Raw genomic sequence first — 57,671 nt, 5'->3', positions numbered from 1 at the left:
CCAGGAGCTTCTCGCGGTGCTCCCACAGTGCTCGGTCAGCATCAAAGGTTGGTGAATCCAGGATCTCCTTGATCTCCTCCAAGTTCACACCCAGCTCGCGGTAAAAAAGGATGTGCTGCAATCGATCAACCTCTAGCTGTCCGTAAATGCGATACCCTGACGAATTGATTCTCGCCGGCTTGAGAAGGTCAATTTCATCGTAGTATCGGAGCGTCCGGGTGCTGACACCCGCCAGGAGTCCTAGCTTTTGCACCGTATATTCCATGTTCATTCCTCCTGACAACTTGATCGTACACATTTACGGACCGTCAATGTCAAACACATTTTCACAAAAAATTGGCGTTACTCTCTATCCATAATTTGTTAAAATAAAGATAACGCCATACAAGGGGGGACTTCGATGCTCTATATCATCGGTTTCATTGTAGCCGTAGTCGGTGCCGGATGGGGATTAACAGGGCTGCTTAGCCTCAAAGCCAGAGATAAACATGCCATCACCCATTACAGTGACGATGCTTATGCCCAGCAAAACTTGTTCCAGATGCACAACAACCCTTCTCAAGGAATGTAAAAATAAAAAATGGCTGCCCGCATCCTGTGCATGGCAGCCACCTTTCTTTTTTACAGAGCTTGGAATGTATCAGTCAATACCGGTACGATTTGCTTCTTACGGGAAACAACGCCCTTCAGAACAGCTTTGTTGTCCACCAATGTTACTTGGTACGCTTTTTCTACCGCTTGTGTTGCGCTACCAAGAGCGATCGCAACAGAATCGTTGTTCAAGATATCCGTTACAACAAACACGAATAGGTCCAAACCTTTTTCAGCGATGTTTGCGTTCATAGCTGCTTCCAGTTCGCCTTGGCGTGCAAGTACATCATTGACATCTACTGCATTTACTTGTGCGATTTCTACTTTCGCATTGCCCATTTGGAATTCTTTTGCATCCAATGTGAGCAATTGCTCGATTGTTTTGTCGCTCAAGTCTGCCCCCGCTTTGAGCATGTCCAGACCGTATGCTTCCAGATTGACACCTGCGATTTCAGCCAGCTCATGAGCAGCCGCTACATCTTGCTCCGTGCAAGTTGGGGATTTCAACAGCAACGTATCCGAAATGATAGCAGAGAGCATCAAGCCCGCCATCTCTTTTGGAATGTCTACGCCGTTTTCTTTGTACATTTTCTTCAAAATGGTAGTCGTGCATCCAACTGGCTCGGCACGGAAGTAGAGAGGATTGCTCGTCTCAAAGTTCGCAATACGGTGATGATCGATCACTTCTACCACTTGCACTTGCTCAATGTCATTTGCGCTTTGTTGGCGCTCATTGTGGTCTACAAGGATGACTTCATTTACTTCATTTGCCACTGTTTCTACGAGGCGCGGCTCTTTTACTTGGAAGTAATTCAACACAAACGCTGTTTCGCTGCTGATTACACCGAGGCGTACAGGCTCTACATTCGCGCCCAATTTTGCTTTCAAGTCAGCGTACACAAGTGCTGAACAAATGGAATCTGTGTCTGGATTTTTATGACCGAAGATTAGTTTTTTTTCCATCATCCATACTCCTTAATCGTAATTTGGCTTCCAAATTATACCACAGCTTTGAGGATATGCCCAAGATACATTATAGGTTCAAATCGGATCATTGAAAATACGATTTTGAAGATCAATCAGGAATGAACGAGAGGCGATGTGAGATGAAAGTAGCAGCTCTGTATGACATTCACGGGAATGCCCCTGCACTACAGGCTATATTGGTAGAACTGGAATCAGTGAAGCCTGATCTTATTGTCATCGGGGGTGATACGATCTCAGGCCCGATGCCCGTCCAAACACTTGAACTACTGTTCCAATTGAATACACCCGTGCAATTTATCCGTGGTAATGGCGAGCGTGAAGTACTTCTCACATTTGACGGAGAGGCTCAGGCTTTGGAAATGTCCGATTCTGTCCGAGAAATCACGTCATGGGTTGCGGAGCAATTGAGCCGCTCTGATCGTGACTTTCTGGCGCAACTCCCTCTTACCTATACGTTAAATCGAGAAGATTTTGAGGACGTGCTATTCTGCCACGCCATTCCCACCAATGATGAAGATATTTTCACTCCACTCACTCCGGATGCAATTGTGGCCGCTTACTTTGAGGGGACGCAGCAACGAACAGTCATCTGTGGTCATACACATATCCAATTTGAACGTCGCCTTAGCGATCTGCGTATTCTCAATGCCGGAAGTGTGGGCATGCCGTATGCCGACAAACCGGGGGCATACTGGTTATTGCTTGATGGTGACAGCTATGAGCATCGCTTTACACCCTATGATGTAGAAGCTGCTGCAAAACTTATCGCTTCTACGAACTATCCGCAAGCTCAGCAGTTTGCCGAAGAGAATGTCCGAAAAATACCTGCGGTTCAAGAAACGATCGAATTTATAGAGGCCCTGGCACAAAAAAAACGACCCTCTATTTAATTAAAGGTGCTCCTATCGTGGTCATGACTACTTTTTTCATAGGATCTCGCTCCTTTTTTCGACTGGTTGTTTGATCTCCTTACTCATAAAAAGGGCAATGGATGAGAAAATAAAGGAGACCTCTCACCGAATCATGATTGCCGGTGAGCCACAGCGATTAACAAAAAGAGCGAGTGTCTTCTACTGGCAAAAACGATCTATTCCGGCTGTAAATCGACGCAAATGAAGCATCCGCACTTTTGCGTGCTTTCCGCTTTTTTCCGTATAATAAAAGCAATCGAGAGGACAACAGCCGACTCGATGACATAGGAAAGAGAGCGTGAATGGCAGTGTAATACATATCGTTTCTAACTACTTTCTATTTTTTCTTATATGAGAAGGAGAAACGATTTTTCGTGGAATCACCCCTTTTGAAAAACATCTTTTTTTGAATCTATTTTTTCGTAACGATGCATACAGTCATCATGTCCGTTATGACCTTAGAAGTGAAAAACCCAGCACGAATCCAATTGGCACAAGCAACACAAGCTATCTCCTCTGCCTATACGGAATCAGATAATCGGAAATGAAAAAAAGCACTCTACTAATCTTGTAGAGTGCTTCTTATATGGTTACGAACCTCAGGGAGAATTTCTATTTGCCGAGATTGTTCTTAATGGCTTCCAATCCAGCGATTTCTCCCAGGAAGAACGTATCGCCCGCGAGTGTATCCATCGTGTAAATCTGGTTGTTTTTCACTGCTTTGAGGTTTTTCCAGACTGGATGATCCCCCCAGATATGAATCAACCCTTCCGGCTCCTCCGCTTTCGCCGATCGGCGGTTCTCAGCAATAAAGATATGATCGGGAGCGAGCTCACTCAACGCCTCGATTCCGATACGCCCCCCAATCTTTCCATCCTCGGGCAATCCTACTATCGGCGTTAGTCCCACTTCCTCATAGTAAATCGGGAAGTTTTTGGGATGCATCACCGTAAAATCCTTGCCATTCGAAACGAGGAATAGCACCGCTTCTCCTTTATGTTTGTCTGCTGCTGCTTTTGCTTCGCTTTTCAGCTTATCAAAATCGGCCAAAACTTGCTTCGCCTTTTCTTCTTTGCCAATAACTTCAGCTATTTTCATGAGGCGGGTGGGTGCATCCACTGAGAAATCAATGACGATGGAGTCAGCCATTTTGTTGAATTCCTCAAATCTGGAGCCTTTTCCGGTGCTTGTCATGACAATAACTTCAGGGTCCATCTCCAACAAAGTCTCCAAATTCGTTTTTCCACCCAGATCCTTCACCGTTTTCCCTTCCGCATACTTCGCAAAAATGGGTGACTTGCTTTTGGTCGACTCAAAGCCTTCCGATACAATCGGAGCAAAATCTAGCACGAGGAAGTAATCGGTTCCCATGATATCAACAGAAGCGACACGCTCCGGCTTTTTCTCCAGTGTGACTTCCCCCATCGCATGCTTGATGGTTCGAGGATACACAGGCGCCTCTGTCCCTTTTGTATCGGGTTGTGACGCTCCTGCCTCAACCGTTTGCGCTTTATTGGTAGCGTTTGTGTCTGTAATCGACTGTCCTACTCCGCAACCCGCTACGACGGCTGTGGCTAAGATTACGGACAGAATGCCTGATAATTTCTTTTTCATATCGATTGAACTCCTTTTTTCATCCCCTGATTTCAACGTGTCTTACCCCTTTGTCCGGATCAATAAATACAGAAAATAAGGCCCCCCAATGAGGGAAATAACAATACCCGCTGGTACTTCTGTAGCTGGCATGATGCTTCGCCCTATCGTATCCCCGGCCAATACGAGCAATGCACCGACGAGCGCCGTAATGGGCAGCATGTATTGATGCTGGGGTCCGACCAATCTGCGCGCGATATGCGGGCCAAGCAAACCGATAAAGCCTATGCCTCCACCTGTCGCTACACTCGACGCAGCCAAACCAACCGCCCCGGCCATCAAAGCCAGTCGCTCCCGTTGAAGAGATACACCCAGACTTGCTGCAATATGTTCGTTCATACTGAGCAGGTTCAGTACATTTGCCTTCCGATACACGTACGGTAGCAGAATCACCATCCACGGCAAAAGTGCCAGCACGAACTTCCAATTGGAACCCCACAACGATCCCATTTGCCAAGTGACGACAAACTCGAGGTTTCGTGGATTCAACTGAAGTGTCAAAATAATGCTGATGGCGCTAAGTCCTGCCCCTACGGCAATCCCTGTAAGCAAAAGACGAGTAGGAGATATGCCGTGCCCCTTCTTGTATGCAAGCATATAGATGATTGCTGCTGTGGCAGTGGCACCGATGAGTGCGAGAAATGGCATCAAAAAAGGCGGAGCCATGTTCGTCGCGGGATAAAGAGAGACGAACAACAATACGGCCAGTCCAGCACCTGAACTGATCCCAAGAATGCCAGGGTCAGACAGACCATTGCGAGAGATTCCTTGCAAAATCGCCCCCGATACAGCAAGCCCAGCCCCAATCATGACCGCAATCACCATACGAGGAAGCCGCAGCTCAAACAACACGAGACTCTGCTTTTTCGAGCCCTCCCCCAGCAATGTCTGCAACACCTCGAAGGGCCCAATACTGTACGGTCCCGTGTTCAAGCTCAGGACAAAACCGACAAGCAAAAGTACTGCGAAAAGAAGGATCAGTCGGACACTACGGCTTTTTCTTTTGTGAGAAAATTGATCGATGTCCACTACCACTCCCTCCTTTCCTTACGTGCCAGGTACAGGAAGAAGGGGACCCCGATGACAGCGATAATGGCGCCAAGCGGTGTTTCGTAGGGCATCGATATCATTTTGGCTCCGATGTCTGCAAAAACAACCAAAACGCCTCCCATGACTGCCGAACAAGGAATGATCCAGCGGTAATCAACCCCGACCAGAAAACGGATGATGTGCGGGACGACAAGACCGACAAACCCGACACCGCCAACCGTTGAGACCGAAGCACCTGCCAGCACCATGACGACAACCGCCGCCAAACCCTTCACCAGTCTGGTCTTTTGTCCGAGTCCCGCTGCAATCTCTTCTCCCAGACTCAAAATGGTAATGGAGCGAGACAGGATCATGGCCACAATGATTCCTCCCACAATCCAGGGCATCATGACGGATACTTGAAACCACTCCGCTGTAGAGATCCCCCCTGCTGACCAGAATGCCAGATCGTAGTTGATCTGAAAGAGGAGGGATATCGCCTGACTAATCCCTGATAGGATAGAGCTAACGACTGCCCCCGCCAACGCGAGCCGTAAAGGTGTCAAACCGTTTTTGGAAAAATAGGCCAGCCCATAAACAAGCCCTACTCCCAGACCCGCTCCTATAAAAGAAAAGAGAACAATAGACTCAAAAGGGAGTCCTGGCGCAAAAGCAAAAACGAGTACAAGTACGAATCCAGCCCCTGCATTAATGCCCATCAAGCCCGTATCCGCAATCGGATTTCTCGTAACCCCTTGCATGATAGCTCCTGCTACGGCAAAAGCAGCTCCCACCAGCGCTCCTGCCAAGGCACGCGGCATTCGCAGTGATTGAATAATGACGTGATGCTCATTGCTAGAATCGTAATGAAAAATCGAGTTCCAAACGGTGGCAAACGAGATATTCGCCACTCCTGTGATAATGGATGAACCTAGCCCGAACAAGATGCCGCAGATCCCCGCAACAATCAACACGGTCGCCATCCACGGCCTGGTTCGAAGCGAAGTATTTTTAGTGATCGGCTGTGACAGTGACATTTCCCTTCTTATCCTCCAGAGCAACGTTCGAATGAATCACGGTCAGCTTGTCGTTTGCAGCCGTTCTCGCTCGTGCTTCCGGGATGACCTCCGGAAAGCCAAGCTGAAGCATTCCTACGAGCTTTTCCTCCGCACGTACCCCTACCGCCTGCAAAAATCCTGCTTGATACGTGAACGGTTCCGTTTTCCAAACGACGCCCAACCCCCGCTCCCACGCCGCTAGCTGAAAGTTTTGAATCAACGTGCAGGCTGCCGCATAGTCCTCTTCCCGTTCTCTTTGCCGAGAGTCTTCATGAACGATTACCAAAAGATATGCCGGGACGCGTAAAAGCAATTCCGGATCTCTTTTTTTCATGGCGTTTTGAAGAATGGCATCGACGACAACCTGCTTGCCTTCCTCCATATACAGAACGAATCGCCAAGGCTCGCGTAGTCCGTGGTTAGGTGCCCAGACAGCTACATCCAGTAACTCACGAATCAATTCCAGTGGAATCGGGTCTGGCTTGAATTTCTTTATGGTTCTGCGGTCACGGATCGCTTGTGCAATCGGATACAATGATGGTTCCATCTCGTTCCCTCCAATAATAGTGATACTCATTCTCAATCATTATCACAAACTTGTGGACGCAAGAAAATTGAAGAACCTGATTCCTTTTTTGTACATTCCTGTGACTCTGCAAGATGCGTGAGCGCCTCTGATATGGCCTGCTCATGGCCGAGTGCGGAATAATGCAGCCAAGGATATACCCCAGCTCGATGTACATTTCCCTTTAATCGATGCTTGCGTACATCCGTTCGAATTTTCCTTTCGTCGAAAAGCAGAATATGATCAGCTTGAAAATCTTGTAGCTCATCCAGACTCGCGATATCCAGAAAGGCAAAATGATCTGTTCCCACCGGAGGTCTTACCTGAAGATCTCCGTACAAAAGATCGGAAATTTTCCGCCTTCTCGCACCAAATATACGGACTCCTCCATCCCAAGCCCTCACTGCCATAACGGTTTCATTCCCAATTTTTTTGCGGATACGCTCGCGGGCTGCAACTGCTTTCAAATCATAATAATAGAGCCAACTCGTCGCCACCTCTGTAATTCCCAGCATGGCTGCTATCTGCTGCAAATGATCCCGCCAGGTCGTTGTTTTGAAAGGAATGAGCTGTGTCGGTGCAATGGCTGCCAATTGTTCAAGCCAGGGTGCAACCTGATCTGTACCGACAATCAAATCCGGCTCCATCTGGCGTAGACGGTACAGGTCAAATTCCAGTGTGGCTGCTTCCATCTGGGAGTACGGTCTCTTTTGCCGATGCTTTTCCCAAACAGGAATCAGATGTTGGACCGAAACCCCCAGTGCGAGCAGATCACCGATGATTGCTGGATGGAGTACGGCGATTTTCTTTTGTAACGATTTCTTGAAGCGATAAGGGGGAACGCCAACGATCTTTTTAAACATCCGACTGAAATAGTACACATCCCGATAGCCCACTTCATTAGCTACCTCAGGAATCATCACGTCCTCCGCCACCAGAAGCTGACAAGCCTTCTCCATTCGTTTCCGATTGATGAATTGCAAGGGAGTGAGCGAGGTGTACTCCTTAAACTGCTGATAGAAAAGGGTCGGCGTCATTCCTGAGTAGCGAGCCATCTCCTCGATCTGAAAAATCTCCTCACAATGCTGCTCCATATGCTCAGCGATCCCTTGAAGAAGTTGCTGACGATCTGTTTTTTTCTCTTGCAGCGTAATTCCAGTCATAATCGCTTGCCATAGCTTCCAAAAAAGAATTTGCATGGTTGCCTGATCGAGGTGATCTTTTCGCCATGCCAGATGCAATTGTTCGATGTGATGGTGAATTAAAGAGATTGTTTCGATATGGTACTTCCCCTGGATCGGTAGCATCACTTCGTTTATGAGCCACCCTTCCCTTTCTTTTCTGGCATGAGCAGCAAAAAGTGCCACGTAACAAACATAGATGCTCTCCGTAATGGGCAAAAGGGCGAGCCCTTCCTGCATATCCTCTCGAGATATAACCATGCAATCTCCTTGGTTAAGCATCCCTCCTGTCTTATCCAACCGAAACGACGCCCTGCCCTCTATTACCAACATGATTATTTGTTCGCTTCTATCTCTCGCTTCTACAAGCTTCCATTCTTTTGAAATGGACAAAACTTGCACATCATTTACAGTGATGACATTCGGATCACTATATGTGTCTGTTTTTCTCATAAATAACTCCTCTTGAATCATGATGCAGCAATTGATAACAATTCTCACCAATTTTACGAGAGACTTGGCAAAACTGCAATTCCACTTGAGAGAGAAAAAGCAAAAAAAACGCCAAACGATCATCAAGATGACCACTCGACGTTTTCTTTTTCCACGTAAGCTATTCTCATAACACTCTTTGTAGACAAATATTTCTGAATGATCGTATATTTTAACAAAGCATCTCATATTTTCTACCTATGTTTCTACGAAAACACAAACAGAAAGAGGTACAGGTATGCTGAGCAATCAAAAAGTAATCGTAACAGGAGCAGCTTCTGGGATCGGGAAAGCCATAGTGATGCACTGCTTGCAAGAAGGGGCCGCTGTCATCGCGTGTGACCTCAATCAGGAAGCTTTGCTGGCACTGGAAGAAGAGATGGATCGAGCAGAAAGACTACATACGTATTGTGTGGATGTTAGCAAATATGAGGAGGTCGCGGCTTTTTTTGCGCATATCGAGGCAGAGCATGCGGATTGTACCAGTCTCGTCAATAACGCAGGCATTTACCTGGCGAAAAACATTCTGGACTACGACCTCGACACAATTGAAAAAGTGCTCGCGATTAACGTAAAAGGTAGCATTTATTTCTCACAGATGTTCGGAAAGCTCCTTTTTCCTGCCCAAAAACGAGGAACGATCGTCAACCTGTCCTCTGTATCCGGAATCGAGGGCAGCTCGGATGCAGTCTATGGAACCTCGAAGGCGGCCATTCTCGGCTTGACGAAAAGCTGCGCAATGAACTTCGCTCCCTACATCCGGGTCAATGCGGTAGCACCCACTATGGTTGCTACACCGATGATGGACACCATTCCAGAATGGCGTCGGGCAGAATATCTCGCTCACGGCCTCATCGACAGCCCTGTAATGCCAGCGGACGTGGCAGATACCGTCGTTTTCCTGTTATCGGAGAAGTCCAAACACTACACCGGAGCGACTTTTGACATCAACAACGGCGGATATCTGCGGTAATAGCATGGCAAAGGGGCGTTTAATGCCCTACCATCCAAGGGCGTTTGCCCCCACGACTGTGAGAATGTCCCCGATGTGTCTGGCTACTGTGGCTATGGCTGCACCCTGCTCCTTCATGAGAATGCGAATGCTTCCGTACCACTTTTGGTTCCACACCACGCTCAATACGTTGTCGCAGCGCTTGCGGTGTCATGATCAATCCTGGTGCGGCATACAAACGCTTTGACGGTAGCCGGCAGTTGGGGCACGCAATGCTATCTGTAAGCTCGCTCATCTTCAGCCATTGTACAAATGGACCACATTCCTCGCACATGTAATCATATCTCGGCATCGTATTTGGCTCCCTCTTTCGCGTTCTTTTTCCTGGCTACTTCGGCAAAATATCTCGATCAAAAATGCTTGTCGGGATAGACAAGGTGCAGCACGCATTCGGAATATCGACGATTCCCGCAATTCTTCCCTCCACCGGCGCTGTTCCCAGCAGCATGTACGCCTGCTCCCCCGTGAAGCCCATCGCCGTTTTCAAATACTCGATGGCATTCAGGCAAGCATTGCGGTAAGCCACATGCGCATCCATGTACAGCTGCTGCCCTGTCGTCTCGTGGACGGAAATCCCTTCGAAAACGAGGTATTCTGTATAGCGAGGTTCTACTGGACCCGGCTTGAATACAGGGTTGTTCACGATGTTATACTTCGCCATCCCGCCCTTGATGATGTCCACATGAAGATCCAGCCACCCAGCCATTTCGATTCCGCCACAGAAGGTCACTTCTCCGTCTCCTTGTGAAAAATGCAAATCGCCCATGGACAGCTTCGCCCCATTTACATAAACCGGGAAGTAAATACGAGTGCCTTTGGACAAGTTTTTGATATCGCAGTTACCGCCATGCTCGCGAGGAGGGACAGTCCGAGCCGCTTCTCTGGCAATCCGATCAAACTCCGCTCCTTTTAGACTACCCAACACGGCACTGTGCGGAGTCGGCAAATTCGCGAGTGGCGGCATTCGTTCAGGATTTGTCGCTACAAGGTCGCTCTCTCTTCGGTTCCAGCGATCCAATAGCTGGTGGGAAGGTGCGGTACCAATCAAGCCTGGATGAAGAATGCCGGCAAATTTGACTCCTGGCAAATGGCGGGAGGTCGTGTAAATGCCGTGGAAGTCCCAGATCGACTTGGCCGCTTGGGAATAATGATCAACGAGGAAGCTCCCGCCGTTTTCTTTGGCGAAAATCCCGTTAAAGCCCCATTCCGATTGGGGAAGTGCCCCGATATCGAGAATATCGACAACCAAGAGGTCGCCTGGCTCTGCTCCATTCACCCAGACAGGTCCACTAAGGACATGGACGCGATTGAGGTTCACATCGCGAATATCGGAAGGGTCATCGTTGTTCGCGATCTGCCCGTCCGTCCAGTCCTTACATTCCATGCGAAAAACAGCTCCCGGATTCACGGAAACGGTTGCTGGAATGTCTGGATGCCATCTGTTATGACCAGGTGTATCCTGCTCCTCCATCGGTTTGTTCAAGTCAACTCGAAATAAAACTTCTGGCATGCTGCTTCCCCCTCACTTGTTCGAAATGGCATATGCGTACATACACAAAAAGAAGCAAAAGACATGCCAATGCTTGCTGGCCCCGATAAAAATTTAATCGTACCGATTCTTTTGGCTATTTTCTCCTGTATACTTATGACAAAGAGCTTGTCGCAAAACAGGTCATGCAGTTGATCTGCCCTTGACCAGAAAACTCCCTCTTCTCTTGTATCGCTTTCGTCTTTGTGTGTCGTTTGTTTCACGCTTCCTTGTCGGACACCTGTCCCACGATCGAACAAACAAACTATAACCAAGAAAGGGTGCGAGAACGATTTTTGAAGCCGGCATGCTGCTCTCGTCTTTCGGTTCTTCCTCCGTAATCGAGCGTTCCCAACATCGCGCGATCTCTCATTCTGTTCCCAATTGGAAGAGTCTTCTTTTCGCATGGGCGGAAAATAGCCAAGAATGCCTCATCGCCCTCAGTGACGAGCGCAGCGTACTTTTTGCTAACAAGCGGGCAAAGGAACGCTTTTCGTTAGTGGAAGGCCTTGTGCTCGAGGCGGATTGGGAACAAGAACACTTACCCAATTGGTATGTAGAGGAACTCGATCTGGGGGAAAAGACGTGGTATCGCCTCTTTTTGATTCGCCCAAGTACGTCAACCTTGTCAAAGAATACTAGCAGCTATTCGTTTTCAGAGATACATACGAATAGCCCCCTCTATCAAGCTCAACTGCATACAGCACGTATTGCTGCACAGTCGCTATCGAATACGTTATTGCTCGGAGAAACAGGCTGTGGCAAAGAAGTCCTGGCGCGAGCCATCCATTCCTCCAGTTCGCGAAAAGACGGCCCTTTTCTTGCAGTCAATATCGCAGCACTTCCACGCGAACTGATCGCCAGTGAGCTATTTGGATACGCAGAAGGAGCTTTTACGGGAGCAAAAAAAGGAGGACAGCCAGGAAAATTTGAAGCCGCAAATGGAGGAACGCTCTTTCTCGATGAAATCGGGGAAATGAGCTTGGAGCTTCAAGTGCTTTTGTTGCGGGTACTCGAAGAACGCAAAGTGACGAGGTTGGGTTCCCACGAAGAAAAGCCCTTGGACATTCGTGTGATCGCTGCCACCAATCGTTCCATTGAAGAAGATGTACAGAATGGTCTGTTTCGTGCAGACCTTTACTACCGGCTAAATATCCTGCAAATACGCATCCCTCCTCTGCGCGAACGCAAAGAAGACATTGCAGCCTTGGCTAACGAGTTCCTCCAGCAGCTTCATACCCAATACGCTGGCGGTCCGACAGGTATCTGTGAATCTGCCCTAGCGATCTTGCAGCAGCATTCATGGCCCGGAAATATCCGTGAGCTGCGCAATATCGTGGAGCGAGCATTTTTACATGCGTACGGTGATCCGTGGGTCACCTCTCACCATCTCCCAAGCGAATGGCAGCAGCAATATAGTCTGCAAGAAGCATCCAGCGAACCTTTGCCATTATTGCGCGAATTAGAGCGACAGACAATCCAGCAAGCCATCACAGAAGCTCCATCTATCAGCGCCGCTGCCAAAAAGCTAGGTATTGCGCGAAGTACTCTGTATCGAAAAATGGAAGAGTTAGGAATCGGATAAGAAAATCGGGGGATGAGCGTAAGCCGCTTTTCCCCCGAAATCGTTTACTGATGCTCTATTCGTCAGCGAGTGCTCGCCGTATCGTCATTCTTGCTTCCTCTGCTACTACCTCATCCTTATGATCAATGGCTTGCATCCAAAGCAGCATCGGAATGTACACCGCCATCATCCTGGCCAATATTTTTGTCTCTTCATCCACTTCTCCATACTCTTGAAAAAACGATTGGCGGGCATGTGGCGGTAAAAAACTGTAGACCACATTTAAATCCGCTCCTGGATGACCCACATTGAGATCTCCCCAGTCAATAATGCCTGATATCTGCCCGGCTTCATCTACCAGCATATTTTTCACATGGAGGTCTCCGTGCAGCAGCACTTCACGCGGACTTATTCGGTCTATCACGACTTGTCCTAAATAATTAGCGATCGCATCCCGATCTTCTCCAGAAATATGCACAGCCAAGGTAGACAAGAACGTCTGCATTTTTTCTTTTCTCTGTGCAATGTCCAGAAGGTTCCTATGATCTTGCTCGATCCCGTTCTCGCGGGCACGCTGGGGCAAAAACGCGTGCAAGCTTTTTAAAAACGTCGCGAGGGCCACTGCCGATGAAGCGCGCTGCTCGTCGGTCAAGCCCTTTGGAAACGTTCCTGGAAGATACGTGTACCCCAAAAAAGGGAATGGGTAGTCGTTGGTTGGTTCCCCATAAAAAATTGGCTTCGGATACGGTATCGTCAGGAATGCCGCAAGCATTGGCAGCAGCATCCCTTCCTTTTTGATCAATTCCACAGCGACATTCCGCCTGGGAAAACGGAAAACAAAATCGTCCCCCACTCGAAAGACCATGTTATCCCACCCACAGCCGATCAGCTTGATGGGCATAGAGGAGAGCTGCGGAAACTGACGGAGGATGAGTGCGCGTACCAATGGTTCAGATACTTCCCAGTCAGCATCCCATGGATTCGCGTTGGTCATTATTTTCGTTCCCTCCCCTTCGTCGTTTCATCTGCCGTGATAATGCTTACAGCTACGATTGTGTAGCACGAATCTGATAGACACATCTCTTTCCGCCGATTGCCACGCATTCCGTCCGTTCTACGCTCGTTTGGAGTAATGCTCGGTAACAAGCAAGCTCTCTTGCACAAATCATCTGATACCGATCCGCTACTTTAAAATAGGGACAATTGTACTGCGTAATCACATATTCCTCATCACTGACCTGTTCCCATCTCGCCATAAATCCGTTGTCATCTTGGATGCGCGCCATCTCTGCCACCTTTTCAGATAGCGCTTTCCCTTCCATTTGTCCCTCGTATTTCTGGATAATCTTCTCTTGCTGTCTTGCAAAAAATTGATCCACGCGGTCTTCCCCGTCTGCCAGCACGATATGCTCCATCAAATCCACGGCCAATTGCCCGTAATCATTCGGAAATTGTTCGTTACCTTGCTGTGTCAACGAGTAGTAGTGCATGGGTCTGCCTGCTTTTTGACGACCTACTCTGCACACAACAAAACCGTCTTTTTCCAAGTAGATCATTTGTCTGCTGACAGCTACCTTTGTGAGCTCCAGCCTGTTTTGCAAATCCTTTGTGCTGAGCTCCCCTTCCCTTTTCAGCAGCAAAAGAATGTATTCACGTGTGGATAGGTGTCTATATCTCTCCATTTTCTCTTCGCCCCTTTATTTGGAAAAGAACGATACGCTCACAGTATATGTCCTTTGTATAACTAATTCAACAAACATGTTTATAAAGTGACATTCTTTGTTCATCGCGAAGGCTACGCAACTGCAATTTATTAAACATTTTAGTTGAATATATATAAAATTATTCCTATACTGTGATTGAAGTGCAAGGTGTTTTTTTCCAAGAAGGATAGGTGAAACAAATGAAACCTGTATTCTCCCTTCTCCGTGAACGACAGGTCGAAGTGACTTATCAAGAGCCTTTGGCGGCACATACTACCTGGAAAATTGGCGGACCTGCGGATTTACTGATTACGCCGAGCAGCAAATCCCAACTGATCATGGTCCTACAAATCCTGAATGAACATCATGTTCCATGGATGGTGATGGGAAAGGGCTCCAACCTTTTAGTCACAGACAAGGGGTACCGTGGCGCGGTTATCAAATTAAACAAAGCTTTGGACTATGCCCGAATCGTGGGAAATCAGATTTACGCAGGGGCTGGCTACTCCTTGATCAAGCTTGCAGCATTGGCAAACAAGCACAGGCTCAGTGGCTTGGAGTTCGCAGGTGGAATACCCGGGTAATCGGACATTTTCCATTCAGCTGAAGTAATCACGCAAACGGGAGCCATTCGCTCCTTGCGTGACGTAGATTTGGATTTTTCTTATCGCCACTCTTCCTTGCAAGATGCTAATGCGATTATCACGGAAGCCGTTTTTGAGCTGACTATGCGCGACAGCGAAAGCATCAAGCTCCAATGGAACCGCTATAAAGAAAAACGTTTACAAACACAGCCTCTGCCGTTCGACTGTGCGGGTAGTGTATTCAGAAATCCTCCGGGCCATTTTGCGGCAAAGCTCATTGAAGATGCTGGTCTTAAGGGCATGCGGTACGGAGGCGCGGAAGTATCGAGCAAACATGCTAATTTTATTATGAATACTGGCAATGCGACTGCACTTGATGTATGGACACTCATGAGGCAGATTCAGGAAAAGGTTCACAGCCAATCAGGCATTCACCTTGTACCTGAGGTTGTAATCGCAGGAGAAGAGTAAGCATAAAAAAGGGAGGTCTCACAATGATTCACATAAGCGAAGCTGCCGTCACTCGCCTTCAACATATGCTCGAACAAGAAAGCTCTACTCTCTTCATTCGTTTTGGCGTAAAGGACGGAGGGTGTTCCGGGATGACCTACGGACTCGGTTTTGATGATACGTATCAAGAAGGCGACACTACAATCGATATGGATAGTGTGAAGCTGGTCGTCAATCCGGAAAGCTATCCGTATGTCGATGGCGTCGAACTCGATTACAAAGAGACCGGAATGATGGGTGGATTTACGATCCAAAACCCCCATGCAATTGCAACCTGCGGCTGCGGAAGCAGCTTCCGTACAGCCCTACAGCGTGGAAAAAGAGAAAAGTGTGAATAAACCACCAGACGAAAATGACTTGTCACCGATTCCCAATGAATGCTATTCTATTGAAAAATTTCCCCCTATTCATTATGTAAGGTGACAATATGCTTTCATTTTCCCGATTGATAAAATGTAAACCCCCTATCCCGTAATCTCCCTCCTACGCTGTTTGAGATTTTCGGAATATAGGGGGAACGGACAAGTGAATAGAAAAATCTCAACACCATCTTTACTACTGTTGATTATCCTGGTGGGTTTTCCGCAAATTAGCGAAACGATCTACACACCTTCGTTACCTGATATCGCCAATAGCCTTCATGCCAGTAACAATATGATCCAACTGACACTCAGTATTTACTTCCTCGGCTTTGCCTTTGGTGTATTTTGCTGGGGAAGACTCTCTGACTCTATCGGTCGACGCCCTGCCATGCTCTGGGGAATTTTCGTTTACGGACTTGGCAGCTTGGGTTGCTACCTCTCCGATTCGGCTGACTGGTTGTTATGGAGTCGGTTCATCCAAGCTTTCGGTGCGAGTGCAGGATCGGTGGTGACCCAAACCATCCTAAGAGAGAGTACCGATACCACCACGCGGCATGCTGTTTTTGCTCAGATTTCCGCTGCTCTCGCTTTTACGCCTGCAATTGGCCCCTTAATCGGTGGTTGGGTGGATCAATCCTTTGGCTATCAGGCTGTCTTCTTCACGCTGATCGCAATGAGCGTAGTGATTTTTGCTTACGCATTTGTATCGTTGCCTGAGACCAAAACGTCTACAGCTTCAAAGATAAGCACGCTAGCTGTAGCCAAACGCCTTTTTACGGACAAAAGGATTTGGGCTTTTGGCTTCTTAATCGGAGCGACAAATGGCATGTTGTTCAGTTACTATGCCGAAGCGCCATTTATTTTCATTGGTTTTTTCGGCATGACGCCTGGTCTGTTTGGGTTATTGGGTATTTTCGTAGCTTTGGCCTCTGTGATCGGGGCAATGCTCTCGAAAAAACTGCTAACCAAATACCCGGCTGAGAGCCTAATTCTAATCGGCTCGCTGGTAACAACGTTTGGGGCAGTATGCCTTACAAGCTTCACTTTGTATGGCGCGAGTCCTTCCGTTGTCTCGATGGTGATCATGGTAGCCTCTCTCTTTACCCTTTTGCTGGGGATTGGGATCGCGATTCCAAACTGCCTGAGTTTAGCTCTTGTCCACTACGGTGATGTACTCGGAACTGCTGGCGCTATTTTTGGTTTGAGCTACTATCTCATCGTCAGTCTCATCACAAGTGGCATGAGTTATTTTCATAACGGCTCGTTGGTCACCATGCCTATCTACTTCTTGCTATTGGCGATCATGATGGTGCTTGTAAGTAAACAAATAACGATTAGCCATACAGCCAAATAGCCTATTCGCTCTGTTCAGCAACTTCAACATCAAAAAAGCCGATTCTCTCTTAGAGAAAATCGGCTTTTTGTCCATACTCGTCACTCCTCCCGCTTCGTCTCGATCGCTAGTCCTTCGACATGCTTGCGACTCATCATTTTACGTTTCTTCCGGTTCTCTTTTGTCTCGAAAACAATGTCCATGTCATAATCCGCCGGATACAGCTCTTTGCCCTCAATATGCAAGACGAGGCGCTTTTTGTTGATTTTATATTTCTGATTTTGAATCATGACACCAACGATACCCTTGGAGTCCTCCGCACTAAACACGATGCCGATTCTCCCCAGATAGGAGATGAATACACAATCACCAACAGCAAATGGTTTGTCACGCTTTGGCGTGGCTGATGTGACTACGGCTTCTTCTGAAATCTCCCGTGGAAGCTCCTCTCGTCTTTCCTCTTCCACTTCTACTTCCACTTCTTCTGACTTTTCTATTACTCGTGTCTCCACATAGCTTGGAGCCTTATCCGCTTCCTGCTCGATGTCTTGGTATGGTTCCAGCCTTACCATAGTGGTAGTCGTCGTCATGAACCCATTCCGAGTAATTTCCCGAGAACGCTGAATCATCTCAGACGGGATACCCAGCTTCAATGCGATCAGGAATGCGTAGCTCTGGCCAGCTTCTCCGATTCGCAAGCGATACAGTGGCTGCAAGGTCTCCTCGTCAAATTCCATTCGTGCATTTTGGAACCCGGCAGTTGCGGAGGCAAAATTTTTAATTTCGTTAAAATGTGTATTCACGATCACCGTCGCACCTCTTCGGTGCAGCTCTTCCAAAATTGCAATCGACAAGGCGACTCCTTCTCCTGGGTCTGTACCCGTTGCCATCTCATCAATCAAGACGAGAGTCGAGGCGTCTGTAATCTTCAAGATTTCCAGGACGTTATGAATATGCGCCGAAAACGTGCTTAACGCTTGCTCGATGCTCTGCCCATCGCCAATATCTACCGCGATGTTGCGGAAAATGGAGAAATGACTGCCTTCCTGTACGGGTACGAGCAAACCCGACTGGACCATCATGGTTAACAGTCCGATCGTTTTTAACGTCAATGTTTTTCCGCCTGTATTGGGACCTGTAATAATCAGCGATTTGTACTCTCGACCAATCTTCATATGCAGCGGCACCATTTTCGGGCCGAGTAGCGGATGCCGTGCTTCCTTGACATCGAGGATCCCTTTTTCGTTTAGTTCGACATTCGCGCCTCCGATTGCCAATGCGTACTTCGCTTTTGCGAAAAGAAAGTCATACATTCCAACGGTCTCGACATTCACGGTGAGTTCATGGGTGTATTCTTCTGCGAACGCGGACAATTGCATCAGTACTTTTGTTACTTCACGTTCTTCCTCTGCCTTGAGTGCTGTCAGCTCGAACTGTACGCTGCTGATCTCCGTCGGTTCCATATAGACGGTTTGACCGCTCGCTGATTCATCTAAGACACTGCCAGCCACTTGCTTGCGATGTTCTTTTTTGATGGGGATGACATAACGTCCATTGCGTGTACTAATCACATTTTCTTGCATGATCGAACGATATTTGTTCACGATCGAATCCAGTTGTCTTTTCAGGCGCTCTTCAAATACGACAATGCGTTTACGCACCTTCAACAAGTCTTTGCTGGCCGAATCGACAACTTGCCCATGACGGATGCATTGTTCGATTTCGTTCCTCAATTTTGTGGCGTCGTACATCGATGCTGCATAGGTGCTTACCCGTGGCGCCAATTGTGCTTTTGTCGCCATGTACTTCATTAGTTGTGAGCAACTTGTTAGGAACAAGTACAGATTTGTAAAATCGTTTACGCCAAAGACATATCCCGTCCCCAAGAGGGAAAGTATCTTCTCCATCCCTTCCAGCGCGGGAATTGGTACACTGGCTCCGTTTTGCAGGATGTTCTTGGCTTCTGCTGTTTCGTCCAGCTTACTACGCACTACTTTGGCAGAGTCTATCGGCATCATTTGTTCTACATGCTTTTTCCCTGCGTACGATAAGGCGTATTCCATTACCTTTTCTTTGATCTTGTCGTATTCGAGACGCTGTAATGCTTTTTCATTCATGGCTGATTTCTCCTTTTTCATGGAAAATAAAAAAGGGCGAAGAATGAACAAATGTCATTCTCCGCCCTTTTTTTGGGATACCTAAACAAAACGCAACCAAATAAAAAACCGCGCTGAACACAGCACGGATTTTGGGCGCAATGATAGGATTTTCACCTAAGGCATTGTATGATATCCGTTGTTCTTAACTAATTCCAAGGCCGATTATCACCCAGCACAAAGAAACTTTGCTACTTGGCAAAATTTCAAAGGTTGAATCAAGACCTTTTGTATGGAATTGCTTTAGTTAAGAACGACCGCCGACATCAACATCTCTCCCTAGATATGGTTCTTTTTACTATAGCGCATGTGATACTCTGGCGTCAATCCGCTTCGAATTTGTACAGCTTCACACCATAACCAGTAAAAATCTCGTCAAGCTGCTTACTCACCACATCCCAGTCCCCGCCTGCTAATCCGCAGCCGATCCCGTATGGTATGGCGATAGTCAGATTTTCTTTTTTCGCGAGGGAGAGAACTTCTTCCAACCCTTTTTGCAGCATGTCATATTTCGTGTAGACTCCTTTTTTCCCATAACCGAGCTGTGCGAAAAGGTTGGCAATGTACTTCCCTTCCCCAACCTGGCAAAGCAGCACTTGTCCAAGGAGATCACCACGTGCATCCGCATACTGCTCGCAATGCCGCTTATATTCCGTATAAACACTTGGATATTTGGCTCTTATTTGCTTGGCAAGCCCTGCTCCCATCACGCCCATGCAATTGACCTGCTGAACGATGATATTTTCCGTAGTTTCCAAAATGTTGCCTGACACGATTTGTACCCATTCATTCATGACGCTTACTCCTTTCCTTACGCTACATGTAGGGCTTTCCTTTTACGCTTTAAGAAGTGCAGGCATACAAAATAGAGCAAAGATGCTACTACGCCCAGGACATAAAACTTGGGAAGCAGCGTAAAGGTATGCATAACGATGAAGAAAAGCATCATGGTTGCGATGATTCCAGCCACGATGTACAGCAATGCTTCTAGGAGGAAAAGGAGACTTCCCTTCTTCCTTGGTAATCGCTTCATAATCCAATCTATAACGATAGATTGCGGAATCCCTAACAGAAATACCGTCGGGAACGTAAACATCGCAACGAAAAGAACCGAGGATCGATCCTGAAAATACAGAAGCGCAGCCCCAAACGTAAATAAAAAGCTGGCCAGTATACCCGCAATAAACCTTTCAGCCATGCGGAACCATCCCTCCTTTTTCCTACACCTGCTCACGTGTAAACAGGTCTGGATAGTTTAGAACCAACCCGTTTGTATCAACCGTCATGTTTTCCACGAATGTTCCTGCCCGATATTGATAGACAGACGAGTTCTCTTTGCTTTCTAGCAGCGTATATTGTTGCTGGACTTGCCTATACATCAGCTCATGGGCTGAGAAATAGACTACCTGAATAGACTGTGGTTCCCCCGGAGAATACGACAAACGCCGGATTGGCAGTGTATTTGTGAAAGGTGTACAAGAAATATCGATATCGATACAGCCAACGAGCTCAGGAATGGGCTCACCCATCTCGTTTGTCCAATTTCCCTTGCCATCCGATGAGAGATGCAAAGCTCCTTCTTCACCCACAATCGCCAGGGAAACCTCTCGCGTGGCCCAATTTGAATCCAGGACCATTTCATATTGGATTCTGGTAAGGGTAGCGTCATCCAGCCTCCCGATCACCATGCTATTTACGTGGATTCTGTTCGACCCCTCCCGTATTCTCAAGTGCTCATATCCGACACCTGTCGCCGGTTTCCAGATAACATTCGTTGGTAACACGCGAAGCCCTCCGATCATTTGTTCCCCTTTTCTCTATCCTATCATTTCTTGGATGAAAATGGTAGAGCCCTGTATGATCGGCTTACACAACGCATACCTGCGTCATCCATGGAATAGGATTATAGTACCGGAAAAGAATGGAAAGGAGACAATCGATGGGTAATCCCTCCTTCTCCTTAACACAACCTGACATGCTGTCCATTATTCGCAACGGTCTCCCAAAAACCCACTCTCCCCTCCATATCATCATCGTTGGGGCTGGAATGGCTGGTCTTGTTTCCGCCTCGTTGCTTAAAGCAGCAGGGCACAACGTAACGATTTTGGAAGCTGCGGACCGGATAGGCGGGAGAGTTTTCACACTGCGCTCTCCTTTTACCCATGGGCATTATCTAGAAGCTGGGGCCATGCGTATTCCTCATACGCACGAACTTACTCTAGCATACGTGAGGAAATTCTCTCTTCCCCTTCATCCATTTGTCAACAGCTCTTCCAACGACATCCTCTCCATAAATGGCATCAAAACAAGACGTTGGATCTATGAACGCAATCCTGACATCCTCCGCTTCCCTGTAGCCCCACATGAAAAAGGTCGTACTTTCAATGAGTTAGCCAGTCAGTCCGTTAAGTCTGTCATCGACTTCATCAAACTCGATCCAGCGAAGAATTGGCCCATCGTCGTCCAAAAATACGATCGTTTTTCCATGGATCAATTCTTGCGCTTCAATCCTGTTGGCCCTTCCTTATCCGCCCCCGCTATCGATATGATCAAGGTCATGACTGGCTTCGAGGGTTTTCCTGAGCTCGCTTTTCCCGAAATTTTACGAGACTTCATCCTGTTCGATCCTTCTACACGTTTTTATGAAATAACAGGGGGATTTGACCAGCTACCACAGGCATTTCTTCCACAATTACAGGCCCACATATACTTCCGGCATAAAATGACGCGAATCGTCCAGACGGGAAAGCAAATGACCATTTCTGGCGTTCGTACCGACACAGACGAACGATTTCAGATGACCGGTGACATCACGATTATTACCATCCCTTTTACTGTCTTGCAGTTTGTTCAGGTCGAACCGTACGACCTGTTTTCCTATCAAAAATGGGATGCTATTCGTCAGCTCCACTATGTTTCCTCCACCAAAATAGGTGTTCAGTTTTCTCAGCGCTTCTGGGAAGCACAGGGAATAAGGAGCGGACAAACCGTAACGGATTCACCTATTCGTCTCTCTTACTTTCCCAGCCACGGGTTTGATCAGCCCGGAGGTGTCGTATTGGTTAGTTACACATGGGAGGATGATGCTCTGCCATGGCTCAGCATGTCGAAAGAGGAACAAGTGCTGCAAGCGGTAAAGCATCTGGCTGACATTCATGGGGAGCAGGTGTACAAAACCTTCGTTACGGGGGTCACACATAATTGGGCGTTGCAGCCTTATGCTGCTGGTGCCTTTGCCTTTTTCAAACCGTTGCAGGAGACGGAATTAACTCCCTACATTGGTTCGCCTGAAGGAAAAATTTACTTTGCCGGGGAGCACACCTCGAATGAACATCATGGCTGGATTCAAGGGGCGATTGAGTCTGCTGTGCGCGTGGCTGTAAAGGTGGGTAGAAAATAAGCGGAGGTCTGTACGATGAAAATTTCGTACATTCCCCCGCTACTTATCGATTACGATTCTTTTAACGAATTCCATTCATATTCTTTTCGAAGCAACGCCAGCTTCATAAGATCAATGTACATCCCATTTTCAAATTCCGTTTCTCGATGGATTCCTTCCACTTGAAAGCCAAACTTCTGGAGCAAATGGATCGATGCCGTATTTCGGGTATCTGCGTCCGCTTCTATTCTGTTTAGATGCATATGAGAAAACCCGTACGCGATAATTGGCCGCAGTGCTTCCGACATGATCCCCTTATTCCACCACGAAAAATTCAGATCATACCCGATCTCTGCTTTGTTATGTATAGCATGATAATGTTTATAGCCGCAGCTGCCAAGAAATTTTCCAGTAGAACGATCCGTGACCGCCCACCTGATTCCCTGCTTTTGTTCAAATAAGTCTCGATACCATCGAAGTTCATTTTCAGCATCTGCGATCGATTGAAACCTCGCGATCCCTACATATCTCGCCACATCTTCATGTGACAACACTTCAAAAATATCTTCGATGTCTTGTTGATCAGGTTGGCGAAGGATCAATCTGTCTGTTTCGATGATAGGGAATTGATCGAACATCGTCGGGTTACTCACTATTAGAACCTCCTCAAAAACGTATGATGAGAAATTTTTGGTGCCTACTACAGTATCTTACGAAAATGATATTCCATTTCTCCACCCAAGGCTGCCAGAGTATCACCTGTTTCACGGAAATCATGGGTATAAATCGTTTCAAACGGCCCAAAATCCGTTTGCTTATAAAACTCAAAGCAAGGGAAGCCATCATGCGCTCCTTCAATCTGCACAAGACCATCCCTTTTCGCTGTTACCGACAATAAGTAGTCAACCGGTGGCGCATGCTCATTCAGGGGATTACTCGCGCTTGCGCTCATTTCAAAGCTCACTTCTTCATCCGTTTTCCATACCATATTCCTGCACAAAATGCCCTCCGTACTCGCTTTTCCCTTTCGCAGCTGAATCGAGCCATCAGGATTCGTGATTTTCTCTGTTGTGATTCCCGTATTCTGATAAGTAAAAATTTCTTTTTTCATAAAGTCTACGACAACCTCTTGCTCCACTCTGGAACGCATGGTGTTAACCGCATACGGGGTAAATTCACGCGAATCGCCTTCGAATTGAATGATTCTTCCTGTTTGCGGATCAGTCCTTGGTTCCGTCCATGATAAGGGGATAAATACACTTGCCCTGATTTTGATCAGGTTCACCATACTTTGACACCTCCATGTGTGATTGTTCTTCTAAGACAAATATGTTTACCAAAAACTAATACGCCATGAGCAACGCTTTTCTACAATGATCCTGGTTTAATTTACGCACGAATAACTCACAGATGATAGTCCCAAAATGGTATAGAGTTTTAGACCGAAACCCCTTATGGTGCAAGAGGTCCCGGTCTTCTAAATCACCAGGTAATTTTAAATTTCTTTCCGGATCCACAGAAACATCTACGATTTAATTGTCCTTACGCACTAACAGTGAGCAACATTCCACATGACTGGACAGATTGGGCTTCATTTTCGTAAGGCGAGCTTCTTTTTACCAACCGATCTTACATTTGCTGAATTCCGTTGGACTGTCTTCCGTCGGTTTACCCTATTCCTAGACCCCGGCCCTCGAAGGATTGCAATTACACTTGAAGCGGAGACTCCAGGAAAAGAAGGGAGTGCAGCGGTGACGATAACTGCTCTGAATCCAGGTTGATCAGGGTTGATAAACGATCTAAATTTTGCCGTAAAATTTCCTTTGGCGTCTGTAATAGTAAAGGCAGGGATTACGACACCAAAAGTATTTTCGGTTGCAAAAACGACTACGATCCCTGCTTTAGGACGTCCGTTCACCTTGACTTGTCCCGAGAGATTCGATGTTTCCCCGGCTACGATTATGGTTGGTACGGCGATCATGGTCATCGTAGCTTTTTTTCGTTTTGTTCCCTTTATTGAACTCATACCTCAACACCTCCATTAACAGTTATGGTATTACAGCATTACCATATGAAAATGGGGGGAGGTTTGTCTGTGCGAATGGAGAGATGTTTGCAGGAAATGCTAGCTCTCTCCGCTTAGAGCAGATGCATCTTGGCTTCGCCTCGTCCCACTGCTCTTGTCATTGTTTCCAGCCTAATCAGAATGTCATCTATTGATTCTCTATTTGCAAATCAGTCATTCCCCACGCAAAAAATAGGACCTATCACGATAAAGTTCCCCTTATTTTCGTGTGACTGTACTTCCTTTTTCGACACGCAGAAATATTATCCTATTTGTGCCTCGTTTTCTAAATCGCGTTTTCACGACTGCCATGATATGATTCAAAAAGCTAAGAATAATCCAATGTTTTCCATATATGAACTCACATAACATCAAATAAGTAAGGTGGGATGATGATGCAAGAGAATGCCAATGTTCACGCTCCAAACAGATGTATTTTTCTCGTTACCGGGATTATGGCTTCGGGAAAATCAACAGTAGCTCAGTTACTTGCTGAAAAGCTGAATCGAGGCGTTCATCTGCGAGGTGATTCGTTCCGACGAATGATTGTAAATGGCAGAGAGGAATATATGCCCGAACCGTCAGAAGAAGCCATTCGTCAGTTGTGGTTGCGCTACAAAATAACAGCCTCTACGGCAGACACTTTTTTTGAAGAAGGATTTAATGTCGTTGTACAGGATGTTGTGATTGGCCCCTTTTTAGGCGAATTTGTTGAAATGATTCAAAACCGTCCGTTGTATGTGGTAGTACTCACGCCAAATGAAAAAGCGGTTGAAGAAAGAGAAGCTTCCCGTCCAAAAACAGGGTATGGTGCTTGGACGATTTCCCACCTGAATAATATCTTGCAGACCGAGACACCAAAGCTCGGCATGTGGATCGATTCTTCCGAGCAGACGCCTCAGGAAACTGTCGAGGAAATCTTACTCTCCGTGAAAAAACCTGAGTTCGGTAAAATCCCGAACTCAGGCAACCAGATCGTCTAACTTCTTACACTGCGTACATGGTTGGCCAGAAGTACTCTACGCCTTCCGCGTACAAGAACGCTTGGAACTTTTTCAGCTCATCGGGAGTGTTACGGACAGCGCGAGGAGTCAGGCCATGTTGCAAGCAATAAGCTGTCAAATAACCAGCTACCTCACCGACGTTCCACTCTACTGGGTGGAGACGGAAGCATCCATTTGTAATATGCGTAACCCCAAGATTTTTGCCCGCTGGCAGCAAGTTATTTACACGAACAGGGATTAGGCTGCCCAACGGAATTTGGAACGGATAGGTAGACACATCGACGTAATTGCGGTTCGCTGTGCTCGGATGCAGGTCGATTCGGTAGCTACCGACACCAACAGAATCTTCGAAGGCTTCTGCTTTGCCTGTTTTGCGGACAAATGCGCTCACATGTTGCTCCAATACGGTGAATTCCGCTTTGATCCGGCGGGATTCACGAATATAAGGATACATGGCCAGTCCATCCTCTGTTCCCATTACATCCTTGCGCAGTCGCAGTCCTGGATACCCTTGTCCGCCATCTGGGCGAGGAGCCTCTGTTTGCATCCAATACAGAAGGGAGAGACTCAACTGTTTACCGCCGTAAAGGTGACGCTGACGCTCTTCCTCTGACACATCAATGATCGAGCCGAGCCAGTAATCATTTTGCGGCCAGTTCACAGTCGTTACGCCACTCTTGTACAATCCGGTTTGGAAGTTCTTCGGATCAGCAATCTGACGATACGTGAAGAGTGGAAAATACTTAGTACCCGGAAACAGCTCATATCGTACAGATTCAGCAGTATTTCGCGGGTTGGAGCCTGTCCAGCTAAGCAGCTTGTCCGGCCAAAAATCTGCTTTGTAGTTTCTCCAGAAGTCATACGTTTCCGGCTTGGCAATTGTATGATCTTCTCCTTCCAAATAATCCATGGCAAAGCAATACGTAAATGCCTGAATATCATTTGGCTGCGGCGGCCCGACAACAGCATTTGGCTCCCCTGTTTGATCCACTGATTCAGCGCCAAGTACGTATTCTACGCCGGCTTGCGGGAGTACATCTCCACATTCTGTCGCGTCCAAGAAATAAGGTGCTACCAGTTCATGAAAATCATGATGCTTCTGATCTTCTACTGTGATCGACAGTACGTTATCTCCAGCCATGCGAACGGCATGCAGCTTGTGATTCGTCAGAATAGTAAGTCTACCGCTGTTAATATAAGGAGCAAGCATCTGATAAAAAACAGCTAGCGCAACTTTTGGTTCGTGGCAAAGGCGACTTACCGAACCATTACCAGGATCAAGATTCGGGATGACGCGGGCTTCTGCCGTCATTGGATAGTGGTTACGATAATAATCACGCACGCTGTCACGGAATGTGCGATAGCTGCGCGTGCAACCGAATTGTTCGATCCATGGATGCTCATCTGGCGGTACTGCTTGGCTCGTAAATTGACCCCCAATCCAGTCAGTTTCTTCCGTCATAATAACTGATTTTCCTGATTTCGCTGCTGCCAGTGCTGCTGCGCAGCCACCAGTACCTCCCCCAATAATTACCACATCAGCATGAAGTTCTCTCATTCTACTTCCCTCCACATTCTCTACTTTTTGGTTGTTCCTTCCAGATTGTACGCAAAAATTGACAAAAGGTTACAATTTTCTCAAAAAAACAAAATTATATTTTTCATCGGCTTCTACTTGTGCAAACTTTGATTCTGCATTCGTGCCTCAAATTTGCCTAGGAGTTGCTGCCCCTTTTCATCCCCTTCCTGCTGTCTCTTACCAAGCCAGCATTCTACATCTCTACCCTGAAACTTGTATCGTTGGGTGAGATTTCCTTTGCAAAGTTATCCAAAATAAGAACGTACGTTCTTATATAAATATATACGAACACGATGCGAACAGTCAAGAAATTATTTCCTTTTTTCTCTATTATTTGTAAATCTCTAAACGGTTGAGAGTAAGCCAAAGTAATTGTAAGCACAAAAAATCCCTCCAGCTTGACTTTCTCCAGCATGAAGGGATGTTTAAATCGTCTTTATTTAAACAAATTAATCGTAGTAATAATGATTGGCATCGCGAACACGTCAATCAGAAAGGCACCTACGATCGGAACGACCAAGTACGCTTTTCGCGAAGGACCAAATCGTCCCGTTACGGCCGCCATATTCGCCATTGCGTTCGGAGTAGCGCCCAAACCATGCCCTGTAAAGCCTGCGACCATGACTGCGGCGTCGTAGTTTTTGCCAAGTAAACGGAACAGAACGAAAATCCCAAACAAGACGATGAAAACTACTTGAACAAATACGATTACGAGCATTGGAAGCGCTAGATCGGCAACTTCCCACAGCTTGATGCTCATCAGTGCCATGGACAGGAAGATTCCGAGTGTCACGTCACTGATCAGGTTGATGCTCTTCATGTCGATTACCTTTGGATTGAGCTTGTCTACGATATTACGGACAATCACCGCTACAAACATCGCTCCCACATAACCTGGTAAAACAAATCCGGATGCAGTAGAGAACAGCTCTCCCAAATACGTTCCCAATGCCATACAGAACGTAATCAACAGGACTTGGATGAAGAAGGTATTCGAGTGAATCGGTTGTCCTTTTTCTTCTACTGTCTCTACTACTTCTTCCGTTTCCGTCGGTTTCAGATCATGTTTGGCAATTAAATATTTCACAGTCGGTCCGCCAACCAAGCCCCCTGCTACGAGACCAAAGGTAGCTGCTGCGATCCCAATCGCCAACGCAGATTGAATGCCCATATCCTCAAGCGTTTGTCCAAAAGCACCAGCCGCTCCATGTCCACCTTCCATGGAGACAGCCCCAGCCATCATCCCGATCAATGGATGAATACCGAACACGGAAGCTAAAGACACACCGATTACGTTTTGGGCCAAAGCCAGAAATCCACAGGCGATCCAGTAAATAACGAGCAGCTTACCACCAAGCTTGATCAGCTTAAAGCTCGCTCCCAATCCAACCGTAGTAAAAAACGTGAGCATGAACAAGCTTTGCAAGGAAGTATCCAATGTAATTTGTAAAATTCCGGTCGCTTTCAATGCCGTTGCAATGATAGCGAACAACAAGCCCCCAACCACTGGTGCCGGGATACAAAATTTTTGCAAGAAGCTAGCCTTTTTTACGAGAAATGTACCTAATACGAGAAGTGCTACTGCGAGAAAAATCGTCGTTACTTGATTAAGTGCTAACGTCATAGTTGTCTCCCCTTAGTTCTCTAGTAATCCCATGATGGCTTCATTCGTCAAGTAAGCACCTAACTTTACTGTTCTTCCGTTTTCATCTAAAACCGGATTCACTTCACAAATATCAAAAGAAAGCGTTTTCTTATGAGCGGCAACGGTACGGATCAAAGTGCGAACAACCATCGGTGTTAAGCCGAAAGGAGATGGAGCACTTACTCCCGGTGCAAAAGCTGCGTTTAAAACATCTGTACACAACGTCAGCATGACATGATCGTGCTTTTCGATGAATTCGCTTACAGATAAACAAATTTCATCCATTCGTGCGTCTGTCATCTCTTCTTCATACACATAGCGCACACCAAGCTCATCTGCTTTATCAAATAGCTCCTGTGTATTTCCGAAGCGTTGAATCCCCAGCACATAATAGCTGCTATTTTTGTCATGCTCTAGTATTTGCCGAAACATCGTCCCTGATGAAGGCTGAACTTCATAGGAACGCAAATCGAAATGAGCGTCAATATTGATAATGCCCAGAGAAGCCTCTTTTCCAATATGCTTTCGGACACCAACGTAATGTCCATACAAGGTCTCATGGCCTCCGCCTAAAATAATGGGCGTCATGGCTTTGGAAAAGATCGCAGAGACGGCATTCCCCAACTCTTCCTGGGCAGCTTCTAGCTCTTCGTTTGGACAAGCAACATTCCCCACATCAACAAGCCTTTTTCCCTCCTCCACCTTCCAAGGAAGGCTTGCAAGCGCTTGCCGAATTGCGTTTGGAGCTTTGGCTGCACCTAATCGTCCTTGATTGCGCCTTACTCCCTCCTCGCATTCAAACCCAATGATAGCAACTGTACGATCCTTGGCAGCTTGCAATGTATCCAAGTCCGTTATTTCTACAATCTGATGGTAGCGAAAACTACTTCTTCTCTCCGTATGGTCAGTCCGGCCGGTCCACAAATCTGCTGATACATTCATTGGCAAGCTATTCACCCTTTCTGAACCTTTTGTTTATTGATTATATAATGACAAACTTATTATTTCTAATATATAATTTAAATAAATTGATAGCTTTAAGCTATAAATAAGGGTAGGCGATCCAGTTGGATATCAAACATTTGCACTATTTTGTGACAGTTTGCGATCAGTTGAGCTACTCCAAAGCCGCACAAAAACTGCATATTTCACAGCCTTCCTTAAGTAATGCGATCAAAAATCTGGAGCAAGAAGTCGGCTCTCCACTGCTCGAGAGAAACACGAGGAAAATGGAACTGACGGATGCTGGTAAAATCTTGTATCAGAAATCGTTGCTGCTTCTTTCCCAAATGAACATGCTGAAAAAAGAGATGGAAGAAGTGAAGCTGACCGGGAGCGGCGATCTCATCATCGGCATCATTGAATCCGTGAAGCATTGGATTCCAAAGGTCATTCGCGGATATCAGGGGCGCTTTCCCTCTATTAACATCAAGCTAATTGAGGTGCTAAGCGGGAAGGCTGTAAAGGAATCACTGCGGAAGTATCATACGCACTTGCTCATAACCAACCAATTCATCGATGAAGACGATATCGAATCCTTTCCTCTGTACGATGAGCGCTTAATGCTGGTGCTACACAAGGATCATGCGCTGGCGGAAAAAGAATCCGTTCGATTAAAAGACTTGGCTAATGAGCCATTCATCATTAGTACAGAGGGATTTCAGACGAGGGAGGATATTTTAACAGCCTTTTCGTTTGAACAAGTCAACCCGCAAATTAAATTTGAGATTGAGCGCTTTGAAACTGCGTTGACATTAGTGAGAGAGAATCTGGGGGTTACGATTATTCCGGAGAACTATTTGTCTGGATCAACAGATGCTTCGCTTGTTGGGAAAACGATTGATTCGCCTGCGTTGGAGCGGACGGTTTATTTGGCGTACTTGAAAAATCGTTATTTGGCCCCGGCGGTGCAAGCTTTTCTAGAGGAAGTTCGAGGGAAGTTTCCTTCCAAAACATAGCCAATACCCTCTCCATCACATAGAGGGTATTGGTGGGTTACTACCTTTGAGGAATCGTCAGCGTTAACTCTTCTTCCGTATTCTTCTGATAATCTTTCTTCCAGTAGAGAAGCTCAGTTTCACTCTTCCATTCGAGTGGGAAGTAGTCCGTGTGATCATCGGCTTGAAGCAGCTTTTTCTGCTTCATGGTAGCCAAATCATACAGCCATATGTCTTCTGTCTCTTCGTCTTCCATCCCGTATTTTTCTTTCGCAACTTTCCCACTTAATAAAGAAAATGCTGCCCATTTCGAATCTGGTGAGAAACGGAATTGGAAAATATAAGAGAAGGGCTCACTCATTTTATCGTTTGCTACCTGATAGATTTGTCCGCCGCGATGTCTGCTCGTTCCCGTATCCAATAGGAGATACTCAGAATCGGGAGACCATGTAAAGAAATAGCGGTCAATGACTGCCTCTTTTATTGGGGAGGGTGAATCGTTGCCAACCTTCCAAATGTATGCCTGACCTTCTTCAGTAGTTCCCTTATAATAGGCAACTGCTTGAAAGTTCGGTGACCATTTGGCGTGAAAGGTATCCTCGCCTGTATACAGCTTCTGCTCGATCTTGTCCATTTGCTGCCATGTTTCCGGACTCACCTGTATACTTTCGGCCTCCAAGGTTGTCTGTGGATAAGTAGCGGGATCAACAAGATTATAGTAATACGTGAAGCCATCTTTTCCATATACTTTTACATGATGAGTCGAACGTTCATAGTAGCGGGCGTTTCGGCGCTCCTCGTCCTTGTCGGGTAGGTAAAACGTGTATTCATCCTCCTTCCACTCCCCCTGATATGTTCCCCCTTTCACCTTTTCTATTTCACGGATTTTATGGAGTACTTGATAAGGAGACAGAGGTTCTTTTCGTTGTTCTTCCACTGGTTGGTTGGTAGGGACTGTTGTGTTTGGGCTAGAGGCTGGAATTGGTTCGGGTGTTGGTTCTTTCTCCGTTTCTTGAATGGGTGTAACGGATGGAATAGTGCTTGGTTTTGCTGTGGTCTCTGTTGTTTGGCCGGTGTTTTCCGATGTGATCGGTTTGGTCGGTTCCTGTTGACATCCGGTTACCAATGCGATCATGCCGAGCATCGAAAGCCATCTTCTCTTATTCGAAGTTTTTCTCAATGGTTAAGCGCCCCCAAGGATGGTAAGAAGTAGAAATAATACATTCCGATTATACCAATTTTTACGCGCATAGAATAAATTGCTTTCACAATTCGATCATCTTTTTATATAATTGGGAAATTCTTGAAAACATTCAAAAGCAGGTGATCCTTTGGTTAGTGTAGGCGATGCTCCTTCTACCTTTTTTGTGTTTCTCCCCGTCCTTCTCCTCTTATTTTTGAACGTGATTAATATTGTCATCAGCATTTGGGCATACCGTGATGCAAGGAGACGAGGGAATAGCAAGGAGTTCTCCATCATCGTGCTTATTGCTTTATTGTTTTTTCCGATTATTGGGTTGATTGTTTATTTGTTGATTCGGAAAGATAAGTTTTGAAAAGTAAGGAATTCTAATTTCCTTGCTTTTTTATTTTTCTCTTCGTACATCCCTCCACATCTGATTCTCCGAAATAAAAAAAGCAGTCAAACAGGAATCCCTTCCTGCTCAACTGCTTGATAAAAAAATTGGATTAGTCTCTCGTCACATTGAGGAGCAGATCGTTCTCGAATCCGCCGATTGAGATGTCAGAATAGCACTTGAGCATTTCTGTTAGCATCACCTTTGCTTCCAGTCTGGATAGAGGTGCTCCCAGGCATAAGTGGCAGCCTTTTCCAAAGGATAAATGCTTGTTGCTATTCGGTCGATGGATATCGAATTGATCTCCCTGTGCAAAGGTATTTTCATCACGATTGGCAGAACCGAGCCATGCCATGACAATCTCGCCTTTTTTCATCAGACTTCCGAACATATCCGTATCTTCTTGAACCTTGCGCATCAAAACCTGTGCTGGCGGACGGAAGCGTAACACTTCCTCGATCGCTTGATCTACCAGTTCCGGATTGTCTCTTAATTCACGATATACGCCTGGTCGATCCAGTAAAAAGCAGTAGAAAACACTGAACAAGAGCGTACTTGTCGTTACATTTCCTGCGAGCAGTAAGCTAATTGCAATATCAATAATCTCGCGGTCAGATAGTTTTTGGCCTTTATATTCTGTTTGCGTTAAATCGGAGAGAAAATCTTTTGCCGGGTTCTCTCTTTTTTCTTGAATGATCGGCGAGAGATAAACAGCCATTTCCTTCATAATTTCTTCTTTTTTAAGGGTAATATCCTCATACGTTTCGCGGGTCCCGGAAGTGATGAGAACATCGGACCATTGTTTGAACAGCATCCAATCACTGGACGGTACACCGAGCAAATCGGCAATGACAATCACCGGCATCGGGGTTGCGAGATCACCTAAAATTCTGATGCTTTGCTTTTCTTTTACTTCCTCCAGCAAATGACGTGAAATTTCTTGAATTCGCGGCTCCCACTCCTGAAGTGTTCTGGTTGAAAAGGCCTTTGTATAAAGCGCTCTCCTTTTTCCATGATCAGGCGGGTCCATCTCTGTGATGCCCTTTTCTTTCAATGCAAGGGAACCGGCGATTCGTTTGCCTGTATCGCTTGAAAAGAGATGGTAATCGGTCAGCACACGTTCTACATCCGGATAGAGAAATACGTTCCAAACCTGTTGCTTTTCATCGTAATGAACCGGGCTATTTTTTCTCATTTCCGCATACCAGCCATATGGTTCAAACTGTTGTTGCAGATTCTCGGCACCTGATATTTCATTAGGGAATACTATTTTATTCATTTCAATCACTCCTTATTTAAATAAGTAGGGAATTGCTGCAAACTGCTACACTCGGTAGGACTTGATTTCCTCTATCATGGTATCTAGGAGTTTTTCTATTAACCCACGATCTGTATTCGATTCAAAGAAGGAAATAGTGAGGGTTATGCAATCTTGATACGTACTGACTCCAAGCATCAGTCCTGGTGCGTAATAGGCTGGCGAGACGATATACGCCCCTGCGACTTTCACATCATTGAATATTATTTGACTCGTACTAATAATACCAAAATTTGATAATATTGGTGTACTTTTCCTATCCACTACAATTTGTTTTCTTACATCCTGAATGATCTTCAAGGTGTGATCGAACTCGAAATTTTCCACAAAGGCAAACGTGTTTACTGCATCATGCAAAATCTCTATATTATCGCGTTGATTCTTCATGAATTCGGCCACTTCTTTTACCTTATCTGCAAATGTCCCTGTTGCTTGATTCATAGTAGCGTGAACAACGCCAGACAAGTTGTAAATCGCGTCTGCCTTGCCTTTGGGTAAGAATTTCCTTACATTAACTGTCACCATGACTTTTATTTGCTCAGCCGGAACATTCTCCATCCGTTGATATAAAGCTCGCATGTAGGCCGCCAATATCACATCATTTACCGTAAACCCTTTTTGTTTAAATCCTTGTACCAGCTCCAGCCACTCTTCGCGTGGTATTCTGCGTATGGCTTGTTTCCTTTTAGCTGGTTCTCCAGGCGTAAACGGAAGTGTTGGTCCCTGGGGTTCTGGAGCTTCCGGCATCCCACCATCTGGGATACCCATCTCCTTGAACAAACGGCTCTGATCCCTGCCCTCAGGGTTTGATTCGGGAACGTAGCGAGGGTTTTTGGCAAGCTCACTATATAGCGATGCTAACAAGTGAACATACTCGATCAACCCTGCACCATCACTGCATAGATGATTCATTTTGATGCAAATGATATCTTTGGTCGAGGTACGCAGAATGCGAATTTTGACCATCGCATCAGCATCGATGTCTATTGGGCTCGACAGCCACTCCTGTAAGGCTTTCTCTACGGAATCGGATTCACTAAGAAGTTGTAAGGAACACCAACCGCTTGACGCCAAATCGCTGCGTCGCTCCCAATAGGGGCGGACTGGATCTTTTATAAAACGGCAACCAATGATCGGTTCTGCAATGGTGCTTGCCTCCATCGCTTGAAGCAATCGCTGTTGATTCGCCTGTCCGTCCATTTCCAGCACCATTTGTAGCTGGCAATCGGAAAGATAGCTGACCATGTAATTAAACCTGTCACTCCCGTTTGCAGGCAGTCGTTGCGGGATTGCCATATTTTGATTTACCTCACTGACATTCATTTCTTTCACACCCCTTCAACTAAAAAACATCCTGACTGTCCTTTTTATCAGCAGATTCTTGGGCTTCTATCGAATGGAAATCTTGTATTCCTCTAACCACATATTGATTTGGACGAGGTATTCGATCAGTTTGGTTGATTGAGCGAGATTCATAGGGGCTTTACCATCCAGTACAAATTGGATCACAGACTTATTAATCAAGGGTAATAAAGGCGAATTGGGATTCGCCAGAATTTGCTTCATATGGTCCAAAATCGCATGGTAATACTCTGGATGATAGGTCATCGGATATGCGCTTTTGTTGCGGTACAATACTTCCTGCGGCAAATAGCCTTTGAACGCCCTCCGAAGCAAGCCTTTTTCGATTTGATCAATATTTTTTACTTTCCATGGGACATTCCATAAATATTCAACCAAGCGGTAATCACAATAGGGAACACGTACTTCAAACCCCGTATACATGCTCATTCGATCCTTGCGATCCAATAGCAGCGGGAGAAAGCGAGTGATAAAAAGGTACGACATTTTGCGCTGTTGAGCTTCCAGAGCTGTCTCCCCTTCCAAAGGGTGCACCTCTGCAATTCCTTCCTCATACCGCCTGCGAAGGTATTCTTGTGGGCGAATCTTCTCGATGGCTTCTTCATTTAAAAAGGAACTCCACCCGTCATGCTCCATCCAAGGGAATTTGCCTGAATTCAAGAATTTCTCCTTTTGAAACCAAGGGTACCCGTTAAACACTTCGTCTGCCGATTCACCTGATAGCGAGACGGTCGCTTTTTTCTTCATTTCCCGGCAGAACAAATAGAGCGAGGTATCTGTCTCCCCTAATCCCGGGAGATCGCGTGCTCGCAACGACATATGAAAATGAGTGATCAGATCTTGAGCGTTGAAGGTAATCTCTTGATGTCTCGTTTGTACATGCTCTGAGACTGATTTCGCCCATGGCGCATCCAAGCTAATGTGCAGCAAGCCTTCTTCAAAATGCTGATCATTGTCAACAAAATCTACCGAATAGGTTTGCAACGTCTGCCCTTTTTTACGAAGCTCTTCAGCGGCTAAAGCGACCAGGCCACTAGAGTCCAAACCGCCAGACAGCATACTAACCAATGGCAGGTCAGAGATTAACTGACGCTTTACCGTGTCTTGTAACAGGGCGCGTATCCTTTCTGTCGTTGTATCCAAATCATCGGTATGCACCTTGCTCTCGAGTTTCCAGTATGGCCTTGTCCTGATTTGATCCTTTGTGACTGTTACACAATGTCCAGCTCGAACTTCATTTACATTGCGGAAAATGCCAAATCCAGGCGTTCTCGCCGGACCGAGTCCGATAATATCTGCTAACCCATCCGCTTCAACTTCAGGCTTCACTTTTGGATGGGCGAGCAAGGCTTTCAGTTCAGAGCCAAACAAGAACGAGCTCCCTCGTTGACAATAAAACAATGGTTTTACACCCAAGTGGTCACGTGCTAAAAACAAGCGATGATTTTTTTCGTCCCAAATGGCGAATGCAAAAATTCCATTGAGATGACGGACACATTCCTCTCTCCATTCCAAAAAAGCGTGCAGTAATACTTCCGTGTCAGAATTGGTTTGAAAGGAGTGTCCGAGCAGCTCTAACTGGCGGCGCAGTTCCAAATAATTGTAGATTTCGCCATTAAACGATAAGGCACATGTCTGATCTCCTTTTCGGTAGATCATGGGCTGCTTGCCACCTTCTGGGTCGATCACGATCAGGCGCCGATGCGCAATCGCTGCCCGTGGAGACAACCAATACCCCTCTTCGTCTGGCCCGCGATGCTGGATCGCTTGAGCCATTTTCTGCAAAATAGCGTGCTGGGATGACAAATCGTCATCCCAATCAAGCCATCCCACAATTCCACACATAGTAACCTCTCCTCTTGTTCGCAAATTTAGTGTTGGGGATGATGCGTTATCGCACGGACAAGCTCGCTTACCTTTTGCTCTGGGTTCGCTACCAATCCTTCTAAAAGAGCATTCAAGTGCTGCAGCATACTGCTAATTTCCTGATCGTTGAAGAAGCGACGATAGTAGTTGATATGCAAGACTAGCACTTGTTCATAGAAAAGGATCTCGACTCGTAATGGATGCTCTGTCTGCGCGATCGAATCATAGATGGTAGCACCGAGGACATCATTAAATCCTCTAAACACGGATGAGAAATCTGGGAGCTGTTCGCTTACCAGATAGCTGTCAAACAAAAGCCGATCCCGTGGAATATCGCACCACTCGTATATTTTTTTCAACGGCGTGTATTCATATTGACTCGTCTCTACTACCTTGGACTGCATGTTTTGGAGCCAGGACAAGAACCTCATGTTTTGCTCAATGCTCACGCGAATGGGCAGAATATTGAAGAAAAGCCCGACAGAATGCTCGACCTCCATCATCGCTATGCTACGACCAGAGAAGATCGTACCAAATACAACGTCTTCCTTGCCGCTGTAATGGTGGAGCAGCAATGCCCAAGCTCCTTGTACCAATGTATATGGCGTCAGATGATACTTCTTGGACAAGGATAACAACTCCGAGGAGACTTCTGGCGATACGATGAACCTTTCTTGAGAATAAGGAGGCTCGTCGGCAGAAAGATTCTTCCTGCTCGCTTGTGCCCATTCAAGTGTGGAGCTGGTCATTCCTTTCAGATTTTTCTTCCAAAACAGCTCGGCATCCGTTAAGTCCTGCTGTTTTTGTAGCGCAACATAATCCCGATACGGATATACAGGCACAATAGCAATCGCCTTCCCTTGGGAAAACGCTTGATAATATTCGAATAGTCTTTTCACGATCAACGTATAGCTCCAGCCGTCCTGCAACATCAGGTTGAAGACATAAATAAAGTAGTAGGCATCCTCTCCAACTTGAAGCAGAGCCAAATGCGCATGTGGTGCTTGGCCCATCTCGAATCCTAGTTGTCTTAGCTTTTGAATATAGGATTGCAATTGTTCCTGTTGATTTTCTTCCGGAATGCTGCGCCAATCTTCCTGTTTGATGTGGATATCTACTTTCTCATGCACGATCTGCATCGGTTCGTCCAGCTCTTCCCAGATAAATGAGGTGCGCAAGGCAGGGAATTGTTGGATAAGATGCTGCCATGCCTGCTCAAATGCAGCTACGTGGAAAAGACCACCCTCGATGCGAAAAGCATGATGAACCACATTTAAACCGGGCTCTGGATGATGTTTGTATCGATAGAGCATATTCTCTTGCATGATCGTCAGCGGATATACATCCTCCATATATGGGTTGTCTGCTTTTATCCGATCCAGCTGATGTTTATCAAGCGTGGGTAACTCTACTGTTGCCGTTCGTTTCGCACTTTGGGTGGTAGCCGCACCTGCAACCTCTGCCAGTTCAGCTATCGTCTGGAATTGGAAAATTTGCTGTGGAGTCAATTCCAAACCGTGTTGTTTTGCTCTCGCAACCACTCGAATGGTATGAATGGAGTCGCCACCCAATCCGAAGAAGCTATTATGTATGCCAACCTTGTCCAAGCCCAATATTTCAGCCCAAACATCGGCAAGAATTTTTTCCGTCTCCGTCGTCGGTGGTACAAAATCTCCCTCCATCTCTGGCACTTCCATAATCGGCGTAGGAAGTGCTCTGCGATCCAATTTCCCATTCATGTTCACTGGCATTTCCTTGATAAACTCAAAGATGGACGGAACCATGTAATCTGGCAGCTTATCCCGTAAATAACTGCGCAGCTCTGGAATGAACTGGCGAGCAACTCTGTCTGTCAAAGGATCGTTCGCATATGATTCGATCGGCTGGTAGTTCTTCACTGGACGATGCCACGGGGTGACCACTGTGTTACGCTGTCTTTTTTCTAGTAAATGCTCAGGTCGGAGCACAGCTTCATAGCTGCCATCCTTTCTATCCCCCATCCAAGCGATATCTACGCTGTATCGAAGCTCAGCACCCAACTTCCAAAGCTCCTCAGGGTCTATTCCAATGCCTGGAAGGTTTTGATCTGTTCTTAGCTCTTCCACCGTTTTGACTACATCTTTGCCAGCAAGCAACGACTGGTATCGATTCGCCCTGTCCAACCGTAAATTAGGAATATTCGTAAGACCCAAGATTTGCGGTTTATACTTGGTCATGATTTGGCGAAGTCCATCTATATTTTGGAGTCCCTCTTCATGCCAATCCAGCCAGGAAAAGTCCTCAATCGGCTGCACTTTTTTGCCCAGATGAAGAACCACATCATAGCGATAGCGTGTTAATTCATTATGATGACTTCCGCGCTTCAGCTTGATTTCTACATGGCTGATTTGATGCAACTGCTCTTGAAGCGCATAGAAAAAGGCAGGATCGATAACCAGCTCCTGCTCTTGTCTCATTCGTTTCTGCACGCGGCGCTGCAATTGATCCTTGGTCAACGTCGCCGGTGACTTTTCCATCTCTACCTCAGTGAGGAAGGTTTGCAGTAAAGAAAGATTACGAACATCACCGACAAAAATGGATCCTTTGTCATTCATGGCGTGTATGGCCTTTTTCAGCACATCCAACAGATAGTCCGCATCCGGGAAATATTGCACAACAGAGTTGAGCACGATCACATCGAACTTCTGTCCCTTTAACCCACTAAAATCATCCGCATAGCTCTTACGCAATGTAACATTGGATAAATACTCTCGTTGGTTGATCAGATTCGCAGTAATATAATCCAACGCCATCGACGAAAAATCCGTTCCCCAATATTGTTCACAATGAGGAGCAATTCGAGATAACAACAGCCCTGTACCGCACCCGATTTCAAGTACCTTTTTCGGTTGCAATGCTAGGATACGATCCACCGTCGAATTGACCCATTCGCGCATTTCTTCCGCTAAAAGAGGCTCACCCGTATAGCTACTGTTCCAGCTGGTGATGTTGAAATCGGCCTCATATTTATTTTCATCATCATAGGCTTTATCAAAGACATCCTGCCATTCTGATACCTGTTCTGCAGGAAGAGCTTCTTCTGTTGCCTTTTTCAGTTTTTCCTTGGACTGTGAATCTGGCACGATATAAGATACCAACTGCTTATGCCCTGGTCTCTGCTCGGATTCATGGACGATCACAGCCGATTTTTGTACACGTGGATGTTCATCTAATACAGCTTCAATCTCACCCAACTCGATACGGAACCCTCTGAGTTTGACCATAAAATCAATTCGGCCTAAATACTCGATTGTTCCATCCGGCATGTAACGCGCCAAGTCCCCTGTTTTATAAAGGCGTGCCCCTTCTTTTTTGCTGAACGGATCAGGGATGAATTTCTCTTCTGTCAGCTCAGGTCGGTTATAGTATCCGCGAGCCAGTTGCACACCACCGATGTGCAGCTCTCCAGAGACACCTACGGGCACAGGCTTTAGGTGCTCGTCTAACAGATAGATTTGGGTGTTTGCCACAGGACGTCCAATCGGCACGGATCTTAGCTTGCTTCCTTTTTGACATGCCCAGTATGTGACATCAATCGCCGCTTCGGTAGGACCATACAGGTTGTGCAATTCCGCATCGAGACACTCGAAAAAGCGCTCCTGCGTTGAAAAAGATAAGGCTTCCCCACTGCAAATGACGCGTCGAAGCGTATCGCAGCCACTAATTTCCGTCTCCTCCAGGAATACTTGAAGCATCGAAGGAACAAAGTGCATGGTGGTGATTTTCTCTTTTTTGATCAGGCGTGCCAGATAGGTCGTATCCTTGTGTCCTTCTGGACGAGCTACTACCATGCAGGCGCCTGTCATTAACGGCCAGAAAAATTCCCATACCGACACATCAAAGCTGAAAGGCGTCTTTTGCATCACCCGATCGGTTTCATTCAGTTGATATTGTTCCTGCATCCATAAAAGTCTGTTGACGATACCGCGATGGGCATTCATCGCCCCTTTTGGCTTACCAGTAGAGCCTGAGGTGTAGATCATGTACGCCAAATTGTCGCTGTTGACTCCGCTTGCAGGCGCCACATGGCTCTCCATGCCGATTGTCTCCCAATCTGAATCGAGGCAAATGAGTTGTCCACTGTATTCAGGCAGCGTGTTTTTCAGCGCCTCCGCAGTCAAGAGAAAAGAAGGATTCGCATCCGTGATCATAAAGGCCACCCGATCTTGCGGATAGCTCGGATCTAGGGGAACGTAGGCTCCACCTGCTTTGAGGATACCTAATAGCCCAATGACCATTTCCAAGGAGCGCTCCATATAAATGCCCACAAGCGTTTCCGCTCTTACCCCCTGTTTACGGAGAAAATTCGCCAGTTGATTCGCTCGTTGATCCAATTCACGGTAAGTGAGTTGCGCCTCTTCAAAAATAACGGCTGGCGCATCTGGTGTTTTGACAGCCTGCGCTTCGATTATTTCATGAAGACACATATTTTGCTCTGGGTAGTACGTCTTCGTATCGTTCCATTCAACTAACAGCTTTTGCTCTTCAGCAGCGGTCAAAATCGGCAAATCAGCAATCGGCTGGTTTGGATTCGCGACAATACCTGCCAGCACGATTGTAAAGCTTTCTAGCAGACGACTGATTGTCGATTCATTAAAAATATCAGAATTGAACTCAACGTCGAGGTCAAGGATATCCCCTTTTTCTACAACCTGAATCCAGAGGTCAAACTTGGATGTGTTGTTACGGAACTCTTCAAATTTGACCAAGGAAAAGCCTAATGCAGACATGTCCGATTTTTTCGGCATAGGAAAGTTCTGCAACACAAAGCAGACTTCGAATAATGGATTTTGACTCATATTACGCTCAGGCTGCAATTCATCCACCAATCGTTCAAACGGTACGTCCTGATGCCTGTATGCGCTGTTCGCTGTTTCTCTCACACGTGACAACAGCTCTCTAAAGCTTTGATTGCCGGAAACATCCGTTTTGAGAACCAACGTATTTACAAAAAAGCCGACCAAATTTTCTATTTCCACTCGGTTACGGTTTGCTACGGGCACTCCCACCCGGATATCATTTTGCCCGCTGTAACGGTGCAGCAATATTTTTAACGCAGTGATCATGACCATATACAGCGTGGCATTTTCCTGCTCGCTCAGCGCTTTTATGGCATGGGAAAGGGAAGATGGAATTTGTAGCTTTAGGCTCCCTCCTTGAAACGTTTGGATGGGAGGTCTTGTACGGTCTACTGGCAGCTCTAACACGCTGCTTTCTTTTCCAAGAGTGTCTCTCCAGTAAGAGAGCTGTTTCTCCAGCACTTCTCCTTGAAGCCACTCCCGCTGCCAGCTTGAAAAATCGGCATACTGGATCGAAAGCTCAGGCAACGGGGAGGGCTTGCCCGCCAGATAGGCCTGATAAAGCAGAACCATTTCTCTGAAGAAAACCCCAACTGACCAACCGTCAATGATGATATGGTGAACGTTTAAAAGTAGGATATTCAAATCCTCGCCAAGTTTGAATAACGTAACACGCAACAGGGGTCCCTTGGTTAAATCGAAAACATACAAGCTTTCCTCTTTCGCGAGTCGGCGAAACTCATCCTCCCTCTTTGCCTCGGGATGTCCTGTAAGATCGACGATGGGAAAAGGAATTTGCAAAGCAGGAGCAATTAGCTGGTACGGCTCTCCGTTTGCGACTTGAAAGGTGGTTCGCAGGGCCTCATGACGCTTCACGATCTCATTCACGCACCGCTCCATGATGTTTGGGTGAAGCTCACCCGATAGATGGAAGGCGGCCACCACATTATAAGCAGGACTGTTTGGTACCAACTGGTCTAAAAACCATAGTCTTTGCTGGGCAAAAGAGAGGGGCACGAAGCCCTCTCTTGAACGCCGCGGAATCCCCGTCTTTTTCGTCTCCAGTTTTGAGCCTTTCAGCTTCTCCAGCAAGGCCAGTTTCTTCTCAGAAAGCTTCGATCTGCTCTCTGCAAGTATCTCATCTCTTGATTTCGCGGATTCCTTATCGTTGATCATCGGATTGCTCTCCTTCCCACATGTTGAATTCATCAACTTAATAGCTCCAAAATCGCCTCTTCTGGAAGTTCATCAATAACAGCAATTAGTTCCTCTTCAATCAGTTCTGCCATTCCTGCAACGGTTGGCGCCGAAAAGAGGTTGTCTAGATTCAAATCAACCGGGAAGCTATTTTTCAATCTGGAAATAATCTGGGTGGCCATGATCGAATCGCCGCCCAGGTCTTGGAAGTTTTTGTGGATATCAACCTTCTTCACGCCAAGTACCTCTTCCCAAGCTGCAGCAATTTTTCTCACGAGTTCGTTACGTGGTGTGTCGTCTTCGTCAGCCTGAACACGAGTTACCTCGGTTGGTTGGACTATATCTTCTGCTCGATGCCCCTGTTTATCTGCTGTCAGTTCCGTGGTGGCGGCTGCTTCTTGATGGGTTTGGTTGCGTACGACAACTTTGGGTAAACGGTATCGCTCCTTGGCAAATGGGTAGCTTGGCAGACCTGATAGACGGCTCACCATTCCTTTTGGATAGACAGCTTCCCACTCTATTTCGTTCCCATGAACCCATAGCTCTGCCAGTTTTTTGATCTTTTTGTTCAGAGCGAGATTGCGGATAAAATCTCTTCCCTCTTCTGTATCACCGATCTTGATGCCGCCCGTTTTGTTTCTTTCTCCGATAAACAGATCAGCCGTTTTTTCTCCATTCCCTTGTATGAATTGCTCTAACTGTGCAATGAGCTGTTCTTTACTGTGTACCACGACCGCTACTCGATGAGACATGGGTTCTCTTGCAGTCTGATAGGTGTACAGGAAATCTGCCAGGTTCACATCAGGGTGCTTCTCTACAAATGCCTTGGTTTGCTTGGCATAGTTCACTAATTGCTCACGTGATTCAGCTGACAGCACAAAGACTCCCGTCGCGATCTCTTGACCCTCATCAGGAGTAGCTCCTCTTATGTTTCTTCTATCAAACTCTTCGATCACAAGATGGGCATTGGTGCCGCTGAAGCCAAAAGAGCTGACCGCAGCCAATCGAGAGCCTTTGGAATTGGTCTGCCAATCCTGCAGCTTGGTATTCACATAAACAGGGCTGTTTTCAAAATCAATGTGTTCATTCTCTTTGACAAAATGGATCGAAGGAGCCATCTTCCTGTTTTTCATGCTGAGTAAAACCTTAATGACACTCAACACCCCAGCCGCCGCTGTGGTATGCCCGATATTGGCTTTCAAAGAACCAATTGCGCAGAATCGTTTCTTCGGCGTGAATTGGCGGAATGATTCACTCAGCGCATGAATCTCTACAGGGTCCCCTAATTTTGTCGCGGTTCCGTGCGCCTCGATATATTGAATGTCTTCCACTTCAATCTGTTTTTTCGCGTAAATGGATTTTTGCAGGTCGCTTTGCGCTTGGAAACTAGGCACGGTAATGCCCAATGTCCGTCCATCCTGATTGGTTCCACTGCCGCGGATAACACCATAGATGCTGTCGTTATCCCGTACTGCATCTTGCAATCTTTTTAAAATCACAACACCAACCCCATCCCCAACGACAATGCCATTTGCACCATTGTCAAACGGGCGGCACTCCCCTGTAGGAGATAGCATCCTTGCGTTACTCATCGAAATAAACGGAGCAGGATGGGAATAAATCGTAATTCCTCCTGCGATAGCAAGATTGACCTCTTCCGTCTTCAGCTTTTGGCAAGCAATATCGATCGCAACCAATGAGGATGAGCAAGCGGTGTTCACAGCTAAAGCTGGTCCTTTCAGGTCAAGGAAATAAGCGATACGCGAGGCGAGTATACTCGTATCTGATCCGAGCATGCCAAAATGAGAGAAATCTTGTTCTACCGTCATTCCCGCCATAGCGCCAATGATCGTTCCAACAGGTTGTCCCCTCAGCATGGACGGGGTGTAACCTGCGTCCTCTAATGCTTTATAGCTCTCTTGTAAAAGGATGCGCTGCGTGACATCCATCGATTGGGCTTCGGTCGGAGAAATTTTGAAAAAAGCTGGATCAAAATATTCAATATCCTCCATCGCCCCGTATTTGATCGGCATATCGACGAGTGCATTTTCTTTGAAAAAGGCACGCCAGTCTGGATTGGTCACTTCTTTGATGCAATCTCTGCCCTCACTGACGAGCTCCCAGAATTCATCTTGCCCCCGAGCACCTGCTGTGCGGCAGGAAATCCCAATGATCGCAATATCATCGGAGGCTGTTCTAGGTGGATCGTAGGCAATATTTCGCGATGGGACTCTCTCTGTATACGTTGGCTTCGCTTCAAGACTATCAGACGCTTCTGCCTGCGCTGGTTGTCGCTCTGGTAGCTGAGTCGCGATGTAGCTCGCCAATGCTTCTAGCGAATTATGCTCAAAAACGATGCTCGTTGGTAGTTTTAAATGAAACTTGCTATTGATAGCTTCGGATAGTTGAACGGCATTGAGCGATCCAATGCCCAAGTCCTTTAGGGTTTCCACTTCTTCCAGCTCTTCTTGTCTCAAGCCTAAAACGGTAGAAAAGACCTCTATCAGGCTCGCTTTGATTTTTGTTCGATCTGGAATGGACTGATCTGACGACAAATCGCGTTTTTGTGCAGAATATTCAGATGATATTGGTTGATTTTGAGCATCCGACACGTTTGGTTTATTTGAATGGAGTTGGCTCGGCTCGTCTTGCTGCAAATGGCTAGCAATATAGCTTGCCAATGCATCTAGCGTATTATGTTCAAACACAACGCTGGTCGGTAGTTTCAAATTGAATTTGCTGTTAATCATTTCGGATAAGGCAACGGCGTTAAGAGAGCCAATTCCCATATCCTTTAAGGTCTCTACTTCTTCCAGTTCTTCCGGTTGAAGACCTAAAACGGCAGCAAAAGCCTCAACCAAGGATTCCTTGATGGTTTCCCGCTTCCAATGAGAGCTGTGGTCATACTGATTTGGATTCGGCAGAGTTCTCGCTTGCTGTTTCTTCGGATACGGAATATAACCGCTGTTTATCATTTCCGCTAACGCTTCTGGATAAGGTCTTTTCTTCGATAGTTTGCTGGCATTCCATTCACAACGCTTCGTGTAGGTAAGATGCGGAGCCTTTTTTAGCTTAAACAAGCAATAGCTGATCCACCCTCGTTCGAGAGAGATGGATTGATTCACCGTATTGATATACAAATCTTGTACAGCTTTAGGCAGATGCTTGATGTATTGTTCCACATCGGGATCATGTAAGGCGTTAGCAATCTGCGGCGATACGTCAATGATTTCATCGATCACCAACTGATGCTCCGCTAAAAGCTCAATCCATTCTTGTACGGTGGGAATGCTGACTTCGACGTTCTGGTCTACGATTGGTCCTCGCGTATTGGCTATGTAATCGATCAACAGAACGGTTCCTTCTTCGTTCAGAGAAGCGGAGATATTTTGAAATAGTCCGTGTTTATTTCGAATATGGAAGCTCACTTCAATCCCGACGATCATGTCGTAGAGATCGGGAAAGGCATCCTTAGAGCTGTCTTTATTGAAAATTTTCGCACGAGCCCCTAGATTTTTCTGCGCGATTCGTTGATTGCCTAGCTCAGCTTGCGCCTTCGTAATCGTAAATCCATGCGTTTTGATATGCGGATAGAGCTCTGCTATTTGAATCACATCTGTCCCGTGACCGCATCCGAAGTCCAGCACTTTTTGCACACGAGAGAAATTTTCTTTACAAAAAAGCACCTGGCGCATCTCTACTTGCTTCTCTCTTACCATTTCTCTTTCCAACGGATATTTTTCCGGGTTCAAAATGACACGGCTCATTGAAAAGCCTGGAATCTTCCTTTCAAATGGACATACGGTCAAGTAATCCTCCGAAAACTCCGCTTCGCTGCTATTAGCGCTATATGTGTAAATTTCAACCGCTTTGTTTTCGAATTCTGGATGAGCGGATCTCATGCTCGTCTCCCTCCTAGTGCGATTCGTTTGATTGCGTTCTATCCAGCACGTTCTCCTCTTAAATGGATAGGTTGGGAGCTTAGCTACTCTGGATAACTCCTTCCCTTCATGCAGCTTCTGCCAAGGGATAGGATTGCCGAGAACCCATAATTTTGCCAGTTCCCTTATCTCTCCCGGTTTGACTGCCTGAGCAACTCGGTCTGGCATCATTTCTTTGTTTTCCTTGAGATCGCCAAAAAAGCAATGTTCCGTCTCTTCTTGATGTTCCAACCAGCGTTCCAGTTGCTCTAAAAGCTCTGTCTGATTATTGATGATGACAGCCAAACGGCAAGGCATTTCTTCTCTTCCGATTTGCAGGGTGTAGGCTGTATTCGCTATATCCAACTGCTGGTTCTTTTGCAGATAACCAATCCAGCAATGAATATATGCTTGCAATCTTTCTTTATTCTTCGCCGAAAAGACAAACAGCTCTGGTTCTGACTCGTTTACTCTCCTCGAAGATGGATTGTGGTTGTATTCCTCCACGATAAGATGGGCATTCACTCCACCACCGCCAAAGCTGGTAATACCTGCTCGTCGGGGGACTGTCTGCCCATCTACGGTGACCTGCTTCCATTCCGATACCTCTCGCTGCAATTGAAAGGGAAGTTGATCAAATGGAATATTCGGATTCAATTCGTCAGGAATCAGGGTTGGAACCAGCGTCTGATGCTGTAAGGACAAAATCACTTTCATTAGCTGCGACATGCCGGAAGCCGATTCACAATGCCCGATATTCGGTTTGACCGAACCGAGTCGATAGTCCCCTTCTGCTCCTTGACGGTTGTGAAAAGCTTTCGTCACCGCTGTCATCTCGACGGCATCAACGATGTCTGATCCATAGGCGGAAGCTTCTAGGTAACTAATGGATCGAGGGTCCAGTCCACTTTCTTTCAACGCTTCTTCCATCACATCTGCAATGGGGAGGGGACTTGGTGTCATGTAGCTATTGGCTTTGCCCTTATGGTTGACAGCGGTACCGCGTATCACGGCATAAATATGATCCCGATCATGTACAGCCTGATCGTAATCCTTGAGAACAACTGCCCCTACTCCCTCGCCTGGCACAAAACCAATTCCGCCGTTCCCAAAGGCAGCACTGTCAGAAGTATGGGAGATGAGCTGCCCCACAGTCAGACCGAAGTAGGTAAGCGGATGTGTGTACAAATTCACTCCACCAGCAATCGCCATACTTCCCTTCCCGTTTCGGATGTATTCACATGCTTCATGAATCGCTACAAAAGCTGAGGAGCACATCGTATCGATCGGCATACTCGGACCCTGTAAGTTTAGATAGTACGAAACCCGATTGACCATCGACGAATACGAGGTTGTCGGAAAGTGATGAGTGGTTTCCGTACTATACAAATGAAAGCCTTGTTTCGTAATGCCACCAAAAACCCCTGTTCGCTTGCGGAGCTCCGTAGACATCTTGGATGAAGCATAGCCTGCATCTTCTAACGCCTTCCAGCACTCTTCTAAATACAGGCGCTCTTGAGGGTCTATATTTTCTGCTTCTCGCGGAGTCATCTGAAAGAATAGCGGATCAAACTGATCAAATTCCTCTAAGAACGCCCCCCACTTGCTATAGCTTTTTCCTTGGGAAATGGCTTCCTCTCGATTTGGATGATAATACGCTGTCCAATCCCAACGCTTTTCTGGAATTTCAGAGATAGACTTTTTCGCATGCAGTAAGTTCTCCCAAAACTCGTCCAAGTTGTTCGCTTGAGCAAAACGCCCACTCATGCCAATAATCGCTATTTTACCGGAGGATGCAGGTTCGTTCGTCGTCCTTTGCGAATGGACAGATGATGCAAATGCTCTCGTTTTTCTTGTGTCTCGTTTCCCTTCAGCTTTCGGCAATGGGGCAAACTCAACATGATCTTCTGTTCGATTTGGCTCCTGCGTCTGCCCGTGATCATCCAATCCTGTGAGCAAAATCAGCGCTTCTCTTTGTGTCTCTAGTAAATGCTCGACTAAATCATCTACTGTCTGATATTCAAAAAACAGAGTACCGCTTATGGTTTCGCCGAAAATTTTCCGAAATTGATTGATCAGTTGTACAGATAAAATGGAATCCATACCATATGCCTCTAAGGGCTCGGAAGAATCCATCTTGTTACTGGGCATTTTCAGTGTTTCAGCGATCTGCTGTTTGATGTATTCCGTACTTTTTTCTCGTAGGACATCGTCGATTGCCTTTCCGTTAGGAGCGGAGGGTGTATTCAACCTCTTTGCTTTTGGTTGTTCCGTATTTACGCTCGTCTTCGGTTTAGGCGGTTGTTTTATTTGCTGCTGACGGATCACGCCGTCGCTTTCGGTCACAATAATCTGCTGCCCCATCGCGTGCGCCTCTTCTGTTGGGAAAAAGACTGACTGAAATCCTTCTTCCTCCAATACTCTCTGCCACGTTGCCGAAGATAACCCAGGGCAGCCTGAAAGGCGCAGCTCTGGGTCTTCGTACAGCCACCATCCCTCCAGCAAGCCAAAGGTAAGATGGAGGAAGATGGAGTTTTTACTCATTTCATTTAGGAAAAGCAAGCCGTTCTTCTTTAGAACGGCTTTCGCGTTACGCACGGTTTGGCGAATATTTTTGGTGGCGTGCAAGACATTTGCTGCAATGACAACATCATATCCGCCCAAATCAATTCCTTGTCCCATCACTGGCTCTTCTACGTTAAAAATCTGATAGGTCAAATAAGGATTGCTTGGGCCATACTCTTTTTCTGCATGCATGAAAAAGGCTTTGGAGAGGTCTGTGTAGCAATATTCCTGGATATGCGCTTCATACGCCTTTAGTTTTTGGAAAACGACGGCACTCGTTCCTCCCGTACCTGCACCAATCTCGAGAATGCGAATTCGGGCCGCAGAATGCTGGCTCAGCCGTTCCTCTACAAAAGCAACCACTGTATCCGCAAGTACTTCATTGAAGTAGTCGGAAACGGTGTTATTTTTGTATACCTTCTCGACTAATTCCATCGATGAATGGGGAAAGATGACCTCTGTGGCCCTCACTTTTCCGGTGAGAATTTGCGGTAAAGCACGCAAGGTTGCCTCGACTAGCTTGACTTGCGCGTTCGTATCCGGATTTTTTAGCCAGACTTCTTTTTCTTCCTCCCATTCCTGCCAGACAGCCGTACTGGAAATGGGAGCAGGATCGATCACGGTAGACGTAGCTCTATCGTAAACGAGATAATCATTCCGGGCCAAAACAGAAGCCGTTTCTTCGAGCCACATGTCATATATGTCAAGCAGACCGCTTTTTCTTTTGAGATCGCTGAGCGCTTGATTCTTTTCCGTAAAGCAGCCAAGCGACTGCATTTGACCCCACAGTAACTTTAAGAGAAGCTTGTCCATTTTGTTCATTCTAGGCACTCCTTCTGCTTACACGTATAGAACCGGTTTGTCCTGTTCTCTGTCTGTTTGAGATTTCAGATTGACTAGAAATTCCGTGATGTGCTTAAGCGTTGGGTAGTCCATCATCACAGCAGGCGTTAGTTCTAGTTTGTACTTTTGATTGATTTTGGCAGAAAACTCGGTGAGCTTGACTGGGTCGAATCCGTACTCCTTTAGTTCAATATCCGTATCGATTTCTTCGCTCTCTACCTTTAGGATGAGAGAGGCGAGTTGAATGATCGTTGCTTGTACGTCATCAAACAAGCTATTCCTGTCTGTATCTATTTCTGGTGCAAAGTAGGCTGCTTTTGGTATCTCTTTTCTTTTTACCTTGTTTTTAATGCTTGCCATGCTTGAGGAAATTTTGTTAGAAACGATTGCAACAGATTCGCTTGTATTGATTCCTTCCATCACGAGTGGCTTGGTCGTTTTCATCAGCGCCACTTGATTCATTGGACCTGAAAGCAAGACTTCCAATGCCTCCATCCCTTCTGAAGGTTCAATCGAGCCAATGCCGATCTGTTCCATTCGTGCCTGGTAGTCCTTGGACGCAACGATTCCGACACTGCCCCAGTATCCCCAGTTCATTACTTTCACCGCACACGTCCATTCCTCGGCAAGCTGATGGGCGAAAGCATCTTTAAAGGCGCAGCCTGAGGCGTAATTGCTTTGTCCAGGCGATTTCGTAAACGAGTTAATCGAAGAGAAAAACAGGACGAAATCCAATGCTTCCTCGCCAAACACTTGGCTCATCCGCACACTTACCTCCACTTTTGGTACCAGTCCGGCTCGGAAGGTCGTCTCGTCCATATTCGCCAGACTTCTATCAAGGAGAACAATGGCAGAATGAATCACGCCGTTAATCTTGCCATATTGCTTCTTGATCTCTTCATAAGCAGATTGCAGCGACTCACGATCCGTAGCATCGGCTTCGATGTAGAGCGGTACAGGTCCTAGAGTTGCCAGTTGATTGATTTTGTTCTGAATCGACTCCTCTTTTTTACGACGACCGATCCAAATGATTTGTGCTTGATAGGTGCGGATCATGTATTCGCTCCACGCTTGTCCAATCCCACCTGCGCCTCCAATCACAACATAGACGCCATGTTGTCGGTAGACGGTTTGGTGAATGGAAGGACTCTGCACGGGCAATAGCTGCTGGCGGTACCACGCGTGTCCACGATATGCCCAAGCGTTTCCATGTGCATCGACAGGCAAAGCAAAAATATCACGTAGCGGCCACTCGGCATGCGCCTCCAAATCGACGAGTCTTACCTTCCAGTTTGGATATTCCTTCGCCATCGATCCGATCAATCCGTGGATGCTAGCATGTGTTGGATGAACCGTCTCTTTTTTGTAGATAGCCTGCGCTTGCACAGTAATTATCGTCCAGCCCAAGTCTCTCGTCTGATACCCCAACGCAAGCAAAGCCTTGATCAAGCGGAAAACTTGAATAACGCCCCGCTCCTGGTCGTTCATCAAGGACTCGTCTTTTACAGATTCCACACGACTGTCAGGAGCCACCCACATGATGTGATCGATCACACCCTGCTCTTCCAGCTTACTTGCGATTCCCTCTATCGAATCACTTGGCTCAAGCTGGATAACAGTAGCTTGGGGGTAATGACGTTGAAGGAGACTTCTGTCCTTTTCTTCGGCGCAAATGATGACTACTTGATCACTCGTTGCTGGAATGACTTCCCCTTTTTCTACGGACACGGCATTCCATACTGGAGTGAGCATCGTGGTTCCAACCGTCGCATCCCGTTTTTCACTCCCCATTGAAAAGCCTCTCATCCTTACGCCTATTCTGCCTGCCTCATCGCATAGTTCGATATCGAGTGTCGCAGTCTCATTCTCCGCTTGGACATTATCACTGAATCGAATGAGGGCATACTTCACAGCAGGATGATTCTCGTAGATCTCCAGCTCTTCAAGGGTAAAAGTACCGTCTAGTTGGATGGAGCGATCAGATGATGTAGCCTCCGTGATGAGATAACGAAATGACTGCAACAGAGACTCCAGCAGGCTAGGATGGAAAACGAGTTGTTCTGCTGTCTCCAAGGTAATCGAAGGCAAGGAGAGTTTTACCAGAACATGTCCCTGCGCCCTGTATACGTGGTCAATCCCTTGAAATTCAGAATGATCAGCCATTCCACGTTCCTTTAACAGCTCGTAGCATTGGCGGGCAGTAAGTATCTCACTGCTCTCCGCTTGCAACGCAGGTAGATCCAACGTTGGTACTTCAACGAACGAAGTGAATTCGACCATACCATGGCTATGTACCACTGACCTGGTATCATCTTCATTCGATTCGCTGTAGATTTTATAAGCAAACTCTCCTGTATCCTCTGGATAGATACCTACGTGTACGTGTACCTGAACCAGATCGTCGCCCACCAATAGCGGATCACCTGTGGCAACATGAGTCATTCGGATTCCAGATAAAGTCCCCTCTCTATCTCCTGCTGCTTGTTTCACTGCCGCCCGCGCCATTTCCAGATAAGCAGTGAGTGGAAAGAAGCGCTGCCCGTTTCCTAGATGGTCAGCCAAGAACAGCTCCTGCCCTGTAAAACTCGAGCTGTATCTCAGCTCATAGAGGTCAGAAGTGTTCTTATGGAGCAATGGATGGAGGATATCCCCCCTAACGGAAGAAGCCCCAGTCCTCCCTGTTGCCATTGGCTTTTGAACATCTATCCAGTACCGCTCCCTGGCAAAAGGATAAGTAGGCAGGCTGACGCGGCGCGGCTTATCTTCGCTATAAAGCTTGTTCCAATCAAAAGAGACACCCTTGACCCAAAGGTTCATCAGTTTTGCGAATTTCCCCTTGGCCATCCATGTCTCTACTGTTTGTTTCATATCTTCATCAGCAAAAAGGGCTACCGTGTCATGGTTACGTTTCACCCGCCCCCGATACAGCTCGGCAATGTTCTCTGCGCCTTCTGCAAAATGCGTTAGTTTTTCCGCAAGCTCATCCACTGATCTGACGATAACAGCCAAGCGTTCCTCCAGCGCTTCCCGCCCTACTTGAAGCGTAAAAGCGATATCAGACAAATCGGCATTCGTGAATGATTCTTCTTTGACCGCCTTCAACAATCGATTCACTTGAGCAAATAGGCGCTCTTCGTTCTTCGCTGAGAGCACAATCACTTTTGGATGCTGTGGCTGAATGTTACGATCGGGCTGTCTATCTTTTTCGCGATACTCTTCGATGACGATATGGACATTGGCTCCTCCCGCCCCAAATGATGATAGCCCAGCGATTCTCGGATACTCCTTGGTTACTCCGTTGATTTCAATCATTGGTCTTTGCCACTCTGCCAGCTTTTGCTGAACCGCAAATGGTGTATCCCTGAAATCAATGTTTGGATTCATGACCTCAGCGTGCAAGGATGGTGCGATTTGACCATACTTCATTTGAAGCAATATTTTGGTCAATCCTGCAATTCCTGCCGCGCTCTCCGTATGTCCAATATTTGACTTCGCCGAGCCGATGGCGCAGAATTGTTTGTCTTTCGTGTATTGTCCAAATGCGCGAGTCAGCCCCGCAATCTCAATTGGATCACCCAAAGCGGTACCTGTACCGTGGGCTTCGATGTAGCTGACGGCACGAGCATCCACTCCTGCCCGCTGCAATGCCTCCTGGATTACCTGCGACTGCGCGATGGGGTTGGGAACGGTATATCCATTTGTTTTGCCGCCTGCATTGAGCATGCTTCCCTTGATCACGCCGTATATGTGGTCTCCATCCGCAATCGCCTTTTGCAGAGGCTTCAATACGATAGCTCCCACACCTTCTCCATCTACAAAACCGTCCGCTTGGTCGCCAAATGATTTGCAGCGGTCACCAGCAGATAGCATCGTCGCTCCAGACAGTCGAATATAGTGGAACGGATCGACAATTAAATTGACCCCGCCAGCGATGGCACATTCACTTGTACCGCTATACAGGCTTTCCAAGGCTAAATGAATCGCGGTCAATGAAGAGGAGCACGCCGTATCCACTGCTAGACTTGGTCCTTGGAAATTGAACAAGTAGGAAATTCGATTCGCTATCGACCAGTAGCTCGTTCCTGCCGGGTAATTTCCATTCATGACACCCACAAACACACCAATTTTTCTGCTTTCTCCTAACGTGGCAGGCGTGTAGCCCGCATCTTCCATGCTGGCGTATGCCGTTTGTAAAAATAAGCGCTCTTGTGGGTCCATCTGCTCTGCTTCGCTAGGCGAGATTTGGAAAAAGAGCGGGTCGAATTTATCCATATCCTCGATGAAACCGCCCCATTTGGTGTACATGTATCCTCTTTTTCCTTTTTCTTCGCTAAAAAATTCTTGCCAATTCCACCGATCCTTCGGCACTTCCGTAATGCAATTCTTCCCTTCTTTCAGGCGAGTCCAAAACTCCCAGACATCCCCCGCTTGCGGATAACGACCTGAAAGACCAATGATTGCCACATCCTGTCTGGACGGCGCTGCTGTTTTTTCCGCTTCCGTATCAAGCACTTCCAGAAAACGGCGGGACCTTGCCTTTCGAACTGCTGAGCCAGCTTGCTCTCTGGTTGGCTTGGCAGAAGCTACTGCGTTGGTTATTTGCTTTTGAACAGACTGCTGTTCGTCAATTCCGACTAATGCTTGTAATTCATCCGCTTGTGTTGCCATGAAATGCTCGACCAGCGCATCAATCGTTTGATATTCAAAAAAGAGGGTCGTACTGATCTGATGTAATTTTTTCCGTAGGACATTCGTCATTTGCACAATCATAATTGAATCAATGCCATACTCCTCCAGAGCGGCAGAAGAATCGATCTGGTCAAATGGAATTTTCAGTGTTTCTCCGACCAAATGCTTGAAATAGGCTATGCTTTTCTCACGAAGCATATCCTCCGTGCTTGTTCCTCTGTCTGCATGAGAAGGAATGGCTAGAGTTGAGCCAGATGTCTCCATTAATTTCTGCTGTTGTTTGGACTTTCGGACAACGCCGTCACTCTCTGCAATCATCAACTGTGGATAGGAAACGACTCGGTAGCCCCCTTCTCTCAATGCTTTCTGCCAAGCTTCCAGAGGGAGTGAAAGACCTGCTGCGAGGTCTTTGCGTACGTTTGGATCGGTCATCTGTTCTATTAGAAGCAGACCATTCCTTTTTAAGAGATTCTTGCAGGTACGCAGGGTTTGGCGGATTTGTTGAGCTGTGTGTAGCTTATCAGCTGTGATAATCAGGTCGTATTCACCAGCATTCCTTCCTTGTTCACCTAGCGCCGCTTCTGGATCAAAAACGTGGAAGCTCACAAATGATTGATAGGCATGTAATTTTTGTGAAAGCAAGGAACTGGTAGATTCTGTGCCCGCTCCTCCGAGTTCGAGAATCTGCACTCGCGCTGATGAATCTTGCTTCAATCTCTCCTTGATAAAGGCAGCCACCACATCAACAAGCCCTTCATTTTCATGGGCAGACAGCTGTAGCATGGATGGATACTGTGCAGAATGAACATCCACCCATTCCTCTACCTTCATCCCTTCAATAACAACAGGCTTCGTGATCTTCATGAAAGCAATGTGATCCATGGCTCCTGCGAGAAGTGTCTCTATCGCTTGCATTGCTTCTTGTGGCTGGATAAGGCCAATGCCGATTTGCTCCAAGCGACGATAGGTTTCTACCATCTCTTGATGAGAATCTACCACTTGCCCACTGCTCCAATATCCCCAATTGATCAGTTTCACCGCACTTGGCCATGCTTGGGTCAATTGATGAGCATAGGCATCCTTAAAGGTACATCCTGCCGCGTAGTTGCTTTGCTTCGGAGCTTTGGTAACTGCCATGAGCGAAGAGAAGAATAAGACAAAATCCAAAGGCTCCTTCTCAAACACCATTGCGATGTTCACACTCACATCAACTTTTGACGAAAGCACTGCTCGGAAACCTTCCTCTTGCATATGTTCCAAGCTCTCCTCCACCAAGACCATGGCAGAATGAACAACACCGTCAATCCGTGTATACCTTTGCTTGATCTGTTCATAGGCTTGTTGCAAAGCCTTCTGCTGCGTTGCATCCGCTGCTATATAGTCTGGTGCTGGTCCAAAAGTGGCAAGTCTATCTATCTTCGCTTGAATCTCTTCATTTTTTTGACGACGACCAATCCATATGATCTGGGCTTGATAGGTACGAATCATATATTCGGTCCATGCTTCGCCAATGCCACCGGCTCCGCCAATCACCAAATAAATGCCACCCTGCTTCATACGTGTTTGATCAATCGGAGGATGATCGACGGCAAGCAACTGCTGGCGATACCATTCACCACGACGATATACCCACGGACGCCCCTGACGATCTATTGGCAGCCTCAACATATCATCCAACGGCCATTCAGATTCGGCCTCTACATCCATGAGTCGAATCTTCCAGTTTGGATATTCCTTCGCCATCGATCCAATTAACCCATGAATACTGGCGTGGCAGGGATTCACAAGATCTGTACGGCGAATGGGCTGGGATTGAACCGTGATGACACTCCACCCCAACTCCTTACCTCCGTATCCCAAGCGAAGCAAGGCTTTAATCGTTCGGAAACACAGAATCACTCCCTGATCTTGCCCCGTGATTAATCGATGATCCGCCAAGGAGTCTATCACATCAAAAGGAGCGATCCACACCAGATGATCAATGCAACCAAGCTCTTCCAGTCGGTGTACGATTTCCTCAATCGTATTCTCAGCCTGAATGGACAACACTTTTGCTCGTGGATAGTACTGGTGAATGGCGCTCCCATTCTCTTCATTTCCGCCCACAATGACAACCTGCTCATCAGCAGTAGGGAAAAGCTGCCCCTTCTCAACTGGAGTCACATCCCACACAGCGGACAGCATGAGATTCCCCACAGGAGGCTCCAGAGAGGTTACAGAAGAAGCGATGCTCGAAGAAACATGACTCGCTTGCTTCCCGTCCTCCAGCACTCGCATGGAATATCCCTTTATTCGTACACAGACGCTTCCTTGATCATCGCATAAATCAATATCCAGCTTCTGTACCTTGTCATCTGCGCTGCTGTTGGCACTGTAACGAACGTACGCCCACATAGAGGCTGTACACTTGTCGTGAATTTCAACTTCCTCCATGGCAAAAGGCAAGGACGGCTTGCGGCTCGAATGACCATCCGCTGTGGGGGGCTCTTCTTCAACCATCATGAGCCCGATAGATGCCTGCAAAGCTGAATCCATTAAGCTTGGATGTAGGACAAAAGGGTTCTCCATTTTGGAGACAGAGGCTGGCAAGGACAGCTTGGCTAAAACTTGCCCCTCCCCTACATACAAGGTGTCAATTCCTTGATGAGCCGACCCATACTCCATTCCT

The 57,671-nt window shown here is 46.7% G+C and carries 38 protein-coding genes and 2 pseudogenes (2 of these 40 cut by a window edge); 11 read left to right on the top strand and 29 right to left on the bottom strand.

The window, feature by feature from the left end:
- Positions 1-265: the 5' end (the start) of a MerR family transcriptional regulator gene (locus tag HP401_RS15010; protein WP_173605565.1), read on the bottom strand. Its footprint begins 494 nt before the window's first position; only the first 265 of its 759 coding nucleotides appear in the window; the start codon lies at positions 263-265; its stop codon lies off the left edge, out of view.
- A 135-nt stretch (positions 266-400) separates the two neighbouring features.
- Here HP401_RS15010 and HP401_RS15005 point away from each other — a divergent pair, with 135 nt between their 5' ends.
- Entirely contained in the window at positions 401-571 is a 171-nt protein-coding gene (locus HP401_RS15005) for a hypothetical protein (RefSeq protein ID WP_015892197.1), read from the top strand.
- Positions 572-621: 50 nt separating this feature from the next.
- Here the strand turns inward: HP401_RS15005 and HP401_RS15000 are convergent, their stop codons facing one another.
- Entirely contained in the window at positions 622-1,554 is a 933-nt protein-coding gene (locus HP401_RS15000) for a manganese-dependent inorganic pyrophosphatase (RefSeq protein ID WP_173605564.1), read from the bottom strand.
- A 143-nt stretch (positions 1,555-1,697) separates the two neighbouring features.
- Here HP401_RS15000 and HP401_RS14995 point away from each other — a divergent pair, with 143 nt between their 5' ends.
- Entirely contained in the window at positions 1,698-2,468 is a 771-nt protein-coding gene (locus HP401_RS14995) for a metallophosphoesterase family protein (RefSeq protein WP_173605563.1), read from the top strand.
- Positions 2,469-3,101: 633 nt separating this feature from the next.
- On the opposite strand, the gene HP401_RS14990 is transcribed toward HP401_RS14995, so the two are convergent.
- Genes HP401_RS14990 through HP401_RS14970 form a run of 5 tightly spaced genes read right to left on the bottom strand, consistent with a single transcriptional unit; the run spans position 3,102 to position 8,428 of the window.
- Positions 3,102-4,103 carry an ABC transporter substrate-binding protein gene (locus HP401_RS14990; RefSeq protein ID WP_173605562.1) on the bottom strand — a complete coding sequence of 334 codons (1,002 nt, stop codon included), beginning with the start codon at positions 4,101-4,103 and terminating at the stop codon, positions 3,102-3,104.
- A 42-nt stretch (positions 4,104-4,145) separates the two neighbouring features.
- Entirely contained in the window at positions 4,146-5,171 is a 1,026-nt protein-coding gene (locus HP401_RS14985) for a FecCD family ABC transporter permease (RefSeq protein ID WP_173605561.1), read from the bottom strand.
- Positions 5,171-6,208 carry a FecCD family ABC transporter permease gene (locus tag HP401_RS14980; RefSeq protein WP_173605560.1) on the bottom strand — a complete coding sequence of 346 codons (1,038 nt, stop codon included), beginning with the start codon at positions 6,206-6,208 and terminating at the stop codon, positions 5,171-5,173. The genes HP401_RS14985 and HP401_RS14980 overlap by 1 nt, the downstream gene beginning before the upstream one ends.
- Positions 6,183-6,776, bottom strand: a complete 594-nt coding sequence (locus tag HP401_RS14975) for a nitroreductase family protein (protein WP_173605559.1) — start codon at positions 6,774-6,776, stop codon at positions 6,183-6,185. The genes HP401_RS14980 and HP401_RS14975 overlap by 26 nt, the downstream gene beginning before the upstream one ends.
- A 32-nt stretch (positions 6,777-6,808) precedes the next feature.
- Entirely contained in the window at positions 6,809-8,428 is a 1,620-nt protein-coding gene (locus HP401_RS14970) for an AraC family transcriptional regulator (RefSeq protein ID WP_173605558.1), read from the bottom strand.
- A gap of 277 nt (positions 8,429-8,705) precedes the next feature.
- Between HP401_RS14970 and HP401_RS14965 the strand changes: the two genes are divergently transcribed.
- Positions 8,706-9,440 carry an SDR family NAD(P)-dependent oxidoreductase gene (locus tag HP401_RS14965; RefSeq protein WP_173605557.1) on the top strand — a complete coding sequence of 245 codons (735 nt, stop codon included), beginning with the start codon at positions 8,706-8,708 and terminating at the stop codon, positions 9,438-9,440.
- 19 nt (positions 9,441-9,459) lie between these two features.
- Here the strand turns inward: HP401_RS14965 and HP401_RS14960 are convergent, their stop codons facing one another.
- Both HP401_RS14960 and fmdA read right to left on the bottom strand, forming a co-directional pair.
- Complete coding sequence (locus HP401_RS14960; RefSeq protein WP_173605556.1) at positions 9,460-9,771, bottom strand: FmdB family zinc ribbon protein; 312 nt, start codon at positions 9,769-9,771, stop codon at positions 9,460-9,462.
- Between the two features lie 36 nt (positions 9,772-9,807).
- Positions 9,808-10,989, bottom strand: a complete 1,182-nt coding sequence (fmdA, locus tag HP401_RS14955; RefSeq protein ID WP_087348179.1) for a formamidase — start codon at positions 10,987-10,989, stop codon at positions 9,808-9,810.
- A gap of 325 nt (positions 10,990-11,314) precedes the next feature.
- Between fmdA and HP401_RS14950 the strand changes: the two genes are divergently transcribed.
- Complete coding sequence (locus HP401_RS14950) at positions 11,315-12,592, top strand: sigma-54 interaction domain-containing protein (RefSeq protein WP_173605555.1); 1,278 nt, start codon at positions 11,315-11,317, stop codon at positions 12,590-12,592.
- A 55-nt stretch (positions 12,593-12,647) separates the two neighbouring features.
- Here the strand turns inward: HP401_RS14950 and HP401_RS14945 are convergent, their stop codons facing one another.
- Entirely contained in the window at positions 12,648-13,565 is a 918-nt protein-coding gene (locus HP401_RS14945; RefSeq protein WP_173605554.1) for a phosphotransferase, read from the bottom strand.
- Between the two features lie 52 nt (positions 13,566-13,617).
- Positions 13,618-14,253 carry a helix-turn-helix transcriptional regulator gene (locus HP401_RS14940; RefSeq protein WP_173605553.1) on the bottom strand — a complete coding sequence of 212 codons (636 nt, stop codon included), beginning with the start codon at positions 14,251-14,253 and terminating at the stop codon, positions 13,618-13,620.
- A 221-nt stretch (positions 14,254-14,474) separates the two neighbouring features.
- On the opposite strand from HP401_RS14940, the pseudogene murB reads away from it, so the two are divergent.
- The 3 genes and pseudogenes from murB to HP401_RS14925 all read left to right on the top strand — a co-directional run bounded on the left by murB (position 14,475) and on the right by HP401_RS14925 (position 17,084).
- A pseudogene (gene murB / locus HP401_RS14935) lies at positions 14,475-15,329 on the top strand (UDP-N-acetylmuramate dehydrogenase).
- Positions 15,330-15,352: 23 nt separating this feature from the next.
- The gene (locus tag HP401_RS14930; RefSeq protein WP_173605552.1) at positions 15,353-15,706 is read left to right on the top strand and encodes a HesB/IscA family protein; all 354 of its coding nucleotides are present in this window, start codon (positions 15,353-15,355) and stop codon (positions 15,704-15,706) included.
- A gap of 187 nt (positions 15,707-15,893) precedes the next feature.
- Positions 15,894-17,084 carry a multidrug effflux MFS transporter gene (locus HP401_RS14925; RefSeq protein ID WP_173605551.1) on the top strand — a complete coding sequence of 397 codons (1,191 nt, stop codon included), beginning with the start codon at positions 15,894-15,896 and terminating at the stop codon, positions 17,082-17,084.
- Between the two features lie 80 nt (positions 17,085-17,164).
- Here the strand turns inward: HP401_RS14925 and HP401_RS14920 are convergent, their stop codons facing one another.
- The 4 genes from HP401_RS14920 to HP401_RS14905 all read right to left on the bottom strand — a co-directional run bounded on the left by HP401_RS14920 (position 17,165) and on the right by HP401_RS14905 (position 21,003).
- Positions 17,165-19,180: an endonuclease MutS2 gene (locus tag HP401_RS14920; RefSeq protein WP_173605550.1), complete on the bottom strand. Its 2,016-nt coding sequence runs from the start codon at positions 19,178-19,180 to the stop codon at positions 17,165-17,167.
- A 362-nt stretch (positions 19,181-19,542) separates the two neighbouring features.
- Entirely contained in the window at positions 19,543-20,013 is a 471-nt protein-coding gene (locus HP401_RS14915; RefSeq protein WP_173605549.1) for a macro domain-containing protein, read from the bottom strand.
- A gap of 17 nt (positions 20,014-20,030) precedes the next feature.
- Positions 20,031-20,417 (bottom strand): hypothetical protein, encoded by a 387-nt coding sequence (locus HP401_RS14910; RefSeq protein WP_173605548.1) that lies wholly within the window; start codon positions 20,415-20,417, stop codon positions 20,031-20,033.
- Positions 20,418-20,439: 22 nt separating this feature from the next.
- Complete coding sequence (locus tag HP401_RS14905) at positions 20,440-21,003, bottom strand: putative glycolipid-binding domain-containing protein (RefSeq protein ID WP_173605547.1); 564 nt, start codon at positions 21,001-21,003, stop codon at positions 20,440-20,442.
- 155 nt (positions 21,004-21,158) lie between these two features.
- On the opposite strand from HP401_RS14905, the gene HP401_RS14900 reads away from it, so the two are divergent.
- The gene (locus HP401_RS14900; protein WP_173605546.1) at positions 21,159-22,619 is read left to right on the top strand and encodes a flavin monoamine oxidase family protein; all 1,461 of its coding nucleotides are present in this window, start codon (positions 21,159-21,161) and stop codon (positions 22,617-22,619) included.
- Between the two features lie 50 nt (positions 22,620-22,669).
- Here HP401_RS14900 and HP401_RS14895 read toward each other — a convergent pair whose 3' ends face one another.
- The 4 genes and pseudogenes from HP401_RS14895 to HP401_RS14880 form a co-directional block, all read right to left on the bottom strand.
- A complete protein-coding gene (locus HP401_RS14895) occupies positions 22,670-23,251 on the bottom strand; it encodes a GNAT family N-acetyltransferase (RefSeq protein WP_173605545.1) in 582 nt (193 codons plus the stop codon).
- A gap of 47 nt (positions 23,252-23,298) precedes the next feature.
- A complete protein-coding gene (locus HP401_RS14890) occupies positions 23,299-23,886 on the bottom strand; it encodes a DUF3238 domain-containing protein (protein WP_173605544.1) in 588 nt (195 codons plus the stop codon).
- Between the two features lie 194 nt (positions 23,887-24,080).
- Positions 24,081-24,125, bottom strand: a pseudogene (locus HP401_RS35710) (SEC-C metal-binding domain-containing protein); the annotation flags it as partial.
- Positions 24,126-24,189: 64 nt separating this feature from the next.
- Complete coding sequence (locus tag HP401_RS14880) at positions 24,190-24,624, bottom strand: hypothetical protein (RefSeq protein WP_173605543.1); 435 nt, start codon at positions 24,622-24,624, stop codon at positions 24,190-24,192.
- A gap of 428 nt (positions 24,625-25,052) precedes the next feature.
- Here HP401_RS14880 and HP401_RS14875 point away from each other — a divergent pair, with 428 nt between their 5' ends.
- Complete coding sequence (locus HP401_RS14875; protein WP_173605542.1) at positions 25,053-25,646, top strand: AAA family ATPase; 594 nt, start codon at positions 25,053-25,055, stop codon at positions 25,644-25,646.
- A gap of 4 nt (positions 25,647-25,650) precedes the next feature.
- Here HP401_RS14875 and HP401_RS14870 read toward each other — a convergent pair whose 3' ends face one another.
- The 3 genes from HP401_RS14870 to hutG all read right to left on the bottom strand — a co-directional run bounded on the left by HP401_RS14870 (position 25,651) and on the right by hutG (position 29,848).
- Positions 25,651-27,225, bottom strand: coding sequence for an FAD-dependent oxidoreductase (locus HP401_RS14870; protein ID WP_173605541.1), 1,575 nt, complete (start codon positions 27,223-27,225; stop codon positions 25,651-25,653).
- A gap of 457 nt (positions 27,226-27,682) precedes the next feature.
- Complete coding sequence (gene gltS, locus HP401_RS14865) at positions 27,683-28,870, bottom strand: sodium/glutamate symporter (protein WP_173605540.1); 1,188 nt, start codon at positions 28,868-28,870, stop codon at positions 27,683-27,685.
- A gap of 12 nt (positions 28,871-28,882) precedes the next feature.
- Positions 28,883-29,848 (bottom strand): formimidoylglutamase, encoded by a 966-nt coding sequence (gene hutG / locus HP401_RS14860; RefSeq protein ID WP_173605539.1) that lies wholly within the window; start codon positions 29,846-29,848, stop codon positions 28,883-28,885.
- A gap of 110 nt (positions 29,849-29,958) precedes the next feature.
- Here hutG and HP401_RS14855 point away from each other — a divergent pair, with 110 nt between their 5' ends.
- Entirely contained in the window at positions 29,959-30,849 is an 891-nt protein-coding gene (locus tag HP401_RS14855) for a LysR family transcriptional regulator (RefSeq protein ID WP_173605538.1), read from the top strand.
- A 40-nt stretch (positions 30,850-30,889) separates the two neighbouring features.
- Here the strand turns inward: HP401_RS14855 and HP401_RS14850 are convergent, their stop codons facing one another.
- Positions 30,890-32,008: a hypothetical protein gene (locus HP401_RS14850; protein ID WP_173605537.1), complete on the bottom strand. Its 1,119-nt coding sequence runs from the start codon at positions 32,006-32,008 to the stop codon at positions 30,890-30,892.
- Positions 32,009-32,159: 151 nt separating this feature from the next.
- Here HP401_RS14850 and HP401_RS14845 point away from each other — a divergent pair, with 151 nt between their 5' ends.
- The gene (locus HP401_RS14845; protein WP_015892232.1) at positions 32,160-32,384 is read left to right on the top strand and encodes a PLDc N-terminal domain-containing protein; all 225 of its coding nucleotides are present in this window, start codon (positions 32,160-32,162) and stop codon (positions 32,382-32,384) included.
- Positions 32,385-32,517: 133 nt separating this feature from the next.
- Here the strand turns inward: HP401_RS14845 and HP401_RS14840 are convergent, their stop codons facing one another.
- The 6 genes from HP401_RS14840 to HP401_RS14815 all read right to left on the bottom strand — a co-directional run.
- On the bottom strand, positions 32,518-33,684 hold the full coding sequence (locus HP401_RS14840) for a cytochrome P450 (protein WP_173605536.1): 1,167 nt from the start codon (positions 33,682-33,684) through the stop codon (positions 32,518-32,520).
- A gap of 45 nt (positions 33,685-33,729) precedes the next feature.
- Entirely contained in the window at positions 33,730-35,046 is a 1,317-nt protein-coding gene (locus tag HP401_RS14835; RefSeq protein WP_173605535.1) for a condensation domain-containing protein, read from the bottom strand.
- 66 nt (positions 35,047-35,112) lie between these two features.
- A complete protein-coding gene (asnB, locus tag HP401_RS14830; protein ID WP_173605534.1) occupies positions 35,113-36,930 on the bottom strand; it encodes an asparagine synthase (glutamine-hydrolyzing) in 1,818 nt (605 codons plus the stop codon).
- Between the two features lie 26 nt (positions 36,931-36,956).
- On the bottom strand, positions 36,957-42,965 hold the full coding sequence (locus HP401_RS14825; protein ID WP_173605533.1) for a non-ribosomal peptide synthetase: 6,009 nt from the start codon (positions 42,963-42,965) through the stop codon (positions 36,957-36,959).
- Positions 42,966-42,997: 32 nt separating this feature from the next.
- Positions 42,998-50,293: a beta-ketoacyl synthase N-terminal-like domain-containing protein gene (locus HP401_RS14820; protein WP_173605532.1), complete on the bottom strand. Its 7,296-nt coding sequence runs from the start codon at positions 50,291-50,293 to the stop codon at positions 42,998-43,000.
- A gap of 18 nt (positions 50,294-50,311) precedes the next feature.
- Positions 50,312-57,671 carry the 3' portion of an SDR family NAD(P)-dependent oxidoreductase gene (locus HP401_RS14815; protein WP_173605531.1) on the bottom strand. The gene runs 3,836 nt beyond the window's last position, so 7,360 of the gene's 11,196 nt are visible here — the last part of the coding sequence; its start codon lies off the right edge, out of view — the gene reads right to left on this strand; it ends in the stop codon at positions 50,312-50,314.

It is taken from the genome of Brevibacillus sp. HB2.2 (assembly GCF_013284275.1).
Classification (GTDB): Bacteria; Bacillota; Bacilli; order Brevibacillales; family Brevibacillaceae; genus Brevibacillus; species Brevibacillus brevis_D.
This window is presented reverse-complemented; position numbering and strand designations above follow the sequence as displayed.

Coding starts and splice junctions, on each gene's coding strand:
- HP401_RS14890 (WP_173605544.1), bottom strand. CDS start 23,886: ATGGTGAACCTGATCAAAATCAGGGCAAGTGTATTTATCCCCTTATCA.
- HP401_RS14945 (WP_173605554.1), bottom strand. CDS start 13,565: ATGACCAACGCGAATCCATGGGATGCTGACTGGGAAGTATCTGAACCA.
- gltS (WP_173605540.1), bottom strand. CDS start 28,870: ATGACGTTAGCACTTAATCAAGTAACGACGATTTTTCTCGCAGTAGCA.
- HP401_RS14940 (WP_173605553.1), bottom strand. CDS start 14,253: ATGGAGAGATATAGACACCTATCCACACGTGAATACATTCTTTTGCTG.
- HP401_RS14835 (WP_173605535.1), bottom strand. CDS start 35,046: ATGAATGTCAGTGAGGTAAATCAAAATATGGCAATCCCGCAACGACTG.
- HP401_RS14995 (WP_173605563.1), top strand. CDS start 1,698: ATGAAAGTAGCAGCTCTGTATGACATTCACGGGAATGCCCCTGCACTA.
- HP401_RS15005 (WP_015892197.1), top strand. CDS start 401: ATGCTCTATATCATCGGTTTCATTGTAGCCGTAGTCGGTGCCGGATGG.
- HP401_RS14975 (WP_173605559.1), bottom strand. CDS start 6,776: ATGGAACCATCATTGTATCCGATTGCACAAGCGATCCGTGACCGCAGA.
- HP401_RS14900 (WP_173605546.1), top strand. CDS start 21,159: ATGGGTAATCCCTCCTTCTCCTTAACACAACCTGACATGCTGTCCATT.
- HP401_RS14840 (WP_173605536.1), bottom strand. CDS start 33,684: ATGAATAAAATAGTATTCCCTAATGAAATATCAGGTGCCGAGAATCTG.
- HP401_RS14870 (WP_173605541.1), bottom strand. CDS start 27,225: ATGAGAGAACTTCATGCTGATGTGGTAATTATTGGGGGAGGTACTGGT.
- HP401_RS14965 (WP_173605557.1), top strand. CDS start 8,706: ATGCTGAGCAATCAAAAAGTAATCGTAACAGGAGCAGCTTCTGGGATC.
- HP401_RS14990 (WP_173605562.1), bottom strand. CDS start 4,103: ATGAAAAAGAAATTATCAGGCATTCTGTCCGTAATCTTAGCCACAGCC.
- HP401_RS14970 (WP_173605558.1), bottom strand. CDS start 8,428: ATGAGAAAAACAGACACATATAGTGATCCGAATGTCATCACTGTAAAT.
- HP401_RS14825 (WP_173605533.1), bottom strand. CDS start 42,965: ATGATCAACGATAAGGAATCCGCGAAATCAAGAGATGAGATACTTGCA.
- fmdA (WP_087348179.1), bottom strand. CDS start 10,989: ATGCCAGAAGTTTTATTTCGAGTTGACTTGAACAAACCGATGGAGGAG.
- HP401_RS14875 (WP_173605542.1), top strand. CDS start 25,053: ATGATGATGCAAGAGAATGCCAATGTTCACGCTCCAAACAGATGTATT.
- HP401_RS14915 (WP_173605549.1), bottom strand. CDS start 20,013: ATGAATGAATGGGTACAAATCGTGTCAGGCAACATTTTGGAAACTACG.
- HP401_RS14910 (WP_173605548.1), bottom strand. CDS start 20,417: ATGGCTGAAAGGTTTATTGCGGGTATACTGGCCAGCTTTTTATTTACG.
- HP401_RS14880 (WP_173605543.1), bottom strand. CDS start 24,624: ATGAGTTCAATAAAGGGAACAAAACGAAAAAAAGCTACGATGACCATG.
- asnB (WP_173605534.1), bottom strand. CDS start 36,930: ATGTGTGGAATTGTGGGATGGCTTGATTGGGATGACGATTTGTCATCC.
- HP401_RS14960 (WP_173605556.1), bottom strand. CDS start 9,771: ATGCCGAGATATGATTACATGTGCGAGGAATGTGGTCCATTTGTACAA.
- HP401_RS15000 (WP_173605564.1), bottom strand. CDS start 1,554: ATGGAAAAAAAACTAATCTTCGGTCATAAAAATCCAGACACAGATTCC.
- HP401_RS14820 (WP_173605532.1), bottom strand. CDS start 50,293: ATGAACAAAATGGACAAGCTTCTCTTAAAGTTACTGTGGGGTCAAATG.
- HP401_RS14920 (WP_173605550.1), bottom strand. CDS start 19,180: ATGAATGAAAAAGCATTACAGCGTCTCGAATACGACAAGATCAAAGAA.
- HP401_RS14980 (WP_173605560.1), bottom strand. CDS start 6,208: ATGTCACTGTCACAGCCGATCACTAAAAATACTTCGCTTCGAACCAGG.
- HP401_RS14930 (WP_173605552.1), top strand. CDS start 15,353: ATGATTCACATAAGCGAAGCTGCCGTCACTCGCCTTCAACATATGCTC.
- HP401_RS14950 (WP_173605555.1), top strand. CDS start 11,315: ATGCTGCTCTCGTCTTTCGGTTCTTCCTCCGTAATCGAGCGTTCCCAA.